Origin of the sequence: Prevotella heparinolytica (assembly GCF_004342845.1) — a bacterium.
GTDB classification, from domain to species: domain Bacteria; phylum Bacteroidota; class Bacteroidia; order Bacteroidales; family Bacteroidaceae; genus Bacteroides; species Bacteroides heparinolyticus.
Window position 1 is genome coordinate 32584 of the sequence record NZ_SLXB01000012.1, and the last position, 57671, is coordinate 90254.

45 protein-coding genes and 1 pseudogene (1 of these 46 running past the window's edge) are annotated in these 57671 nt (G+C 46.9%); 15 read left to right on the forward strand and 31 right to left on the reverse strand.

Features of this window, described 5'->3' with window-relative positions; genetic code table 11:
- Window positions 1–201 precede the first annotated feature (201 nt).
- The 6 genes from miaA to EV202_RS07530 form a co-directional block, all read right to left on the reverse strand.
- The gene (gene miaA / locus EV202_RS07505) at window positions 202–1107 is read right to left on the reverse strand and encodes a tRNA (adenosine(37)-N6)-dimethylallyltransferase MiaA (protein ID WP_106069984.1); all 906 of its coding nucleotides are present in this window, start codon (window positions 1105–1107) and stop codon (window positions 202–204) included.
- Window positions 1108–1231: 124 nt separating this feature from the next.
- Entirely contained in the window at window positions 1232–1795 is a 564-nt protein-coding gene (locus EV202_RS07510; protein ID WP_131926466.1) for an IS1096 element passenger TnpR family protein, read from the reverse strand.
- Window positions 1796–1838: 43 nt separating this feature from the next.
- Window positions 1839–2615 (reverse strand): acyl-ACP--UDP-N-acetylglucosamine O-acyltransferase, encoded by a 777-nt coding sequence (gene lpxA, locus EV202_RS07515; protein ID WP_106069986.1) that lies wholly within the window; start codon window positions 2613–2615, stop codon window positions 1839–1841.
- A gap of 16 nt (window positions 2616–2631) precedes the next feature.
- The gene (locus EV202_RS07520) at window positions 2632–4017 is read right to left on the reverse strand and encodes a bifunctional UDP-3-O-[3-hydroxymyristoyl] N-acetylglucosamine deacetylase/3-hydroxyacyl-ACP dehydratase (protein WP_131926468.1); all 1386 of its coding nucleotides are present in this window, start codon (window positions 4015–4017) and stop codon (window positions 2632–2634) included.
- 3 nt (window positions 4018–4020) lie between these two features.
- Window positions 4021–5061 (reverse strand): UDP-3-O-(3-hydroxymyristoyl)glucosamine N-acyltransferase, encoded by a 1041-nt coding sequence (gene lpxD / locus EV202_RS07525; protein ID WP_106069988.1) that lies wholly within the window; start codon window positions 5059–5061, stop codon window positions 4021–4023.
- Between the two features lie 79 nt (window positions 5062–5140).
- Complete coding sequence (locus tag EV202_RS07530; protein ID WP_106069989.1) at window positions 5141–6376, reverse strand: HD domain-containing protein; 1236 nt, start codon at window positions 6374–6376, stop codon at window positions 5141–5143.
- A 700-nt stretch (window positions 6377–7076) separates the two neighbouring features.
- On the opposite strand from EV202_RS07530, the gene EV202_RS07535 reads away from it, so the two are divergent.
- Together EV202_RS07535 and EV202_RS07540 are read left to right on the forward strand one after the other, a co-directional pair.
- Window positions 7077–7286 (forward strand): hypothetical protein, encoded by a 210-nt coding sequence (locus EV202_RS07535; RefSeq protein ID WP_106069990.1) that lies wholly within the window; start codon window positions 7077–7079, stop codon window positions 7284–7286.
- A 286-nt stretch (window positions 7287–7572) separates the two neighbouring features.
- Window positions 7573–10083, forward strand: coding sequence for a glycoside hydrolase family 9 protein (locus EV202_RS07540; RefSeq protein WP_131926527.1), 2511 nt, complete (start codon window positions 7573–7575; stop codon window positions 10081–10083).
- A gap of 197 nt (window positions 10084–10280) precedes the next feature.
- On the opposite strand, the gene EV202_RS07545 is transcribed toward EV202_RS07540, so the two are convergent.
- From EV202_RS07545 to EV202_RS07600, 13 genes are all read right to left on the reverse strand, one after another.
- Complete coding sequence (locus tag EV202_RS07545; RefSeq protein ID WP_131926470.1) at window positions 10281–11300, reverse strand: threonine aldolase family protein; 1020 nt, start codon at window positions 11298–11300, stop codon at window positions 10281–10283.
- Window positions 11301–11452: 152 nt separating this feature from the next.
- Window positions 11453–11671 carry a winged helix-turn-helix domain-containing protein gene (locus EV202_RS07550; RefSeq protein ID WP_106069992.1) on the reverse strand — a complete coding sequence of 73 codons (219 nt, stop codon included), beginning with the start codon at window positions 11669–11671 and terminating at the stop codon, window positions 11453–11455.
- Between the two features lie 185 nt (window positions 11672–11856).
- A complete protein-coding gene (gene groL / locus EV202_RS07555; protein WP_131926472.1) occupies window positions 11857–13494 on the reverse strand; it encodes a chaperonin GroEL in 1638 nt (545 codons plus the stop codon).
- A 40-nt stretch (window positions 13495–13534) separates the two neighbouring features.
- On the reverse strand, window positions 13535–13807 hold the full coding sequence (locus tag EV202_RS07560; protein WP_131926474.1) for a co-chaperone GroES: 273 nt from the start codon (window positions 13805–13807) through the stop codon (window positions 13535–13537).
- Window positions 13808–14515: 708 nt separating this feature from the next.
- Complete coding sequence (locus EV202_RS15030; protein WP_164996249.1) at window positions 14516–14674, reverse strand: hypothetical protein; 159 nt, start codon at window positions 14672–14674, stop codon at window positions 14516–14518.
- 159 nt (window positions 14675–14833) lie between these two features.
- Window positions 14834–16195, reverse strand: coding sequence for a histidine--tRNA ligase (gene hisS, locus EV202_RS07565; RefSeq protein WP_131926476.1), 1362 nt, complete (start codon window positions 16193–16195; stop codon window positions 14834–14836).
- A 199-nt stretch (window positions 16196–16394) separates the two neighbouring features.
- Window positions 16395–17090: a zinc metallopeptidase gene (locus EV202_RS07570; protein ID WP_106069995.1), complete on the reverse strand. Its 696-nt coding sequence runs from the start codon at window positions 17088–17090 to the stop codon at window positions 16395–16397.
- 219 nt (window positions 17091–17309) lie between these two features.
- Window positions 17310–18632: an alpha-L-fucosidase gene (locus EV202_RS07575; protein WP_131926478.1), complete on the reverse strand. Its 1323-nt coding sequence runs from the start codon at window positions 18630–18632 to the stop codon at window positions 17310–17312.
- Between the two features lie 98 nt (window positions 18633–18730).
- Window positions 18731–20002, reverse strand: a complete 1272-nt coding sequence (locus EV202_RS07580) for an adenylosuccinate synthase (protein ID WP_106069997.1) — start codon at window positions 20000–20002, stop codon at window positions 18731–18733.
- On the reverse strand, window positions 19999–20487 hold the full coding sequence (locus EV202_RS07585; RefSeq protein WP_106069998.1) for a Fur family transcriptional regulator: 489 nt from the start codon (window positions 20485–20487) through the stop codon (window positions 19999–20001). Before EV202_RS07585 ends, EV202_RS07580 begins: the two co-directional genes overlap by 4 nt.
- 105 nt (window positions 20488–20592) lie before the next feature.
- The gene (locus EV202_RS07590; protein ID WP_131926480.1) at window positions 20593–21261 is read right to left on the reverse strand and encodes a DNA alkylation repair protein; all 669 of its coding nucleotides are present in this window, start codon (window positions 21259–21261) and stop codon (window positions 20593–20595) included.
- Window positions 21262–21448: 187 nt separating this feature from the next.
- Complete coding sequence (locus EV202_RS07595; RefSeq protein ID WP_131926482.1) at window positions 21449–23497, reverse strand: dipeptidyl-peptidase 3 family protein; 2049 nt, start codon at window positions 23495–23497, stop codon at window positions 21449–21451.
- A 157-nt stretch (window positions 23498–23654) separates the two neighbouring features.
- Window positions 23655–24122 carry a helix-turn-helix domain-containing protein gene (locus tag EV202_RS07600; RefSeq protein WP_106070001.1) on the reverse strand — a complete coding sequence of 156 codons (468 nt, stop codon included), beginning with the start codon at window positions 24120–24122 and terminating at the stop codon, window positions 23655–23657.
- 282 nt (window positions 24123–24404) lie between these two features.
- Here EV202_RS07600 and recQ point away from each other — a divergent pair, with 282 nt between their 5' ends.
- On the forward strand, window positions 24405–26216 hold the full coding sequence (recQ, locus tag EV202_RS07605) for a DNA helicase RecQ (protein WP_131926484.1): 1812 nt from the start codon (window positions 24405–24407) through the stop codon (window positions 26214–26216).
- Window positions 26217–26221: 5 nt separating this feature from the next.
- On the opposite strand, the gene EV202_RS07610 is transcribed toward recQ, so the two are convergent.
- From EV202_RS07610 to EV202_RS07635, 6 genes are all read right to left on the reverse strand, one after another.
- Entirely contained in the window at window positions 26222–27076 is an 855-nt protein-coding gene (locus tag EV202_RS07610) for a tetratricopeptide repeat protein (RefSeq protein ID WP_131926486.1), read from the reverse strand.
- A 13-nt stretch (window positions 27077–27089) separates the two neighbouring features.
- The gene (cysK, locus tag EV202_RS07615) at window positions 27090–28040 is read right to left on the reverse strand and encodes a cysteine synthase A (protein ID WP_106070005.1); all 951 of its coding nucleotides are present in this window, start codon (window positions 28038–28040) and stop codon (window positions 27090–27092) included.
- A 493-nt stretch (window positions 28041–28533) separates the two neighbouring features.
- Complete coding sequence (locus EV202_RS07620) at window positions 28534–30240, reverse strand: acyl-CoA dehydrogenase family protein (protein WP_106070006.1); 1707 nt, start codon at window positions 30238–30240, stop codon at window positions 28534–28536.
- 10 nt (window positions 30241–30250) lie between these two features.
- Entirely contained in the window at window positions 30251–31072 is an 822-nt protein-coding gene (locus tag EV202_RS07625) for an energy transducer TonB (protein WP_106070007.1), read from the reverse strand.
- Window positions 31073–31086: 14 nt separating this feature from the next.
- Window positions 31087–32106 (reverse strand): electron transfer flavoprotein subunit alpha/FixB family protein, encoded by a 1020-nt coding sequence (locus EV202_RS07630; RefSeq protein WP_131926488.1) that lies wholly within the window; start codon window positions 32104–32106, stop codon window positions 31087–31089.
- Between the two features lie 4 nt (window positions 32107–32110).
- Window positions 32111–33004 (reverse strand): electron transfer flavoprotein subunit beta/FixA family protein, encoded by an 894-nt coding sequence (locus tag EV202_RS07635; RefSeq protein ID WP_106070009.1) that lies wholly within the window; start codon window positions 33002–33004, stop codon window positions 32111–32113.
- 301 nt (window positions 33005–33305) lie between these two features.
- Between EV202_RS07635 and EV202_RS07640 the strand changes: the two genes are divergently transcribed.
- Window positions 33306–35216, forward strand: coding sequence for a carbohydrate-binding domain-containing protein (locus EV202_RS07640; protein WP_131926490.1), 1911 nt, complete (start codon window positions 33306–33308; stop codon window positions 35214–35216).
- Between the two features lie 193 nt (window positions 35217–35409).
- On the opposite strand, the gene EV202_RS07645 is transcribed toward EV202_RS07640, so the two are convergent.
- Window positions 35410–36621: a C1 family peptidase gene (locus EV202_RS07645; protein WP_106070011.1), complete on the reverse strand. Its 1212-nt coding sequence runs from the start codon at window positions 36619–36621 to the stop codon at window positions 35410–35412.
- Between the two features lie 123 nt (window positions 36622–36744).
- Between EV202_RS07645 and EV202_RS07650 the strand changes: the two genes are divergently transcribed.
- Both EV202_RS07650 and EV202_RS07655 read left to right on the forward strand, forming a co-directional pair.
- Window positions 36745–37605: a patatin-like phospholipase family protein gene (locus EV202_RS07650; protein WP_131926493.1), complete on the forward strand. Its 861-nt coding sequence runs from the start codon at window positions 36745–36747 to the stop codon at window positions 37603–37605.
- Window positions 37606–37884: 279 nt separating this feature from the next.
- A complete protein-coding gene (locus tag EV202_RS07655; RefSeq protein WP_106040734.1) occupies window positions 37885–38067 on the forward strand; it encodes a hypothetical protein in 183 nt (60 codons plus the stop codon).
- 30 nt (window positions 38068–38097) lie between these two features.
- Here EV202_RS07655 and EV202_RS07660 read toward each other — a convergent pair whose 3' ends face one another.
- Entirely contained in the window at window positions 38098–38298 is a 201-nt protein-coding gene (locus EV202_RS07660; RefSeq protein WP_131926495.1) for a hypothetical protein, read from the reverse strand.
- A gap of 283 nt (window positions 38299–38581) precedes the next feature.
- Between EV202_RS07660 and EV202_RS07665 the strand changes: the two are divergent.
- A pseudogene (locus EV202_RS07665) lies at window positions 38582–39571 on the forward strand (relaxase/mobilization nuclease domain-containing protein).
- 3 nt (window positions 39572–39574) lie between these two features.
- Here the strand turns inward: EV202_RS07665 and EV202_RS07670 are convergent.
- Genes EV202_RS07670 through EV202_RS07685 form a run of 4 tightly spaced genes read right to left on the reverse strand, consistent with a single transcriptional unit; the run spans window position 39575 to window position 43572 of the window.
- A complete protein-coding gene (locus EV202_RS07670; protein ID WP_106040732.1) occupies window positions 39575–40912 on the reverse strand; it encodes a hypothetical protein in 1338 nt (445 codons plus the stop codon).
- Between the two features lie 11 nt (window positions 40913–40923).
- A complete protein-coding gene (locus EV202_RS07675) occupies window positions 40924–41334 on the reverse strand; it encodes a hypothetical protein (protein ID WP_131926497.1) in 411 nt (136 codons plus the stop codon).
- Window positions 41335–41356: 22 nt separating this feature from the next.
- The gene (locus EV202_RS07680; protein ID WP_131926499.1) at window positions 41357–42040 is read right to left on the reverse strand and encodes a hypothetical protein; all 684 of its coding nucleotides are present in this window, start codon (window positions 42038–42040) and stop codon (window positions 41357–41359) included.
- A gap of 8 nt (window positions 42041–42048) precedes the next feature.
- Window positions 42049–43572, reverse strand: a complete 1524-nt coding sequence (locus tag EV202_RS07685; RefSeq protein ID WP_129588282.1) for a hypothetical protein — start codon at window positions 43570–43572, stop codon at window positions 42049–42051.
- Window positions 43573–43721: 149 nt separating this feature from the next.
- Here EV202_RS07685 and EV202_RS07690 point away from each other — a divergent pair, with 149 nt between their 5' ends.
- From EV202_RS07690 to EV202_RS07725, 8 genes are all read left to right on the forward strand, one after another.
- On the forward strand, window positions 43722–45002 hold the full coding sequence (locus tag EV202_RS07690; RefSeq protein WP_131926501.1) for an IS1380 family transposase: 1281 nt from the start codon (window positions 43722–43724) through the stop codon (window positions 45000–45002).
- Window positions 45003–45502: 500 nt separating this feature from the next.
- Window positions 45503–48574 carry a SusC/RagA family TonB-linked outer membrane protein gene (locus EV202_RS07695; protein WP_131926503.1) on the forward strand — a complete coding sequence of 1024 codons (3072 nt, stop codon included), beginning with the start codon at window positions 45503–45505 and terminating at the stop codon, window positions 48572–48574.
- 19 nt (window positions 48575–48593) lie between these two features.
- Window positions 48594–50378: a RagB/SusD family nutrient uptake outer membrane protein gene (locus EV202_RS07700; RefSeq protein ID WP_131926505.1), complete on the forward strand. Its 1785-nt coding sequence runs from the start codon at window positions 48594–48596 to the stop codon at window positions 50376–50378.
- Window positions 50379–50473: 95 nt separating this feature from the next.
- Window positions 50474–52606, forward strand: a complete 2133-nt coding sequence (locus tag EV202_RS07705; RefSeq protein ID WP_131926507.1) for a glycoside hydrolase family 32 protein — start codon at window positions 50474–50476, stop codon at window positions 52604–52606.
- Between the two features lie 184 nt (window positions 52607–52790).
- Window positions 52791–54623, forward strand: a complete 1833-nt coding sequence (locus EV202_RS07710) for a DUF4980 domain-containing protein (RefSeq protein WP_234878259.1) — start codon at window positions 52791–52793, stop codon at window positions 54621–54623.
- Window positions 54624–54639: 16 nt separating this feature from the next.
- Window positions 54640–55803, forward strand: coding sequence for an MFS transporter (locus tag EV202_RS07715; RefSeq protein ID WP_131926511.1), 1164 nt, complete (start codon window positions 54640–54642; stop codon window positions 55801–55803).
- Window positions 55804–55987: 184 nt separating this feature from the next.
- Window positions 55988–56875, forward strand: a complete 888-nt coding sequence (locus EV202_RS07720) for a carbohydrate kinase family protein (RefSeq protein ID WP_131926512.1) — start codon at window positions 55988–55990, stop codon at window positions 56873–56875.
- Between the two features lie 132 nt (window positions 56876–57007).
- Window positions 57008–57671, forward strand: partial view of a substrate-binding domain-containing protein gene (locus EV202_RS07725; RefSeq protein WP_131926514.1) — the 5' end (the start) only. 2090 nt of this gene lie beyond the right edge of the window; only the first 664 of its 2754 coding nucleotides appear in the window; it begins with the start codon at window positions 57008–57010; its stop codon lies beyond the right edge, outside the window.

Consider the following 57671-nt stretch of genomic DNA (forward strand, 5'->3'; position numbering starts at 1 on the left):
CAGTCGAACTTACAGTGCGGCTTCGGTCGAACTTACAGTGCGGCTTCGGTCGAACTTACAGTGCGGCTTCGGTCGAACTTACAGTGCGGCTTCGGTCGAAGTTACAGTACGGCCTCAGTCGAAGTTACAGTACGGCCTCGGTCGAAGTTACTCACCTACAAGTGAGACCTTACACTTGCATAAGTGTAAAAACACTGATTTTCAGGGCGTATTTGTGGCGGAGGCGAGATATTCGATAATTTCCGTCTCTTGGTCCGGGTGAAACCAGCGGATTTCTTCATCCCGCTTGAACCAAGTCATTTGCTTACGAGAATAAATGCGGGAATTTTGCTTTATCTTTTCAATGGCGAACGGTAATGTCCATTCGCCGTCGATATACTTGAAGATTTCCTTATAACCTACTGTATTCAGTGCATTGAGCGCCCGGTAAGGGTAGACTTGCCGGGCTTCTTCTACCAGTCCGTCCGCTATCATTCGGTCCACACGGCGATTAATGCGGTCGTATAGCTCTTCGCGGTTGCGCGTCAAGCCTATCTTGATGATGCGGAAAGGGCGTTCCTTGATTCGTTGTGTGCGGAAGGATGTATAGGGCTTTCCCGTCATGTAGCAGATTTCCAAGGCATGGACTACGCGTTTGGGATTCTTCAGGTCTACTATCTTGTAATATTCCGGATCAAGGAGTTTTAATTCTGCGCACAATCTTTCCAAGCCTTCTGTCTCGTATCTGTGCAGCATCAGCCGGCGGGTTTCGGCATCTACGGTAGGAATATCGTCGATGCCTTTGCAGATGGCATCGACATACATCATCGAACCGCCGGTCAGCACTACGATGTCATGCTTGGTAAATAACGTTTCGAGGAGATTCAGTGTCTCTGCCTCATATTGGGCGGCACTATAATAGTCCGTCAGTTTCAGCATACCCACAAAGTGATGTTCCACCCGTTGAAGTTGTTCCGTAGTAGGGGCTGCTGTACCTATCTTCAAGTCGGCATAAAGCTGTCTTGAGTCAGCCGAGACAATACAAGTGTCGAATTGCTCTGCCAACCGGAGGCTTAGCTCCGTTTTTCCCACTCCGGTGGGACCGATAAGTACAATGAGGGTATGCATGTTGGCGGTAAAGGATAATTCGGGCACGGACTACGCGGACTTTACGGATTTAATTCATAAAAACCGTTCCATTCCGTGGAGGCCGTGCCCGATATTGTATTTCGATAAATTCAAAAACAGGCTCTTAATATCTGTCTTCCTCGTATGAACTGTCCGAAGAAGCACTGTCGTCAAAACCGCTGAATCCGTCCCTGTCGAAGTCTTCCATGTCGAAATCCTGATCTCCGTAGAAATTCTCGCCCAAATCAAGCGAACCTCCGCTTGCTGTCATTTCTTCGAAGTCAATGCTCTGTTTGGGGGCTTCGCCTGTTTTTTTGGTACACTTGGATCCTTTCATGTCTTTTCCGGTGATGATTTCGGAAAGTTCGATGAAGAAGCAACGCTCCGTCATGTAGTCGAATACATACAGCAGTTTCTGCTTTTCTTCTTCAATCAGTTCGTTGAGGCGGGTATCTTTCATCACCCAGCTGTCTGTTTCCGGATTGTCATCCATTTCTTCCAAGGTGATTTCTTTTTCTTTCTCCCAGTCGTCGTCGCAGATGAAGAAAGAAGTCATCTGGTCATCGGCATACCCCGCCGACTGTAAAATAGCCTTGTGAAAGTCATAAAACGTAGCTTCCGGGTCTATCTGTATTTCTCTGACAAAATCGTCCACCTCGTCCGAGATGATTGTAAATCTGTAGATCATTTTGATGTATGATTTATAATATTAAAACAAGCTCTGAATCTTTTTATTTGCTTGCAGGAATAATTCCGCGAGCCGATTCGCGTATAAAATTTACAATATAGCTTATCTCAGGGGTCATTTCCATTTCGTTCTCAATTTTCTTCAGAGCGTCGGTATTATTCAGCCCGCTTTGATAGATAATGCGGTAGGCATTATGGATGTTTTCAATCGTTTCGTTGGAGAAACCGCGACGACGCAACCCTACGACATTGATTCCGGCATAACAGATAGGTTCTCGTCCGGCAATGATATAGGGCGGAATGTCTTTACTGAAGCGACAGCCTCCTTGCACCATCCCATACCCACCGACATGGCAAAACTGGTGCATCAGGACACTTGCGCTGATGATGGAGTTATCGTCGATTACGATTTCACCGGCCATTTTTGTGGCATTGCCGATGATGCAATTATTGCCTATGATGGCATCGTGGGCCACGTGTACGCTTTCCATCAGCAGGTTGTTGTTGCCTACAACCGTTTTGCCTTTGGCGGCTGTACCGCGATTGATGGTTACATTCTCACGTATAAGGTTGTTGTCGCCGATTTCGGCAGTGCTTTCTTCTCCTCTGAATTTCAGGTCTTGGGGGATAGCACTGATGACGGCTCCCGGAAAAATGGTGTTTCCGTTACCGATGCGTGCACCATACAGAATGCTGGCATTCGCCATAATTTTATTATTATCGCCGATTACCACATTCTTGTCTATGAAAACAAAAGGAGCAATCTCTACGTTTTCACCGATTTTTGCTTCGGGATGAATATACGCTAAGGGACTTATCATATTATTGCAGGTTTCTTTACTTGTTCTTGACTATTTGTGCCATAAATTCTGCTTCGCAGACTACTTTTTCGCCTACGAATACATAGCCTTTCATGGTAGAGACGCCGCGACGTATGGGCGCCATTAATTCTACGCGGAAAATCAGTGTATCGCCCGGTACTACTTTCTGACGGAATTTCACACCGTCTATTTTCATGAAATATGTGGAATAACGTTCCGGTTCGTCTACGGAGTTCAGTACAAGCAGGCCACCCGTTTGCGCCATGGCTTCTATTTGCAATACACCGGGCATTACGGGTTCTTGCGGGAAGTGCCCTTGGAAGAACGGTTCGTTGGAGGTCACATTTTTTATCCCCACAATGTAATTTGCTCCTATTTCGATTACTTTGTCCACCAATTGCATCGGATAACGGTGCGGCAGAAGTTCGCGGATGCGGTTTACGTCCATAATGGGTTCGCGGTTGCAATCGTAGGTGGGAGCCTGAATGTCGTGCAGGCGGATTTCCTTACGCATCTGGCGTGCAAACTTATTGTTGATGGTGTGTCCCGGACGGGTGGCGATGATACGCCCTTTGATGGGTTTACCTATCAAGGCCAAATCTCCGATTACATCAAGCAACTTGTGACGGGCGCATTCATTAGACCATACCAAGGGTTTGTGGTTGATGTAGCCCAATTGTTTGGCATCCATGTGAGGAACCCCCATTATGTCGGCCAGCTTGTCGTAGTTCTCTTGAGACATCTCACGCTCATAAATAACAATCGCATTGTCCAAATCACCGCCTTTGATAAGGCCGGCTTGCAACAAAGGCTCGATTTCACGTACAAATACGAAAGTACGGCTGGCCGCTATTTCGTCTTTGAACTTAGACATGTCCTCCAAGGTGGCAAACTGATTGGGGATAATGGTCGAATCGTATGATACCAATACGTTCAGACTGAAGTTCTCGTCCGGCAATACAATGATGGACGAACCGGTTGCTTCGTCGCGGAACTCGATCTTTGACTTGATGATATAGAAATCTTTTACGGCATTTTGTTCTATGATGCCTACCCGTTCTATTTCGTTGACATAATATTGGGCACTTCCGTCCAGAATAGGAAATTCCGGTCCGTTTACTTGTATCAAGCAGTTATCTATACCCAATGCGTAAAGGGCTGCCATGCCATGCTCTATCGTACTGACTTTGATTCCGTTTTTGAAAAGTACGGTGCCACGGGTGGTTTCGGTCACATTGTCGGCAACGGCATCTATGATGGGCTGCCCCTCGATGTCGATGCGCTGAATCTTGTATCCGTGGTTATCCGGAGCTGGATTGAAAGTAACGGTCAGGTCAAGTCCCGTATGAAGACCTTTTCCACTGAGCGAAAAGCTGTCTTTTAGAGTCTTTTGTTTTAACATTGGTTACTTATTTAATTGTTGTTTAAGTTCATTCAATTCTTTGCGGAGCACATTCAGTTCCGTATACATATCCGGCAGCTTGCGGTAAATGGCTGCGGATTTGAAATAAGGCTTCGGCTCCATAGGAGGTGTGCCAATCAATTGGCTTCCGTCCTTGATGCTGCCGGGAACGCCTGACTGTGCGCCAAGATTGACTTTGTCGCCTATGTGGATATGGCCGGCAACACCAACTTGTCCGCCCATCATGCACCATTCTCCCACTTTCGTGGAACCGGCAATGCCTACTTGTGCAGCCATTACAGTGTGCGAACCTATCTCGTCGTTGTGGGCAATCTGAATTAAATTATCCAGTTTCACACCGCTATGTACAATCGTGGCTCCCATGGTGGCACGGTCTATACACGTATTTGCACCTACTTCCACATTGTCTTCCAGAATGGTGATACCTATTTGGGGAATCTTCTCATATCCTTCGGGAGTTGGAGCAAAACCGAACCCGTCTGCACCGATGACACAACCTGCATGCAGGATACAATGATTGCCTATACGGCAGTCGTGATATACGGTTGCATTGGCATAAATGATGCAATTGCTGCCTATCTTTGCGCCGCTGCCGATGGTGACGTGCGGATGAATGACCGTATTGTCTCCGACTTCTGCATGTTCGCCGATACAGGCAAAAGGAGCTATGTAAACATCCTTGCCAATCTTTGCACTCTCGGCAACAAAAGCCAAAGGAGTGATTCCCGTCAATTTCGGTTTGCTTTGTTCATAAAGATTGAGCAGTTTGGCAAGACTTTCGTAGGCATTGTCTACTTTAATCAGAGTTGTTTTTACTTCTTGTTCCGGAATGAAATCTTTGTTTACCAGAACAATGCTTGATTGGGTGTCATATATATAGGAGGTGTATTTGGGGTTGGATAAGAATGAAATGGCTCCCGGCATTCCCTCTTCGATTTTCGCAAAGGTATGAACGGTAGCATTCTCGTCTCCAACAATTTCTCCTTGGATAAATGTTGCAATTTGTTTGGCCGAAAACTCCATTTTACTATTCTTGTTAGATGGTTTCAAAGCGCAAATAACGGATTTTTTTTTAATATATCCTTGCCCTTAGATGAATATTTTATCCTTGCCTATGCAAACGTTGGTAGCACAGGTAGTATTTTTTTACTTTCTTGGACAGAAGGGAAATATTGAGCATGTCCGATGCTTCGGCAATGTTTTTGATACTGCCGTCATTGTAGAGGATGTCGATACTGTCATCTGCCTCATCGTACATATTCTTCTCAATGCTGGGAGTAGAAATGAAATAACTCGCTTCGGAAAGGGGAATGTCTAATTGTTTACTGATTTGCAAAGTCAGTTCTTTTTTCCTTTCCTCACTGAAAGGTTCGGTAGAAATCTCAACTTTGAAGACATTTCGATTGATCATGCCGGTGCTAAGGGTAGATAAAACCTTGTCAGGATGGTCGCTCCATACTTTGAGGGCTGTCCAGATATCGTTGTCGTCCAATCGGATGAAATTCTCCAGACATTCAGGGTTGTTGTAGAATATTTCTCTGTTGATATCGTTGTAGAGGAAAAAACTCAACGCGGGAGAGGCGAATAATTCCACTCCCCGGCCGGCAAGTTCTTTGGCGCGCAGCAAAGTGCTGATTAGCATTCTTTCGTAAGCCACAGATGTTTTGTGCAGATAGACCTGCCAATACATCAGACGGCGTGCGGTGAGGAAGTTCTCAATGGAGTATATGCCCTTGGATTCGATTACGAGATGGTCGTCTTTCACATCGAGCATCTTGATGATGCGTGCAGAACCGATGTTCCCTTCCGTTACTCCGGTGTAGAAACTGTCGCGGCGGAGATAGTCGAGGCGGTCCATGTCGAGCTGCCCGCTCACCAGTTGATGAAGGAAGCGTTTGGGATATTCGTCTTTGAAGATTTGGATGGCAAGCGTCAACTGTCCGCTCATCTCTTTGTTGATGCGTTCCATCAGCATCAACGATATGTCTTCGTGCGACACGCCGCGCACGATGGTATCTTCCAATACATGCGAGAAAGGACCGTGGCCGATGTCGTGCATCAGGATGGCCGCTTCTACGGCTTCAGCCTCGCTGTCGAAAATAAAATTGCCTTTGGCTGTGAGTTGTTGTATGGCCTCGCTCATCAGGTAATACGCTCCCAGCGAGTGCTGAAACCGTGTGTGTTGCGCACCGGGATATACCACAGACGACAAGCCCACTTGTCGGATGCGGTTTAAACGCTGCAAAAGAGGATGCCGTACGATGTCATAGAGCAGTCCCTTGGGTATGTTGATGAACCCGAAGACCGGGTCGTTGATGATTTTCCTTTCGTAGGACATGTGCTTAAAATTTGCAGCAAAGGTAATGTCTTTTTAGGAGACGGCAAAACGGATTGTTTTATTTCCGGGTATTGACAATCCGAAAAGTCTGTTGCCGGTTTCTGTCCCTTCCCGCTTTATTTTCCTTACACGTGGACTTACCTCCCTTAAAGTGTGACTTAGGCATCCTCAAATATCTGAGTTCGGGATAAGAAGCAGGTCAATAACCTCGCCCGGCGACTTGTATCTTAAAGTTAAAAATTGTTGGTTATCAGGTGTTTATCCTATCCTGTCAGAGGCTTGTATCTGACGGCTCAAACACTTGTGCCTGACGTGACAGACACAAGTGTCTGTCGTATTGAACACTTGCGTCTGTCACGACAAAGGATTGCAGCTGTCAAAATAGGGGAGGAGGGAGGTCGGCGTAAAAGGCGCTTCTTCTTCCAGCCGACCGCTCTAAACCGGCGCATTCAAGAAATATCAGCCCGATATGACTGCCCTCATCTTTAGCAAAAGCAACCGTCTATGCCGAACTCAGGTCCTCAAATACATTTTCTGGCGTGTTGAGAAAGTTGAGCGATTCTCCTTTATCATTGTAACCAAATGTAGGTTGAACCCATGGTAGCATCAAATACTTGGGAGAACTCATCAATAACAAAGAATATTTTCGTAATTTTGAAATCTAGTAGCATAGCGTAGTAGAACGTATATTGAGGGTATCATGGCTTCCTATTATCGGTGGCAATCATTGAAGCCCGGCAAAGTAACGGTGTGGTTGGAGGAAGTGTGTCTTGATTATGATTCGCACAACTTGGATAAAGAATTTCCACCAAAGGGTTGTTATCTGATTGACGAGAAGCTGAACGTAACTTTTTTGAAAGAAGAAACCGAAGCGGCACAAAAGAAATTCAAAGAAAAAACGGATAAATGACAGAACACTCAAGAAGTCAAGAGCCGTTTTAGAGAAACATAAAGAAAGGAGGAGTCTGCTTGTTGTGTTTTCGGATTGGTCTGCTTGTATGTTTCCGAATTTCACGTTTGAGAGGGAACTCTTGTGGTCGGTTTGCCGCATGTATAGAGAAAACAGAAACAACGCAAACGATGTTTAATGTCTCTTAATTATTGTAGTTGGATAGGTTCGGCATAGGCAAAAAATGTTTTTTTTGTAGCTATAAATCAGATTGATAAAAGTAGCAACCTTAAATTGATATGTTATGATGAGAAGTAGATATGGGATGCCGATGGTTATCTTACTCCTTGCATGCGTCACGAGCAAGGCAGGCGAATGGATCAGAATCAACCAACTTGGTTATCTGCCGCAATCCGTAAAAGTGGCGGTATTCATGAGTGAAGAAGAAACAAACATCGAAAATTTTTCCTTGATTGACGCCTTTACCGAAAAGGTGGTGTATACTCTCAATACAACCAAGTCCACAGGTAGGATGGGAGGCATGAAGACCACCTGCCGGCTGAACTTCAGCGATTTCACGGAGCCGGGCGTTTATTACCTGAAAGCGGGTAAAGCCATCTCTCCCCGTTTCCCCATCAATGTGCACGTCTACAATGGCACTGCCGATTATCTGCTGAACTACATGCGGCAGCAACGTTGCGGCTACAACCCGTTCTTGAAAGACAGTTGCCATACTCACGACGGTTATATCGTATATCATCCCACCAAAACCGGCGAACACATAGATGTTCGCGGAGGTTGGCACGACGCTACGGACTACCTGCAATATACCACCACTTCCGCCAACGCCATCTACCAGATGATGTTTGCCTATCAGGAGAATCCGGAATCGTTCGGCGATGCATATGATGCGGACGGACATCCGGGTGCAAACGGCATTCCTGACATTGTCGATGAAATAAAATGGGGCTTGGATTGGCTTAACCGGATGAATCCGGCTCCGGGCGAACTTTATAATCAGATTGCCGACGACCGCGACCATGCAGGTATGCGCCTGCCTAATAAGGATGAGGTGGATTACGGCTACGGGCCGGGCAAGGAGCGTCCCGTTTACTTTTGCAGCGGCGAACCTCAGGTACGCGGAAAATTCAAGAACGCAACGACAGGAGTGGCAAGTACCGCCGGCAAGTTTGCTTCCTGCTTTGCTTTGGGAGCTCGAATCTTGAAGAAATATTATCCCGAGTTTGCTGTGGAGCTCGAATCGAAAGCCGATGCCGCCTATCAGGAGGGCATAAAGAAGCCGGGGCCATGTCAGACCGCCTCGGTGCTTTCTCCTTATATTTATGAAGAAGACAACTGGGTGGACGACATGGAGTTGGGAGCTATGGAGCTGTACAAGAAAACCGGCGACGACAAGTATCTGTTTCAGGCCCTCGAATACGGACGTCGTGAACCCGTCACTCCTTGGATGGGGGCCGACAGTGCACGCCATTATCAGTGGTATCCGTTCATGAACATGGGGCATTACCATCTTGCCCGGGTGAACGACAGACGCATCAGCAAAGAATTTATACGCAACATGCGCACAGGCATCGAACGCACCTATGAGAAGGCTGTGGAAAGTCCTTTCTTGCATGGCATCCCTTACATTTGGTGCTCCAACAATCTCACCACGGCCATGCTGACCCAATGCCGACTTTATCGTGAACTGACCGGCGACGAAACATATGCCGAAATGGAAGCGTCTCTCCGCGATTGGTTGTTCGGCTGTAATCCGTGGGGAAGCAGCATGGTGGTGGAGCTTCCTCTCTATGGAGACTATCCTTCGCAACCTCATTCTTCACTGCTGAATGCAGGCGTGGGCAACACCACAGGCGGCTTGGTGGACGGTCCAGTCTATCGCACCATATTCGAAAGCTTGCGCGGTGTCAATATGACGGGTATTCCGGGAATTCCCGGTCAGGACTACGAGCGTTTCCAACCCGGTCTGATGGTATATCACGATGCCATTCACGACTACTCCACCAACGAACCTTCCATGGACGGAACTGCTTGTCTCACTTACTATCTCTCTGCCATGCAGAAAGACGGAATGAAGCAAGCCGGTATCTTGAACGATAAAAACATATACGTAGCAGGAGGCATTGTGCGCACCGACCCGTCGAAAAAGCAAATCACACTCATATTCACTGCTGCTGATAAAGCGGATGGTGCCGATGCCATCATCAATACTTTGAAGAAGCACGGTGTCAAAGGCGCTTTCTTTTTTACGGGAGAATTTTATGAACGCTACCCTGGTGTAGTGAAACGCTTGCTCGGCGACGGGCATTATGTGGGTAGCCACAGTTACGGGCACCTGCTGTATATGCCATGGGAAAAGCGCGACTCATTGTTACTGACCCACGAAGAGTTTGAAGATGATATGCTGAAAAGTTACGAGGCCATGCGAAAGGCCGGCATTGACTACAAGGATGCTCCGCTTTATGTTCCGCCCTACGAATACTACAACAAAGAAATAGCGGCTTGGGCCAAAGGTATGGGTATTCAGATAGTCAATTATACCCCCGGCACCATGAGCAATGCAGACTACACCACTCCGGATATGGGAAAGAGATACCGTAGCAGTCGGTTCATCTATGACAAAATTATGGAATTGGAAAAGAAAGAGGGGCTGAACGGGCATTTGATACTGATACATTTAGGAACGGATGATCGTCGTATCGATAAATTCTATAATGGGTATCTGGATAAAACAATCAGGATGTTGAAACGGAAAGGGTATTCTTTTATACCGATACGCGAAGCAATAGGCTTGTGAGTCATGTTCTCATGAAAAGCCTATCAGAAAAGCATGATTAAGAAGATTGATAAAAATAGGGTTAGTTTAATTTGCTTTCAAGTATTTTTAAGGTAAAGATTCAATAGGTTTGTTTTCAGTGGACTTTTTCCTTACCTCCAAGAGGAGAAAGTCTCAAAGTAGGCTCCCCGCCTGTGAAGGTCGGGAGCTTTTATCTCTTAAAGGAGCTTCTTTATCGATTGCAATAATTCTTCGATGTCTTTTCCCGTTGTATCGAACGAAGTCACAAAGCGGATTTCATTGATGTCTTCATTCCAGAAATAGAAGAAATATGTTTTCAGGAGTTCGTCAATGACCGGACGAGGCATTGTTAAGAAGAGTTGATTGCTTTCTGTCTTTTGTGTGATGTGCACGCCGGGCAGTACTCTCAGTTCCTCATGAAGCAACGTGGCCATGCGGTTGGCATGTCTGGCATTTTTCAGCCAAAGGTCATCTGTCAGATAAGCGGTAAACTGACAGGATAAGTAACGCATTTTGGAAGCGAGCTGTGCCGATTGTTTGCGTACAAAACGGGCTTCTTGCTTCAGAGCCGGATTAAAAGCAATCACGCTTTCTCCCAGCATCAATCCGTTCTTCGTTCCGCCAAAACTCAGGATGTCAATGCCGCAATCCACGGTCAGCTCCTTAAGGCTGAGGTTCAGGGCGGCGCAAGCATTGGCCAATCGGGCTCCATCCATATGGATATACATGTCATATCGGTGGGCCAATTCCGTCAAAGCAAGAATTTCTTCCGGTTTATAAACAGTACCCAGTTCTGTGCATTGCGATATATAGATAACTCCCGGCTGAGAATGATGCTGTTCGCCGAAATGGCATAGGTACGGGCAGATTAAATCCGGCGTCAGTTTGCCGTCAGGGGTAGTGACGGGGCGTATTTGGCAACCGGTCATACGAGCCGGCGAACCGCATTCGTCGACATATATATGTGCAGTCTCCGCACAGATTATGGAATTGTAAGGGCGTGTGCAAAGCTGCAAGGCCACTGCATTGCTTCCGGTACCGTTGAATACGAACAATGGTTCACATTCCGTTCCGAAAGTATTTCTGATTTTGCAGACAGCTTCTTCTGTCCATGGATCATCGCCATAGCCTACGGCATGGTCGCTGTTTGCCCGGTTCAGTGCTTCCATGACTAAAGGGTGCACTCCGGAGTTGTTGTCTGAAGCAAAACTTCTCATAACTATCTTTTCCTTTTTTTGAAAACGGATGTAAAGGAAAGAATATTCTGTAAGATTAGAAAACAAAAAAGCACTGATTTTGTAACTATACGTGTTTTTCTCCTGTCACAAAACCTGTGCTTCTTTATAGGTCAATTCAATCGGTTTTATTCTCATCCGATATAAACATTTACACCCAATGAAACATAAAGTTCATCCCCTTCAAGGTGAATTTCAATCTTGTCCTCGCGAGCCAGCCATCCTAAGGCAGCCCCCAGTTCTCTATCACCCAATTCAGACCTCTCTTTCAAGGTCTCATACCTCCATTTGGCATTATCGCTAAGCAAATACCAAATTCTTCCTGCATTAAGTCCAATTTCCGTTTTGTTCATAACGATATCGATTTAGTTATTGATTAGGTTTTGTTCTTAAAGATAACACTTTTTCTTGAAAAAGGGGTGTGTAAAGAGCAAAAAAGAATGTTTTTTACGACTTTTATGATAAATGAAAACCGCAATGCCTATAAAAACATTGCGGTCTCCTCATATTTAGTCAAGAAATCAGGGGAAAACGATTGTTACATCATTCCGCCCATGCCTCCCATTCCGGGAGCGCCCATCGGCATTTCGGGCTTATCCTCTTTCTTTTCTACGATCACACATTCGGTAGTCAGGAACATGCCGGCGATGGAAGCTGCATTCTCAAGGGCTACACGGGTAACCTTGGCAGGGTCTACCACACCTGCTGTATGCAAGTTCTCGTAAACATCGGTGCGGGCGTTGTAGCCGAAATCACCTTTGCCTTCGCGTACTTTCTGTACGACAACGGCTCCTTCTTTTCCGGCATTGGCTACAATCTGGCGCAACGGCTCTTCGATGGCACGCTTGATGATATCGATACCTGTCGTTTCGTCTGCATTGTCGCCCTTGAACCCTTCCAAAGCTTCGAGAGCACGGATATAGGCTACACCTCCACCGGCAACGATACCTTCTTCGATGGCTGCACGCGTAGCACGAAGTGCATCATCCACGCGATCTTTCTTTTCTTTCATCTCGACTTCGGAAGCCGCACCTACATAGAGAACGGCGACACCGCCTGACAATTTGGCCAGACGTTCTTGCAGTTTCTCTCTGTCATAGTCTGATTTCGTTGCGGCAATCTGCGCCTTGATTTGTTCACAGCGTTCCTTGATGTTTTCTTTATTGCCGGCACCGTTTACAATGGTTGTGTTATCTTTAGACACGGTCACTTTATCTGCGGTACCCAACATCTCGATAGTGGCCTGTTCCAGCTTCAGTCCTTTTTCTTCGCTGATAACAACACCGCCGGTCAGTACGGCAATATCTTCAAGCATTTCTTTACGACGATCACCGAAGCCCGGAGCTTTCACTGCACAAATCTTCAATTGCGAACGCAAGCGGTTCACAACCAAAGTTGTCAGCGCTTCACTGTCCACATCTTCTGCAATAACCAGCAATGGACGACCGGTCTGTACTGCCGGTTCAAGGATAGGCAGGAAATCCTTCAAATTGGAAATCTTCTTGTCGTAAATCAGAATGTAGGGTTTTTCCATCTCGCATTCCATCTTCTCCGTGTTCGTCACGAAGTAGGGAGAAAGGTAACCACGGTCAAACTGCATACCTTCTACCACACCGATGGTTGTATCTGTACCCTTTGCTTCTTCGATGGTGATGACACCGTCTTTAGAAACTTTGCGCATGGCATCGGCAATCAGTTTACCGATAACAGGGTCGTTGTTGGCAGATACAGTACCTACTTGTTCAATCTTGTCATAGTTGTCGCCTACCTTTTCCGATTGGTTCTTGATGGATTCTACCACTTTGGCAACTGCCTTGTCGATACCGCGTTTGATATCCATGGGGCTTGCGCCGGCAGTAACGTTCTTCAGGCCTTCGGCCACAATAGCTTGTGCCAATACAGTAGCGGTTGTAGTACCGTCACCTGCATCGTCACCGGTCTTGGAAGCAACTTCCTTCACAAGCTGTGCACCGGTATTCTGATAAGCATCTGCCAATTCTACTTCCTTGGCCACTGTCACACCATCTTTCGTAATGTGAGGAGCACCGAACTTCTTTTCTATGATTACGTTACGTCCCTTCGGGCCGAGAGTCACCTTAACTGCATTTGCCAGTGTGTCGATACCTTTCTTCAGTTGGTCGCGGGCATCGATATTGAATAATATTTCTTTTGCCATAATTCTATTTATATTTTAACTGTTAGTCTCTTTTTATAATTTATCCCAAAACTGCAAGCACATCGCTTTGACGCATAATGAGGTATTTGGTTCCTTCAACTTCCAATTCGGTTCCGGCATATTTGCCATACAGCACTGTGTCGCCAACCTTCAATACCATTTCTTCGTCTTTTGTTCCGTTGCCTGCTGCAACGACTTCACCTTTCAAAGGTTTCTCTTTTGCCGTATCAGGAATAATGATACCGCCAATTGTTTTCTCTTCTGCATGTGCAGGGAGTATCAGCACTCTGTCTGCCAATGGTTTAATGTTCATAGCTTTTTGTTTTATGTTATACATTATTGTTTTTGCTTCAGGTAAGCATCGAAAGGTTTACGAAAACTGTGCCAAAAGCGTGTGAGTGTTTATTTGGCAGACAAAAACTGACAAAATGGCGTTATTGTATATGCGCTTGTAAAAGAATCTTGTGTGATTTGCTGATGTTGCATAACATATCCCCTATCGGAATCTCTTTGAAAGATTGTTTTATTTTTATCAAGTCTTGGAATGAATACTTTCACTGCCTGCAATCTCGCTAAACTGCGATATCCGCGGTTGTCTTTCTTCTTTTGAAAAATCTAACCAAAAATCTTTTTTGGTGAGCCGGAGGAAAAAGACAAGCTGTCTTCTGTTCTATACTTAGGATACCTGAGTCGTATACTTAGGGGGCCTAAGTCGTATACTTAGGGTACCTCAGTCGTATACTTAGATACCCCCTCGCCAGAAGGTGTTCTGGAGGGGGTGTTTCAGCCTTCGTTTTTTTTGTGAATGATGGGTTTTTGCGTGATAAATTATTGTTACATGTCGGCTCTGTTTCAATCGGCTCATGGGATTAACTCTTCGGAAGCCGGTTTTATTCCGGGGGCACATGACTTTTGGCCTGATGTTCTCCTCTTGCCGCTGACACATGCACCGCAGGACGTGCAACCATGTGCTTTGCTTTTGTTGGCAAAGGTAACAAAAACAAGCTTGTGTCAGGCTGTTTTACTCCAGCATTTCTTCTATGGAGTAGTTTTCCCAGAATGCTTTGGTGGAATGTACCAGCGAACTGCCCATATAGAGCAGGAATAATATCGCAATGACAATCATCAGGAAACTGACGAGGGCATTGTGCTTTTCTTGTTTTAGTTCAACAGAAACCATAAGAACCTCCTTTGTTTTTATTGTCATGCAAATTTAGAAGTTGCGTATTGCATCCGGTTTGCACTGTCGTGACGAATTGAGTACAACTTCTTTTCATGCCCTAAATATACAAAAAAAGGAGCAATAAAAAGCTCCTTTTTAAAAGTATTTCGTTTTTTATTAGTTCAATTCGCTAATTAGTTCCTTCGGGGAAACAAGCTTCTGCTCGCCGGTTTCCATGTTTTTCAATGTGACTTTTCCTTCGTTCATCTCATTTTCTCCTACTAACGCAACAAACGGGATGGCTTTTGAGTTGGCATAACCCATCTGTTTCTTCATCTTACCGGCATCGGGAAAAATTTCGGCACGGATGCCTGCCGCACGCACTTGGAGTAATACTTCTAAAGAAAAAGCTGCTTCTTTTTCTCCAAAATTGATGAACAGGAGTTGGGTGGAATTTACCGCTTCCTTGGGATAAAGGTCAAGCTGGTTCAGTACGTCGAAAATGCGGTCGGCGCCAAAGGAGATACCCACTCCGGAAACTCCCGACATACCAAAGACCCCGGTCAGGTTGTCATAGCGCCCTCCGCCGGTAATACTGCCGATTTGTACATCCAAGGCCTTGACCTCAAAGATGGCCCCGGTGTAATAGTTCAAGCCGCGGGCAAGGGTCAGGTCAAGTTCCATTTCATTCTTCAGCCCGAGGTTTTTAAGTGTGGAGAGTATAAATTCGCTTTCTTCCACTCCTTTCAGGCCGGTCTCACTGTTTACAAGTACCTCCTTCAGAGTAGAAAGCTTCTCTTCATTGTTGCCGCTCAGCAGGATAATGGGTTGCAATTTACCGATAGCCTCATCGCTGATGCCTTTTTCTTTAAGTTCGGCATTGACATTATCCGGCCCGATTTTGTCTAATTTGTCTATGGCCACGGTTATGTCGACAATTTTATCTGCCTCACCAATGATTTCGGCAATGCCGCTCAATATCTTGCGGTTATTGATTTTGATGCAAACACGGATGCCGAAGCGGGTAAATACGGTGTCGATAATTTGCATCAATTCCACTTCGTTCAACAAAGAGTCGCTACCCACTACATCGGCATCGCACTGATAGAATTCACGATAGCGTCCTTTCTGCGGACGGTCGGCACGCCAGACGGGTTGTATCTGATAACGTTTGAAAGGGAAAGTGATTTTGTCGCGGTGCATTACCACATAACGGGCAAAAGGTACTGTAAGGTCGTAGCGTAAACCCTTCTCGCAGAATTTAGAGGCCAGTTTGGTTGCATTACGGCTCAATAATTCCTCATCTGTCAAACCGGAGAAATAGTCGCCGGAATTTTGTATCTTGAACAATAGTTTATCACCTTCTTCGCCATATTTTCCCATCAAAGTAGAAAGCATCTCCATCGAAGGTGTTTCTATTTGCTGGAATCCATACAAGTGATATACTTCGCGGATGGTATTGAATATATAGTTCCGTTTCGCCATTTCTACGGGCGAGAAGTCGCGGGTTCCTTTCGGAATACTTGGTTTTGTTGCCATAATCGTATTGGTTTCTTTTAAATAGAATGCGGCAAAGTTACGCTTTTTTATTGAATAAGAAAAAGAGATACCTGCACTCTTTATTGTGGTGCGGGTATCTCTTTTTCTGACTATGCAAGGGTTTACACTAATATCATGTTTATATGCCTGTGTGCCGAAGTAAATCCGCAAGAAGCCTTATGTTGTAATAAACCATTCTTTAATCTCTGCGTCCTAAAAATATCATGATATAATAGATTAAGGTGGCTAAAGAGCCAAGAGCGGCCACTACATAAGTATAAGCTGCCGAGTGCAGTGCGTCTTCTGCCTGTGCATGGTTGTAAGAGTTGGTAATACTGGATTTGCTAAGCCACACTAATGCGCGCTTGCTGGCATCAATCTCCACCGGTAAAGTTATGAAGCTGAATAGGGTGGTGGTGGCAAACAAGATGATACCGGCCAATAGCAGTTGGGGAAAAGAGTTCAACATCAGGATGCCGGCCAACAATACCCACGTCATCCACTGTGAGGCAAAGGATACTACCGGAACCAATTTACTGCGCATGGTGAGCGGAGCATAGGCACGTGCATGCTGCACGGCATGTCCGCATTCGTGCGCAGCAACGGCAGCAGCCATAATGCTGTTGCTGTTATAAACGCCCTCACTCAGATTTACTGTCTTATTGGCAGGGTTATAGTGGTCGGTCAGGTGTCCCGGTGTGTGTGTTACGGTAACATCATAAATTCCATTGTCGTGTAGCATTTTTAAAGCTACATCTGCTCCTGTCATGCCGTTTCCTATTGCTATTTTGGAATATTTCTTGAACTTATTCTGCAAATTCATCTGTACCAACCAGCTGATAACGGCAATACCGATAAAGATAATCCATTGCATTCCTATCATTCCTGTTCCCATAATCTTCTTTCTTTAGTTCGTGAATAAAATCTGTTGTTTGTAACTGTCTAACAAATTGTTTGCCAAAGATAATAATAAAACCGTTGGTTATCCGAACGTTTTTTTTCTCTTTTAAGAAGAATTAGAGAAGCGGCTGCCAACAAAAGAGCACAAGGCAGGAATATCCAAGCCTCCCTAAACGAAACCTACAAAGACTTCCCCGGATTTTTATGGATGGCGTCATTGGACTGCGAGTTGCGTGTCGGCAAGCTGTAACTCTACAACCGTATCAATGGCGGTCGGAATATCCGGTAAGTACAGCACAATTCCTTTTTCACTTTTTTGAAACTTCAAAGAAACTCTATCTGCAAAGCGGACGGCTTTTTTCACTTTTTTCCCTTCTAATGGCAGGAAAAGGACTTTGTCTTGCAAGTCTAGGATATGCACATACAGTTTATCTCCTTTCTGCGTAGTCACACCCCAAGGTCGTGGAGCGATACAACCTCCGCGAGTGCCATAAATTGTTTCTCCATACTGTTCCAGCCATTTCCCCACTTCTGCCAAACGTTCCAATGCCACGGCCGGAAGTTCACCGTCGGGTTGAGGTCCGATGTTCATCAGCAGGTTGGCATCTTTGCCTGCGGCTTTTACCAGATAATGGACCAATGTCTTTACCGACTTATAGTCTTGATCCGTAATCTTATACCCCCACATGCCGTTCATGGTTTCGCAAGTTTCCAAAGGAAGAGAACTTATATTTTGCCCCGATAACCCTGCACGGTTCTCGCCCGGTAAATCTCGCTCAAAAATCTGGATATCTTCTCCTGCAAAAGGTTCTTGATGGTGGTTGTTTCCAATTAGGCAGGAAGGTTGCAGGCGATGTATCATGGCATACTGTTCCGGTAGCTGCCAATTAAAATCCAGGTTCTGGTCTTGATCCCACCAACCGTCAAACCAAATGGCTCCAATCTTTCCATAGCCGGTCAGCAGTTCGGTCAACTGGTTATTCATGAAGCTGTAATAACTGTTCCAATTTCCTTTCGGATTTGGTCGCCCGGTGCCACGTCCGGTACGTCCCCACGGGGCATCTTCACGGAACCAATCAATGTGCGAGTAATATAGATGCAGACGGATGCCTTGCTTGTGGCATTCATCCGCCAACTCCTTCAGTATATCGCGTTTGAAAGGAGTGGCATCAACAATGTTGTAATCGGAACACCGGGTGTGAAACATAGAAAAGCCTTCGTGGTGACGGGTCGTAAAACAGATGTACTTTGCTCCGGAAGCCTTGATGGCAGATACCCATCGGGCGGCATCGAACTTGGAAGGATAAAAGCCACCCGCTAATTTGGCATATTCTTTATAATCCAAATTCTTATTGGTCATGGTCCATTCGCCGGTAGCCAGCATTGCATAAAGTCCCCAATGGAGAAAGATGCCGAATTTGCTGTCACGGAATTCTTGACGGGACTTCAGGTTTTCCTTCGTGGGGTGATAAGCTTGCGGCTTCATGGAAGCCGGAAGGAGAGTCAGTAATAAAAAAGATATAAAAAGTGCTTTCATGATAATAGATAAAAAGACACAAGATTATCCGGATATTCACGGCTAGAAACCGTAGAAAGAGTGTAATCTTGTGTCTCTGTTTTTGGGGATACTTGGTGTTATTCTTCTGTGTAACGCTCGATGGTTTGTTCGCGGTCGGGGCCTACCGATACGATTTTGATAGGAACTTCCAACTGCTCTTCCAAGAACGACAAGTAGGCATTGAATTCTTCAGGGAATTCATCTTCGCTTTGCATCTTGGTCATGTCGGTTTGCCAACCGGGCAATTCAACATAAATAGGTTCTACCTCTTCTTTAATGTCGAATGGGAAATAATCAACTTCTTCACCATTGATTTTATAAGCTACGCACGCTTTGATGGTTTCGAATGAATCAAGCACATCACTTTTCATCATTATCAGTTTGGTGACTCCGTCTATCATAATGGCATATTTCAATGCAACCAAATCAATCCAGCCGCAACGGCGTTTACGGCCTGTTACCGAACCGAATTCGTGTCCCAACGTACAAATTTGGTCGCCTGTCTTATCAAATAATTCTGTGGGGAACGGACCGGAACCTACACGTGTGCAATAAGCCTTGAATATGCCGTACACCTCACCAATTTTATTGGGAGCTATGCCAAGGCCGGTGCAAGCTCCGGCACAAACCGTATTGGAAGACGTAACAAATGGGTAAGATCCGAAATCAATGTCCAACATTGTTCCTTGTGCCCCTTCGCATAATATCGACTTGCCTGAAGCCAATAGATGGTTCATCTCATGTTCGCTATCTACCAACCGGAATTGTTTGAGGTATTCTATGCCTTCAAGCCAGGATTGCTCTATTTTCGTGAGATCGTATTCGTAGTTTAAACTCTTCAGGATCTGTTCGTGACGTGCTTTGGCGGCAGCATACTTCGTGTTAAAATCGTGTAGGATATCACCCACCCGTATACCATTACGGCTCACTTTATCAGTATAGGTCGGTCCGATACCCTTGCCGGTGGTTCCTACTTTCGAGTCACCTTTGGCTGCTTCGTAGGCAGCATCTAATATACGGTGTGTGGGCAGGATGAGGTGTGCTTTCTTAGAAATGTGCAAACGTTCTTTCAAGCTATGACCGGATGCCTCTAACGCTTCTGCTTCCGCTTTGAAAAGAGCCGGGTCCAACACCACGCCATTACCGATGATATTAATCTTATCACCTTGAAATATGCCCGATGGGATGGAACGGAGTACATACTTCTGTCCTTCAAACTCAAGTGTGTGACCGGCGTTCGGGCCACCCTGAAAACGAGCTACGGCATCGTATCTCGGAGTTAACACATCAACGACTTTGCCTTTGCCTTCGTCGCCCCATTGTAATCCTAATAGTACGTCTACTTTCATTTTTCTCTCTTATGATTATTGTTCTTTTTCTTCCGTTTATTGGCTCGGTCGCATTTATTGCATAATCCATACAGATATAAGGAATAGTGCGTTAAGTTAAAACGAGTCAGTTTGGTATTCTCGATAGCATGCTGCAACTCTTCATTCTGAAACTCCATCACCTTTCCACACTGCGTACAGATTTGGTGATGGTGCGTATCACGGTTGTAACATTTTTCGTATTGGGAAGAGTTGCCAAATTGGTGTTTGATGACCAAATGGGCATTTATCAATAAAATAATGGTGTTGTAAAGCGTTGCCCTGCTGACGCGGAAATTACCTTGGTCGGCCATCAGTGAATAGAGCGTGTCAATGTCGAAATGGCTGTCTATGGAGTAAATGGTGTCGAGTATAGCATAACGTTCGGGGGTCTTCCGATGCCCGTTCGCACTCAAATATTCAGTGAATATCTGCCTAACTGTATCTTTCACGTTCTGATTTTCCATTTGACCGCACAGTTTTTACAGCGAACAAAGTTAATCCTTTTTTGCGGAAAGCAAGAGAGAAAGATATAAAAAATACAGGATGAAGGGAAAAGGCTTCGGATTCTGTTAAAAAGGTGTTTCTGTATACTCCTTTACCCATCTGTATAGCAACTGTTCCGACTCTTGCGAAGAATCCTCCATCTTTTCCACTTGACGGCAAACCCGAAATGCGTTCTCCTCGCTATACTGCATGTAGCAACGGATGGCTGTCATTGCTGCATTACGAGTGTGGTAAGAACCTGATAGGAATGCGGTGATTACTTGATCGAGGAACTCATTCTCAACCCGCTCGTCCATATCGCCTTTCTTAGTCAACAAACGGGCTATAGTCAGAAAGCCGCAAATCTGTATGTATTCTCTGTCATTGGCAATCCAATGGAACGATTTGGCAGGGGCATAGGGCAGATGCTGGAATAGATTCATGCAGGTGAGTTCTGCTATTTCGATATTGCGGATATCTTCTACCCAGATATCGGCTATTTCGGGCAGAAAACTTTCAATCGGTTGCAGAAGTCCGGCCAGTATTTTGCATTCTCGAATTTCTTCTTTCCATAAAGCTTGTGCCAAGGCATGACTCTTCTCGTATTTGGCGGCAATGCCCTTGATGCGGGGTAGTTCCACGCCGAAGTTCAGTTTATACACCAATCCTTTTTCGCGCATACTTTGAGACACGGCACCATTCATTGAGAGGCGAAGCTGTGTCTTGATTTCTTTGAGTTGTTCTTTGATTTCCATAACTTGTATAATTGTCCACAGGGAGCTGTCGGAGAACCATGATACTCTATTGGATGCAAATGCAGATGACACAGGGTGGTTGTCCTGAACCCGTGCCATCTGCATCTGGTCTATCTAAAAAGTATCTTTCTTAAAGTAGTTTGGCATCCTTTGAGGAGACAGCTTGAGTAGATTAAAAAACAAAGGGTTAGTTATTGATAGCCGGCAATGTGGAGTAATCTCTGCTATAGCGTAGCATCTGTTCTGCATAACCTTCATTATAGGTAACTGTCACATCGGTGATATTACCTTTGGCATCTGTTACAGCCTCGTATTTGGGATTGATAAAGCCTTTGTATGGAGCAAGATTTAATTTCTTATAGCGTTCCAGCATCTCGGCATGTAATACGGGGTCGACTTTCACGGCATATGTTTCCACTAAATTGCGGGCAGCGACAAAATCGCCGGTAGACTTGATACGCTGCACTTCGGCAAGCAATTGTCCGAATAGTGTGCGGAGTTTTTCATAATCGTTCACTACAATGTAGGTCTTTCCGTCTTTCTTCATCATCTCTACCACTTTGTCGGCAGCACCTTTTTCATATACCCAACGGGCAATAAGCTGGCGGTTGCGCATGTGGGCTTCTTCCACGTTGTTGCCCGGTTCGATACGGACAAGCTGAGTCATCAGTCCGTTCATCAGGTAGGTGTAATACTCGGCCTTATAGGCTTCGGCATTGGGTGTCAATCCCAGTTCTATCAATTTAGAGTCGGCCACATAGTAAAGCCCGAACAAATCGGCACGGGTTTCCTCGATGGTAGAGCCGTAAGCTTTCAGTGCATCAGGGTCGACGCCCGGCAGCAGTTTGCCCGAACCGTGTCCTAAGCACTCGTGCAGATCGGTGTGCAGGTCGCCGGTCAGGTCGGCGTATTTATCAATCAGTTGCAGCTCGGTCTGGCCGTATACAAATTCCTCATTGAAGCCATTGCCGTGTGCGGCTTTGTTGTAGGCATCGGTGATATTACCGATGGTAACCGATTTGGAACCGTGGTGGCTGCGTATCCAGTTTGCATTAGGCAGGTTGATGCCGATAGCTGTTGCCGGATATAAGTCACCAGCCAGAATAGCGGCAGTGATGACTTTGGCCGATACGCCTTTCACCGTCTCTTTCTTGAATTGTTTTTCTACCGGAGAGTGATCTTCGAACCACTGTGCATTGCTGCTGATCAATTCGGTGCGACGGGTGGCATCAAGGTCTTTAAAGTTGACCAACGATTCCCAGCTTGCTTTCATGCCAAGCGGATCGCCATAGCTCTCTGTGAAACCATTCACGAAGTCGATGCGCGAGTTCAAATCTTTCACCCACAGGATGGCGTACTCGTCAAATCTCTTTAAATCACCTGTTTCATAGAATGCTATCAGCTTGCTTATCACACTTTTCTGTTCGGGCGTTTCGGCCACCTCTTCCGCTTTCCTCAGCCAGTATACGATCTTTTCAAGTGCCTGACCATATAAACCACCTATTTTCCAAACTTTCTCTTGCACCTTGCCGTCAATCTTCACCAGGCGGCTGTTTAAACCATAGGAGATCGGAGTTTCATCTTTGGGGTCTTTCAGGGCGTTATAGAAATCTTCGGCTTCTTTCTGTGTCACCCCATCATAATAGTTGCAGGCAGAGGTCAGCACCAGATCTTCATCTGCTACCTGATTCACTCGTTTCGGCATGATATGGGGATCGAAAATCACAGGGAACACTTCTTCGCACAGTTGCTCTACGCTTTGCCCTTCGGCAAGAGGCAATGTGGAAGCATCCACGCTGAGTAAAGCCTGCTTGAAGAAGTCGGAGGTAAAGCCCGGCGCAAACTTCTCGCAGCCATAGTGGTGATGGATTCCGCTAGAGAACCATACTCGTTTGAGGTATACTTCCAACGCCTTGAATTCAGGTGTGTGCCTATAACCTTTATAGCCGAGATATACGGCCTCCAGCATTCTGCGGATGGTCAGGTTGTACTTTCCATTCTGATCGAAAAGTATATCTCTGCCCTGCAAGGCAGCTTCTGTTAAGTAATAAACTAATTTCTTTTGGTTGAGGGATAGACTCTCGAATCCCGGTACGCGGTAGCGCAAAATCTGTAAGTCTGCAAATTGTTCCACTGTATAATCAAAGTTTTCTGCCTCGGCAGTTGTTTTTTGGATTCCGCCACAAGCTGTCAGCAAAGAGAGGGCGGTAGCCACGGTAATGATTTGTTTCTTCATGTGTGAGAGGTGTTTAAAAACAGACAAATATCTTCAAAAAGAACGTTTGGAAAGTGTTCCGAATACGAAAGTAATCATGTTCTAAAAGCAGAAAAGGAAGTATCCCGAATTTATAACTCCGAAATATTTCCTTTTGTATTCACTCAGTCATGTAGAATTATTTCTTCTTGTTTTCTGTGTGTCTTTTACGATAGCCGTTAGGTGTCTCACCTACATTCTTGTAAAAAGCGGCATAAAAAGATTGTCGATTTGCGAAACCTACCATTGTACTGATTTCTTCAACATTCTTGTCAGCATATCTTTTGTCTGTCAATAAATGTTGTGCCTCTTTTACTCTATATTCATTCAGCAGGCAAGAATAATTCATTCCAAAGCGTGAATTAACCACTGCGGACAAATAGCGGGTGTTGGTTTCTAACTCTTTAGCCAAATCCTTCGCGGAGTAGTCGGCATCTCTGTACTTCTTCTGTACAACAACGATATTCAATATCTTGTCATACAACTCGTCTGCCAATTCCGGTCTTATCAAAGAACGATAGGCAGCATCTTTTTCTTTTTTCTCACGCAGGTTGTAAGGACGTTTCTTTGTTCCTTCTTCCTGGGTTTTGTTTTCTAAATCACTCATTGAATTAAACTGGTTAGGGTTGTTGTTAAAATCGGAAAATCCAAAGGATTAGCCTATTATATTTTACAAAAGTCATATTTTTTTTTAGATATGCAACTTTTCAAGTATGGAATTTTGATATAAGAACAAAGATAAAGGCTGAAAAGGAGGACTTTTAAATTCTTAACAAGAAACTTTAACTTATATTGGCGGGTGCTATGATATAAAATCTTGAAGAGTCTCTATTTGTAGTTTATACAATAATTAGTGTACCTTTGTCGGCAGAAAATTAGATCCCAGGTTATGCTGAAAACGCTTAAGACATATTTCGGTTACGATAGTTTCCGTCCTTTGCAGGCAGAGATAATCCGCAATGTACTGCTTCGTAAAGATGCTTTGGTACTAATGCCTACGGGAGGCGGCAAGTCCATTTGCTACCAACTCCCCGCTCTGTTGAGTGAAGGAACAGCAGTGGTGGTTTCTCCTCTTATCTCTCTGATGAAGGATCAAGTAGAAGCGCTTTGTGCCAACGGTGTTGCTGCCGGCGCGCTGAACAGCAACAACGATGAGACTGAAAATGCTGCTTTAAGGCGTGCGTGCATAGAGGGTAAACTGAAGCTGCTGTATATTTCGCCGGAAAAGCTGCTGGCAGAAGTGAACTATTTGCTGAAGGACATGCAGATTTCTTTGTTTGCCATCGACGAGGCACACTGCATATCGCAATGGGGACATGATTTCCGTCCGGAATATACGCGGATGGGAGTGCTGCACGAGCTGTTTCCACAGGTTCCTATTATAGCGCTAACGGCTACGGCCGACAAGATAACCCGCGAGGACATCATCAAGCAGTTGCACCTCGACGAACCTGAAATTTTTATCTCCTCTTTCGACCGTCCTAACCTGAGCCTTGCTGTAAAACGGGGGTATCAGCAAAAGGAAAAAAGCAAGGCTATTCTCGATTTCATCGCCCGCCATCAGGGTGAAAGTGGCATTGTATATTGCATGAGCCGCAGCAAAACCGAGTCGGTAGCGCAAATGCTTCAGAAGCAAGGAATAAAAACCGCCGTTTATCATGCGGGTTTACCTGCTGCGCAAAGAGACAAGGCTCAAGACGACTTTATCAACGACCGGGCGCAGGTGGTGTGTGCTACCATTGCTTTCGGAATGGGAATAGATAAAAGTAATGTGCGCTGGGTAATCCATTATAATCTGCCCAAAAGCATCGAAAGCTTTTATCAGGAAATAGGACGTGCCGGACGAGACGGACTGCCCGGAGACACACTTTTGTTTTATTCATTGGCCGACCTTATCTTGCTTACAAAATTTGCAACAGACAGTGGGCAGCAAAGCATCAATCTGGAACGACTGCAACGCATGCAGCAATATGCCGAGGCGGACATCTGCCGGCGTCGCATATTGTTAAGCTATTTCGGAGAAAGTACGGCTCACGATTGCGGAAATTGTGATGTTTGCAGAAATCCTCCCGAACGTTTCGACGGCACTATTATCGTGCAAAAGGCACTGAGTGCCATTGTGCGTGCCGACCAGCAGATAGGAACGGGCATTCTGGTGGATATACTCAGAGGAACCATGAGTGCCGAGGTGACGGAAAGGGGCTATCACCGGCTGAAAACTTTCGGAGCCGGGCGTGAAGTACCTGCCCGCGATTGGCACGACTACCTGTTGCAAATGCTGCAATTGGGTTATTTTGAAATAGCTTACGATGAAAACAACCACCTGAAAATTACCTCAAGCGGAACGGATGTTTTATATGGTAGGGCATCTGCGCAACTTGCCGTTATTCGGCGTGGCGAAGAAACACAACCTGTCCGAGGGCGTAAGCGAAAATCCACCGTTCCTGTAAAAGAACTGCCATTGGGTCTACCCAATGTGGAAAGTGGGGAATTGTTCGAGGCGCTCCGGTTGCTCCGCAAGCGCTTGGCCGACCAAGAAGCGCTTCCTGCCTACATCGTTCTGTCCGACAAGGTGCTTCACCTGCTCAGCACTTCCCGTCCCACAACCGTAGAGGAGTTTGGAAATATCAGCGGCATCGGCGAATACAAGAAGAAAAAATACGGGAAGGAATTCGTCGAGCTGATACGGAAATACTGTTGAAGATTTTATTTGCATTGCAGCAATAGTTCCCTGACGTCCGCCTGCGGTATTCCCAGTGATGCGGCTTTCTCGAGATCGCGCTTTGCCAACTCCTTTTTCTTTTGCGAGAGATAAAGTTGCCCGCGCATCAGGTAGGCTTCCGGCTGCGATGAATCGAGACGGATGGCCTCCTCCAAATCGACCCTTGCCAAGTCGGTATGTTCCATGTCTTTCTCAACGCCGGCACGTGCCGTGTAGAGCACGGCTGTTTGTGATGCTGTCAGGACGGCCGAGGAGAGCTCCTTTTCCGCAAGCATGCTGTTCAAGATTGAAAGGGCTGCTTCGTATTTCTTTTCTTTCTGTTCCAACATGGCCAGTCCGAGCCGCCCGTTATAGCTTTGGGGAACAATCTTCAATAAGTGTTCGTAGTCTGCCCGCGCAAATTTGTAATTACGTTGTTGCATATAGGCGTAAGCACGCATCAGCAAAGCCTCTTGGTTGTCTTTATCCATATCCAGCACTAACGAATAGTCTATCCGGGCCAAATCTTCTTTTCCCGATTCGAGATAAAGCGCTGCGCGATTCAACAAAACGGGTACGGCACGCGGTGCAATGTTCAGCGCAAGCGTATAGGATTCCAACGCCTGTTCGTATTGCTGCCGGCGTTGCTGTATGATTCCCAGATTGGAAAACAGCAGTGCATTGTGCGGATTGGCCGGCTCCAGCCTTAAGGCTTGTCGGATGTAGCCTTCGGCTTGCGTCAGGCTGTCTTGCTTCGTGGCGGTGGCCGCACGTTCGCTCAGCTCCTCGTAAGTCTGCGAAAAGGCGGGCGACACGCCTATACCTCCGCATAGTAAAAAAGAAAGAAAAAGCTTCTTCATTGTTGTTTTGTTTTTAGTCCAAGGGATAGGCGTCGAAAGCAAACAACTCAGTTGACAAATACCGTTCGCCCGTGTCGGGCAATAGGGTGACAATCGTTTTGCCTGCAAATTCGGGACGTGCAGCCAATAACCGTGCCGCATATACCGCCGCACCGGATGAGATGCCGGCCAGCAGGCCTTCGGTGGCGGCCAGCTCGCGCCCCGTACGGATGGCTTCGTCGTCAGGAACCGGAACCACTTCGTCTACCACGGAGGCGTCATAAATGGAAGGAATAAAGTTGGCGCCGATGCCCTGAATGCGGTGCGGTGCGTCGTCTCCTCCTTCCAATACCGGAGAGGATGCCGGCTCCACAGCAACAATATAGACATCGGGGTTGTGTCTCTTCAGGGCGCGTGCCACTCCGCAGACAGTGCCGCCTGTGCCTACGCCTGCCACAAAGACGTCGACCCTACCTTCCGTATCCGCCCATATCTCTTCGCCCGTGGTTTGTTCGTGGGCTTTTGCGTTCGCCGGGTTCTCGAACTGCTGCAAAATAACCGCTTCCGGTATCGCGTCTCGCAGTTCCTTTGCCTTGGCAATGGAGCCTGCCATACCTGCCAGTCCGTCAGTTAGCACAATTTCCGCACCTAAGGCCTTTAGCAGGTTACGGCGTTCCAGACTCATTGTCTCGGGCATCGTCAAAATCAGCCGATACCCCTTGATGGTTGCCACCATGGCCAGTCCCACACCGGTATTGCCACTGGTGGGTTCTATAATGGTGGCGCCGGGCTTCAAAGCTCCGCGTGCTTCGGCATCTTCAATCATGGCAAAAGCCACACGGTCTTTCACGCTTCCCGCAGGATTGAAAGATTCCAATTTGGCCACTATATTGTTTTTCAGCCCGTATTTACGGCTGTAGCCGCACAATTCCATCATAGGTGTATGCCCGATTAGCTCTGTCAGATTCTTTGCTATTCTTGCCATAATCAGTTCTGTATATATTTTACTTATCCTCCATTATCGGCATCCGTCGCGCGAGACGGGCGTCGTTCGGATGCACGTTTGGTTATATGAAGGCAAAGATAGAAATTTATACGGAACAGAGGGCAGGAGTAGGGAGAATAAATAGCCTCTTGCCCCCTGTTGTGCCTCATTTGTCAGACACAAGTGTTTTGCACGACAGACACAAGTGTCTGTCATCTCAAACGTTTGTACCTGAGAAAACCGGTGATTGCTTGTTTGTAATCGACAGTAAATCAGCCTCTTTTCTATAAGGTCTTTTGAGATGGCAAGAGCAAGGATACAATTCTGTGCCATAAGCGTGTTTGGTAAGAAAGAACCGTTTCTTCCTTACCAAACAGGGAAGGCACGGAATTCATAGATTGACGATGAACCCATGAAACTTCGTGCCTTCTGAAAAGTTTATAAATACGTGGTGTGTCGGTACACCTTTATGCTTTGTCCTCTCCCGGTAAGATTACTTGCGGTAGCTTTCCAACTCTTCGGCCTTGAACTTGCGAATGAAGTTGAAGTGTTTCTCTACTTCGGCTTCGGCATAGTTCACATAAACCAAAGCCGATTTGCCGAACAGTTCCGGCGCTTTTGTGGCATCTTGGATAATCAGATGCGACATCACGCATACGGCGGCCATCTCGTACAGGCGACGGGCCATGAAGTCCAGCAGCTCCTGGTTGGTGGTTTCTTTCACGGCATTGGTGCAGGCATCCAGCTTGTTTGCCATTTCCTGCACACGCTCCATCAGCGGTTGTGTTTCCGCACTGCAAGGGATGGTTTCATAGTCGCGCAGGGTGGCGATGTACGAACCGTTCGTCACATAGCGGATGGCAGCCACGGTCTGCAACTGCGTGGTACCCTCGTAGATGGAGGTAATACGTGCGTCGCGATAGATACGCTGGCAGGCATATTCCAGCATGAAACCGGAACCGCCGTGAATCTGGATGCAGTCGTATGCGTTTTGGTTGGCATACTCGGAGTTCATACCTTTGGCCAGCGGAGTAAAGGCGTCGGCCAGTTTGGCATATTTCTTCTGCTCCTGACGTTCTTCGGGAGTGAGTTTGCGTTCGCGGGCAATGTCGTCTAATGCTTTGTAGATGTCTACATAGCGTGAAGTCTGATACAGCAATGCGCGCCCTGCATCCAGTTTGGCTTTCATGATGGCCAGCATGTCATATACGGCAGGAAACTCGATGATGGCTTTGCCGAACTGCTTGCGGTCTTTGGCATACGCCAGTCCTTCGTTATAGGCGGCCTGCGAAAGACCTACCGACTGAGCAGCAATACCCAAGCGGGCACCGTTCATCAGAGCCATGACATATTTTATCAGGCCGAGCTTGCGCTCGCCGCAAAGTTCTGCTTTGGCATTTTTATAAACCAACTCACAGGTGGGAGAGCCGTGGATACCTAACTTATTTTCGATACGACGCACGTCTACGCCTCCTTCTCTCTTGTCGTAGATAAACATAGATAGGCCGCGACCGTCTTTCGTGCCTTCTTCCGAGCGCGCCAATACAAGATGCAAGTCGGCATCTCCGTTCGTAATGAAGCGCTTCACGCCGTTCAGACGCCAACAGTTGTTGGCTTCGTCATAGGTGGCTTTCAGCATGACGCTTTGCAGGTCTGAGCCGGCATCCGGCTCAGTCAAGTCCATCGACATGGTTTCTCCGGCACAGATGCGGGGGATGAAACGGCTGTGCTGGTCTTCGTTGCCGAATTCATAGAGCGTTTCTATACAGTCTTGCAGCGACCAGATATTCCCGAAGCCTGCATCGGCCGCGGCTACAATTTCGGCACACATGGTGTAGGGAGTAATCGGGAAGTTCAATCCGCCGAAACGTCGGGGCATGGTCATGCCGTTCAGTCCGGCTTTCACCATGGCATCGAGGTTCTGTTTAGTTCCGTCGGCGTATTCCACACGACCGTTAGCGCAGTGAGGGCCCTCTTCGTCTACACCTTCTGCATTGGGAGCAATGATTTCTCCTGTGATTTCTCCTGTGATTTCGAGCACTTTGTCATACGAGTCCATTACGTCCGCATAGTCCTGCGGAGCGTAGTCGTACTTGTCTTTGTCTTGGTATCCGCGTTCTTTCAGTTCGCAGATACGTTCCATCATCGGATTGTTCAAGTGATACTTGAGTTCCGGTATTTCGGTATAAAAATTTGCCATAATTTATTGATTATTTAGGTGTTGTAAAGTATATAGGCACTACAAAACGGACATTCTTTGCTTTTCCATCTTGATAGCCAGGTAACCAACGATGGGCCTTTGCAATGGAATTGAAAGCTCTTATGGCCTCACTATCAATGTCGTGACGCACAGACTGGAGTATTTGGGGATTGACCATCTTTCCTTCAGTATCAACGGTGAACTGCAAGAGGACTCTTCCTTCCACTTTTTTCTTTCGGGCTTTTTCCGGATATATTATTATATTTGTTATCAGTTCTCTGATTGTTTGTATACCTCCGGGAAATGATGGAAATCTAAAATACGGCTGGTGCTCTATTTCTGTTCCGCTTTCATCAAATAATTTCCCATTGGTACATTCGTTATTCGAATAGTCTTCTTCTCTGTGAAGTTTGCCATCAGGATAATATTGCAGGAGTTTTCCGTTAAGCCTTCCGTTTTTATAGTTCATAACAAAATGTATTGAGCTGTTAGGATAATACGTTATTGCTTCTCCTTCTAACTTGTTATTGCTATATACTTCTGTCAGACTGTCCTTACCATTTGCATGAAAAGCAATATGTATCCCTTCTCTTATCCTTCTGCGAGGATTACTGTTATAGTCTGAGAAGTGCCAAATATCTTTTTTCTGCCCTTCCAAAGTGTATTCTTCTACCTTGATACTATTGGGGCTTGTTTGAGCGACAAGTGCGTATCTGATTGCTTTGGTCGAGTCAGCTATCCATTGATCGTTTTTGTCCAGCCAGACTTTCTCTTGGGTAAAGGCGGAAGACATACTTGAAAGAAGAGTAAATATAAGAATCAGTCTTTTCATGATTACCTTTATTATTACTTGCTGTTCTGTTTATAATACTTAATCATCTTCGGTATCACCTCTTCCACCGACCCGTTGATGACGTAGTCGGCAATGGCATTGATGGGAGCATTCTCGTCGTTGTTCACGGAGATGATGATGCCGCTGTCCTGCATGCCGGCGATGTGCTGTATTTGTCCGCTGATGCCGCAGGCGATGTACAGCTTCGGACGAACCGTTACGCCCGTCTGTCCGATTTGGCGGTCATGGTCGGCATAGCCTGCGTCGACGGCGGCGCGACTGGCACCTACTTCCGCATGCAGTTCCTTAGCCAACTCGAATAGCAGGTCGAAGTTCTCGCGACTGCCCATTCCATAGCCGCCGGCAATCACGATGGGAGCGCCTTTCAGATTGTGTTTGGCTTTCTCCACATGTCGGTCTATTACCTTTACTACATAGTCCGTTTCGTGAACATATTTGGCTACATCGTGCTTAATTACTTGGCCTTTATAGGCAGCATCGACGATTTCTTTCTTCATCACGCCCTCCCGCACGGTTGCCATTTGCGGACGGTGTTCGGGGTTTACAATCGTGGCGACGATATTGCCACCGAATGCGGGGCGGATTTGGTACAACAAGTCTTTGTAAGTCTTACCTTCTTTCTTGTCCTCGTGGTCGCCGATTTCGAGTGAGGTGCAGTCGGCTGTCAGCCCGCTGGTCAGGGCGGAAGATACGCGCGGGCCGAGGTCGCGGCCGATGACCGTGGCGCCCATCAGGCAGATTTGCGGTTTTTCTTCCTTGAACAGATTGATGAGAACCGAAGAGTGGGGGAGGGAAGTATAGGGAAACAGCCCCGGAGCGTCGAAGACGTGGAGTTTGTCTACACCATAGGGCAATACTTGCTTTTCAATGCCTGCCAGATTGCTTCCGGCTGCTACTGCTTCCAGTTGGCAGCCCAATTGGTTGGCTAATTTACGACCTTTGGTCAGGAGTTCGAGACTGACGTCGGCAACCGTTGTGCCTTCTATCTCTAAATATACAAATACGTTGTTCATAATCTTATCCTATCGTATGGTTGGCTAACAGTTCAACAATCAAATCTTCCACATCCTTGTCGCTGCCTGTCAGCGTTTTGCTTTCTTTGGCTTGGAATGAAATGTTCTGAATGGTTTTCACTTTGGTGGGCGAACCGCTCAGACCACATTGCACAAGGTCGCCCTCGACGTCGGCAACGCTCCACTCCGTGATGTTCAGATAGGGATATTTCTCATAAAGGTCGGCATAAGCCAATTCGGCGCCCTCTTTGGCAATGGCTGCTTTCTCTTGTGCACCGAGGGCACGTTTGTATTTCTGCACCAGCTTGGCGTTGCGCGGACGGCAGGGAGCCGCACTCCCGTTCACGGTGATGACGATAGGCAGAGGAGCTTCCACGGTCTCCACACCGCCGTCGATATGACGTTTCACGGTGATTTTCCCGACAGCTTTGTCCACATCCAGAATCTCTTCCGCATAGGTCACCTGTGTCAGTCCTAATTTTTCGGCCACTTGCGGCCCTACTTGTGCCGTATCGCCGTCGATGGCTTGGCGTCCGCCGACGATTATATCACAATCGCCTATTTTTCTGATGGCAGTGGCAAGGGCATACGACGTGGCAAGGGTATCTGCACCGGCAAAAGCGCGGTCGGTCAGCAGATAGCCGTTGTCGGCACCACGGTAAAGTCCTTCACGAATAATTTCGGCTGCCCGTCCCGGCCCCATGGTCAGAAGGGTCACGGTAGAGCCCGGATGTTCATCTTTCAGTCGAAGGGCTTGTTCAAGAGCGTTCAGGTCTTCGGGGTTGAAGATGGCGGGTAGCGCCGCGCGGTTGATGGTTCCGTCGGCTTTCATGGCATCTTTCCCGACGTTGCGTGTGTCGGGAACTTGTTTTGCCAATACAACAATTTTCAAACTCATGCTATTAGTTATTAGTATTAGTGTTTCTCTGTCAGTACCGGGGAAATAGGAGTAGTGAGAGAAGAATTCCTGCTACTGAATTTGTCCGGTTAACTCATTATCAGCGTGCAAATTTACGCAAAGAGTTGAGTTTGGCAAGAAAAAGGGGTGAAAAATGCACAAACCGCTAAAATCTGAGCAAGAAGGAAAAAGAAGCTTATTCGTATAGAAAAAAGACCTGTTGGTAGAAATTATTTCTTTTCGTTGCCTCTTCCCGCTATATTCGCTGTGGAAAGTTAGAGTTTATTTAAAACCAAGCGATATGAAAAAAGAGATTTTAATGGCTACATGCCTTTGCTTGTGCGTGGCATGTGCAACGGATGATCCCATAGGGGATTGGAATGATAGCGATACGCAGGAAAGCGGTAGTGCAAGTGGTGGAGAGGAGAATTCTTCCGGGGGATCGCTCGCATCAGTCTATTCGCTCAACTTTGATGTGTCATGGGACGATGTGGCAGACGATGCATTTGTGGATGCTGCTGAAACGGTTGTTACCGACAGTTCTGACGATGAGTATGACGATTATGTGGAGAACTCCGCTTTTTCTTCGGTGATAAAAATTGTATATGCCGACGGTTCTGCTACCGTATCGGGAGATGTTGCGGGCGTCACAGTCACTGTAGAGGGGGCTTATGTCACTGTAAACTCTACCGTGGGAGGTGTGGAGTATCAGCTTAGCGGTTCTGCATCAGACGGCGCATTGAAGGTTTATAGCGAAAAGAAATTCAAGCTTACCCTTGACGGAGTGAGTCTGACCAGTACGAAAGGGGCTGCCATCAACATTCAGAGCAAGAAACGCATCTTTGTGGAGAGTGCTGCGGGTACGGTAAACAACCTGACCGATGCTGTTTCATATACCAACAATGTGGATGGTGAGGATCAGAAGGCTTGCTTGTTTGCCGAGGGGCAGCTCATCTTTAGCGGAACCGGATTACTTACAGTGAATGGTAACTATAAACATGGCATTTGTAGCGATGATTACATCCGTTTGCGTAGCGGCAGCCGTATCGTGGTGGCTTCAGCCCCCAAAGATGCTTTGCATGCCAATGAGAATATCATCGTGGGAGGGGGATTGCTCAAACTCACACCTTCCGGTGATGGGCTGGATTGCGAGGAGGGAGGTATCGATATTCGTGGCGGATTGCTGAAAGCAAACATTACGGGTACTGCCTCCAAGGGCATTAAAGCTACGACGGATATTACCCTTAGTGGCGGACAGATGATACTTCTTACTTTGGGAGATGCCGAATATGATTCTGACGATAATGACCTTAGTTCTGCTGCCGGTATAAAATGCGACGGCAACCTGACCGTGAGCGGAGCTTCCGTATTCATCAAGAGTACCGGTGCGGCAGGCAAGGGTATTAACTGCGACGGCATGTTTACCATGACCGACGGTATGCTGAGAATTATTACCACCGGCAAGCAATACATCTACGGCAGCCTTGACTCTTCGCCTAAAGGCTTAAAGGCAGACGGGATACTCACCATTTCGGGCGGTAGCGTATGGGTACGCACTACCGGAGGTGAAGGCAGCGAAGGTATCGAAAGTAAGAGTACGCTTGTCATCAACAACGGAGATGTGCGTGTTTATGCTTATGACGACTGTATCAATGCCACTACAAGCATCGCTGTGAATGGTGGTACTGTTTACTGCTATAGTAGCGGCAATGATGGCATTGATTCCAACGGTACGCTTACCGTGACAGGAGGAACAATCGTATCGTGCGGAACTGCCAGTCCCGAAGAAGGCTTCGACTGCGATCAAAATACGTTCAAGATTACAGGTGGCACACTGATTGGTGTGGGTGGCAGCACCAGTATGCCTACAAGCAGTGTATGCACGCAACGTTCCGTAGTCTACGGAGGTTCGGGTAGTGGCGGTACACTTGTCAGTGTGGCAGCGTCGGACGGTACGCATGTCATGTCTTTCACCCTTCCGCGTGCTTATAGCCAAATGACAATGCTCTTCAGCAGTGCCAAACTGGCACATGACACCGGATACACGATATATACCGGTGGCAGTGTGAGTGGCGGTAACTCCTATTGCGGTCTGACTACGGGTGGCACTTATAAAGTCGGCACACAAATCGGAACTTTTACGGCAAGCAGTATGGTGACGTCGGTGGGAAGCACTTCCGGTGGGGGTGGATTCCCCGGTGGGAGAAAATAAAAAAGCAGAAGCACATAAGAGCCTGTTTGAATTTTACTCTGTATTCTTTTGAGTAAAATTCAAACAGGCTTTAAGAACAGCGTACTGAAAGAAACGGGAAATGGCTCAGCCCTAAATCTAAACGTCTATCTTTTCCTGTTCTTATGTTCTTCTGCCTGAATCAAGAAGCTCTTTTTCTTGCCAATTGATTGATTTACTTCAAGCCAAGTTTCTTGGCAATTTCTTTGGGAAGCGCTTTTTTGTTCACCAAGATGTTCATGGTTTTGTAGCGGGCAAAAGCTTTGGAAGCATACCACAAACCTTCATATTTTCCGGCTTTGCCCCAAGAGTTCTTTACCATATAGTAATCGTTTCCTTCTTGGTCTTTGGCGGTACCGTATATCAGCATGCCGTGGTCATCGGTGGTTTCCCAATTATCGTAGGCCTCCTGGCGTTCTTCCTGCGTGCACCATTTCTGAGGCTGGGGCTTGCTGTTCAGCTTCTTCTCTGCGGGTTTCATCTTCAGCCAGTGAGCCATGTCCGAACCACTGAGTTCCTGTACTTTGTCTGCATCGGGCATCACAGCGACGCCATCGCGGGTAAATCCGTCTTCGCTGACATCGGCTCCCCACGCGATGGGATAACCATTGGCAATGGCATTGTCGAATACCTGCATCAACTCGTCGATGGGCAGGTTGTACGAGCGTGCCCAGCGCCAATTGTCCTGAATTTCAAGAACAAACGATTCATAGAACGGATGATGGGTGTAGGAAGTCAGTGAGATGTAGTCGTCAGGATTCAGACCGGTAGATTGGTAGAAAGACTGCGGGGTGTATGTTTTCCCTTGATAAGTGAATGTCTCAGGACACTCGCCCAAATAGATGTTGTGGATGGCGGAGATAGCCTTTTTCCACAAAGGTTGGCGGCCGGCATCGGTCTGCAACTTACGCAGTTTTCCTTTGGCAATGGCAGCTACCACGGCGTCTGAAACTGCCGAAAGTTCTGTGTGGTTGCTCAGCGTATCGCCGTACATTACGCCCGGACGCATGGTCTCTTCGGGCACCAGTCCGAATGTCTTCATGCCATATATCACGTCATAGAAAGAACCGCCTTGTGAGAAGGAAACATCTCCATGAGTACGCACGGCAGCATCTGCACGATCCAGATAAGTCTTGTGCACGATATACATTTCGGAGAAGTCGTATTCTCCTTTTCCCATACGCAGCAGTTCCGATTCAAGGAAAGCTATACCGGAATAGCTCCAGCACGTACCGGCACGGTTCTGATTCTTGATAGAAGTGATGGGCAACTCTTTGACGGTTGTAAACACGAAGCCTTCTTCCGGCTTGTCTGTTTCCGGGGCATCCTGAGCTGTCATGTTCAGGCTCAGCAATCCCAAAGCGGCAATCAGTATAGGTTTTTTCATTTTGATTAATTAATATATGAATAATTAGTTTGATGGCACAAATATAATTAGAATATTATGAACAAAGTTTATCTTTGAGGCGCAAAATGACATTTAAATAACAATTAATCTGTTTTTTATAATATGAATCGGCACGCTATATCTCTCACCTCGCAAAGCGGACTTGTATTAGAAGGCGGAGGCATGCGCGGTGTCTTCACTTGTGGTGTCCTCGACAGTTTTATGGACCGTGGCATTCGCTTTCCCTATGCCATCGGTGTCAGTGCAGGAGCCTGCAACGGGCTTTCTTATATGTCCGGTCAGCGCGGACGTGCCAAATACAGCAACATCGATTTGCTGGAGAAGTACAAGTACATAGGGTTGAGGCATCTGTTGAAGAAACGCAATATCATGGATTTCGATCTGCTGTTTCAGGAGTTTCCCGAGCATATACTGCCTTATGATTATGAGGCCTATTTCCGTTGTCCGGAGCGTTTTGTCATGGTGACCACCAATTGCACGACGGGCGAGGCCAACTATTTCGAGGAAAAGCAGTGTAAAGAACGTCTCATAGATATTGTAAGGGCTTCGAGCAGCCTGCCTTTTGTCTGCCCCATAACCTATGTGGACAACATCCCGATGCTCGATGGTGGTATTGTCGACAGCATTCCGGTGATGCGTGTCCGGCATGATGGCTTCACCAACAATGTGGTGGTGCTGACGCGCAATCGTGGTTATCGTAAAGAGGTTAAAGGGACGAAAGTTCCTCCATTTATATATAAGAGGTATCCGCAGCTTCGCGAAGCCATCAACCGCCGCAGTGTGGTCTACAACGAGCAACTGGACTTGGTGGAGCAGATGGAGGAAGCCGGAGAAATCACTGTGATACGTCCGCGTAATCCGATAGAAGTAAACCGCATAGAACGCAATATCAGAAAGTTGACAGACCTTTATGAAGAAGGATACCGGTGCGCGGAGGAGTTTGAGTTTGAATCGCACTATTAGGAATCTTTGTTTCCGCCTTGCGAACACTTGTTCGCACGGTGCGTTTGTCTGTTCGCGCACTGCGTTTTTATATTCGCGCGGTGCGAACAAAGGAATATACGTGTACCGAACAACTTTTCTCCGTGCATCGCACCGTTTTTCTATATACCTTAAATTAGCAGACTTATAATTTTACAAGAAAGCAAGTCATTGGATAACAATAAATTATCCAATGCTTGCATGTGTCAGGAAATTCACTACCTTAGTGCTGCAAAAACTCAAATAAAGAATATCTGACATATGGCAAAGGCAAACATAAAATCTGAGAAAATCACTCCTTTCGGAGGAATATATTACGCAAGCAAGGCTTTTTATGCGCTTTCACTTGACAAAGTCATCAACGGCACTCTTGGTGTCCGCAGTTCTACCTACAACGGCTACCAGTGGGACGAGAGAGTGCGACTTCGACCGTCTCAACAATGACTTCGGATGGAAGCATCTGCCATGCTCCTTCTAGAAAGAGAACACCGTGTACATGATACTGACAGCCTTCTGCATGAATTTCTTCTCGTATTTCATAAGAGCAGTGTCATCCGTATTCACCAGCTTATCGCCTACGTCAAGAATCAAGAAGTTTGTCTTCCACTTTACCGCCGTATGCGCCAAATGGACAAGGACGGCAAGAAGCTGGTGGCTGAATTTGTATACCGGCATGCCGTATGACAAACTTTCTTTTGGATAGATCCATTTTTTTCGTGGCTTTTGAATTCCAATCCCCAATGGGGAAAGGGGCGTCGTGTCCTAATTTGAACGTCTTTGGATTTTTATCGTGCAGATATACGTATGCGCACGATAAAAATCTAAAGAATATACGAAAAGACTTTGTCTGCTAATTTAAGGTATCGATAAAACTGGATGCCGTTCTGAACAACATGAGCGACATCATCAGGAAGTATAGACAAAACCACCAAGGAGAGAGAAGATGATAGGCAAGATAATGAAGGCGGCATCCTTTCGTGGATGTGTGCAGTATGTGACAGGCAAGGAGGGCGCAACCATCCTCGCCTCCGATGGTGTGTTGATCGGCTCAGTGGACAGCATCACGGAGAGCTTCGAGTTTCAGCGACAGATGAACACAAGGATTTCAAAGCCAGTAGGCCACATCGCTCTTAGCTTCAAACCAGAGGACAAGGACAAACTGACCGATTAGATGATGACCAAGATTGCCCTTGAATACATGGAGATGATGGGTATCAAGGACACTCAGTTTCTCCTTGTCCGACATCACGACAACGACAATCCCCACTGCCATCTGGTCTATAACCGCATTGACTATCACGGCAAAACTATCACCGACCAAAACGATTTTAGGCGAAACGAAAAGGTAACGAAACGGCTTAAAGACAAGTGCGGACTGACCTACGGAACAGGCAAGGCAAAGACTAAAACTAGGCGGTTAAGGGGAGCGGAGAGGACGAAATATGAGATATATCACGTTGTCGGCAAGGCTCTAATGACTTGTACATCGCTGAAAGAGTTCAATCAGCGACTTGCCCAAGATGGTGTCAAGCTGGAACTTGTCATGCGCAAAAGCGGCAGTCGCGACTTGAATGACGCTCAAGGGATGCGCTTCACCAAGGACGGCAGGAATTTCAAAGCATCACAAATCAGACGCGGACCGACGTTCCAATTTGTGCTGTCCAAACTCAATACGAATGCAGAAAAAGAACGGAAGAAACAGGTTTATCAGAATACGATTAGCCACAACGAGCAGCCCAGACAAGAGACAGTGTCAGAATCTGCTTGCCGTTCTGAGGCATCTATTGTAGTGCCCTCTTTAGGATTGTTCGACACGACCAATCCCGCCTCGACCCTACAGAAGAAGAGTTTCGCCGACGGATGCAGCGTAAGAAGCGACGCAGGCCAAGGCTATAACGCAACAACCGCAGGAATCTTATTGCCCTGCGGTTGTTGTTTCTTTCTATAAATGCTATCTGTTCAGGTACTTCCTCCCACGCCGAATCACGATGCCTTTGTAGTTTGTCGATACTTTCTGGCCGCTCAAATTATATGAACAAGCGGAAGTTTCTTCGCTCTTTGTCTTTACAGCACTTATCTCTGTTGTGCTTGAGAATCGCATGGGAAGCGAATCGGTGCATTGCACGCCACCGTTAAAATCAACGATTAACCGTAGATATTGTGTATCAGTGCTATTCCCTTTGGCAACAGGCTTATATCTGACCCTCCAGTCGCCAGTGTAATTCAGGTCTTTTACGGCAAGCGTGTCACTGCTGATGATGAGCGAGTCCTTGGAGTCGTTCAGTTCGGCAAAGATGCGGATGGTAGGCACAGGATAATCCTTTGTTGCGGCAATGTGGGGGTACTTGTAGTCCATCGCCACATGGAGCAGTGCCGTGCTGTCCTTATCGTAAACGTAGGTGTCACGGTCGAGCTTGAAGGTGGCTCTGAGTGTGTCCTGCACGTCAAAGGCCGTAGTGATGTTGGCTGCGGGGAAGTCGGACGTGAAGTCTATCTTATAGCGTCCCACTCTGGGCTTCTCCAGCCTAAAGGCCATCGAGTCGAGTCCTGCCAAGAGCGGCTTTGCCGTATCTTTGAGGCGCAGTTTTTTGTTGCCCTCAAGGATTGTGGTGTAAGTGGAATCGCTGTTCATCCGCGACACCACCCATCGGAGTGTCTCATTGCCCGTCAGCGTGTCGGGGTTGTAGGGATAGCCCGTTGTGATATGTGCAAGAAAGTCCACGTCCATGCCCAGCTTGCTTTCGAATGGGGCAATGCGAATGCCCGCCTCGTCCTTCACGTCCATGGTGTCTGTCAAAATAAAGATGTCGGGGACGACGGAGAGATTTATCTGATAGCTGCCCCCGCGCATTATGGTGCTGCCAAGGATTAAGGCATCTTTGTTTTGTCCCCACGCCAGCCCGAAGTCCTGCAGGTCGGTGAAATATTCCTGCACGGCTTTCGTTGTCACGCTCATGGCGGTGTCGCCATACATGTCGATGGCCTGAAAGACCAACGAGGACGACTCTGGAGCCACAAAGTCACGCTCCACGACATCGGAAGTCAGCTCGTAGCCGCCAGACTGTACGCCAACGTGCAGTCCCTTGCCATCCCACGACGGAGCACCCGTCACGTAGTTTGGGCCAACGGTCATCAGAAAGGGTTTGAATGTGATGACATCATACGGATAGGCACCCTTGTAGGTGGGTAACTGTATGGTGTCGCCCTTTCCTGTTGCAGCGTTGTCGCCCGGCTTTGCAGAGACTATGGCTGCAACCGAGAGGAGGAATAGTAATGCTATTTGCTTCATGACCGCAATCTCTATTCAAATGTGTAGGTGGCCAGTGTAGAGGTCTGGTTGTAACTGCTGTCTCCCGTTTTCAGGATGGTCTTGGTGATGGTCACCTGGCCAGTGGCATTGTAGCTTGCCTTGGCTGTCGAGTAATAGGCATCGCAGGCACTCTTCACGGCAGCGTCTTTCTCCGTAGTGTTCGATGAGGTGACATACGTGCTTCCTCCGAGTGCCGACGAAATGGCCGAGTTGAATCCTGGAATAATCAGCAAGGCATCCATGTCGAGCGACGTTGAGGATGATGTAAGATTACCGTCGGCGGTGTAACTGACGATGTATTGTGTGTCATCGTCATCATCACTGCCGCAGGCCGTGAACACAGTGGTTGTAATCATTGCAGCAAGGAGGACGGCTGCAAGCGTCATGAGATTCTTTTTCATAATCGAAGTGTTGTTTAAATTGTTATATGCTGAAATCTATTTCTGTATCTTCAACCTCGCCATTCCACAACTTGTGCAGGAACGGGAGAATTTTTTCTTGATATACTGGCAAGCTCTTTTCCAACGAGTTGGCCCAGCCGCCATGCTGCAAGATAAAGTAGCGCACTTCGGGCATATCGAGCATCAGCCGGACCTTCTCCCTGTCGGTCTGGGTGCTGCTAAAACGTGGGTCAGTCAGGATTTGGCGTAATGTTTCCTGCCGCAAGTCCTCAACGTGCTGGCATCTCTGCTCCATCCAATCAAGATACTCGAAGCCGAATCCGAGGTTTTCGGCGAAACGGCCCAATATGTGCGCATTCTCATAACTGCCCTTGAACACGCTTTCGGCGGAGTGGTCATGGAGCGTGAAATTGGTTGAGCCGAACACGTCCTTGAACAAGCTGAGCGTGTCGTCAGAGACATCAGGCCAGCGCGAGGTGACAACTTGCAAAATGGAGTCTTGGCTTATCATCATCTTCACAAGACCCTCCAAGCTTTCACCACGCCGCTCCATATTGGCAAGGCAACGCTCCACCGTCTCCTCCGCAGCATCTACCTGTCGGCTCCGCTCAATCCACCAAGTCGTGCCGAATGTCAGCACGATGCCCAGCACGGTGGCGAGAAGGTTGCTGAGGAAGCCTCCTATCCAATCCTTGTACTTCTTCATATACCCCTTCATTTGCTGATAGTCTCACGATATGGTGGACGAATAATGATGTCCTGCTTATACCAGCCGTTGAAGAAATTCCCATTCTCGCTGTAGCTGCTGAAAGTCTTGTTGCGATAGCTGTTGAACGAGTGGTCGAAGCCCAGAAACACATGCAGGATGATGTCTCCATAGTTCTTGGGGTGTTCCACCTTCCACAGCCAGCATTGTGCCGACTTGAAGGCGTTGGTTCCAAGTATGGGAGGTGTACGGAACGAATAACCACTCCAGCCGCTGAAATCGTAGTTGTTGGTATTGATGTCGTACTGCCAGGCGGCGTTGTTCAGGCAGTTGTCGTCGTTCATCGAGAGTGCCGTGATGGTCATGTCCTCCGTGGTATAGGTGTTGCTGATGCTGCCACCCACGCCACCAGACAGCACACCCTCGACACCAGAGCCAGACACTCCCACAGAGCCAGACAGATTCCAGCTCTCCTCAACGGTCGTGGAGTGCTGTCCTGTCGTGCTGGTTGGCGAGTAGTCTATCAGAACCGCCCCTTCACTGTTCTTCAGCAGTGTGCCATGGCTGTCTTTGCGCAGGGTGTTGCTCACAATTTCCCTCGACAGGAAGAATCCCTGATAGTTCCAATTCCCGCCTTTCCAACTGCCTATCCAGAAGTTACTGCTGTTGCCCAGCACGGTCTGCTCTATGAGATAGTAGTCGGCATCCTCATCGTATTTGTAGGCCGCCCAGATGTTTGTCGAGATGGTGAACACACAGGAGCGGTTCGTTAGCCTTGACTCATACCCATTCGATGGCTTCAGTGTGTAGGAACGTGTGACGTTCTGTGCCGTCATTTTCGATGCCAGATCGCCCGATGCGCCACGGGTAGCGGCTCTTGCCGACATGGCATTATTGCCCTCTGCCTGTTCGTTGAGCCAAGCTGCCAAAGGGTCGGCATGGAGTCCGTTCAGGTAGGGTGTCAGTTCCTGTTCTGGCTCGCCATCATCTTCGTCGAAGATGTCATTCAACGTGTAAATGTTGCCGTCTGCGTCAATTGCAATCATGTCGTAGCACACATGGTCCTCGTGTTCCTCCCCTCCCGTGTCTATATGAACATACTCATCGTTGCTCTCTGCCGGATATGTCTGGAAGAACACAAGCCATGCTGCCGTGCGCATCTGTCTGACGGTGGGTTGGTCGATGATGAGTTTCTTCCCTTGTCGAATGGCCTCCATTATGTCGGGTGCCACACTATCATCGTTAGCAAGTACGTTGATGTCACTTCCCTTTATCAAGATGGCATCCGTCTCGTCTGTGATGCTTGTCATCGGATGCTCTACTCTGCGGATGAAAGCCTCTGCCACCTGACTGAAGCCAGACCCCAAGATGGTCACTCGTTGAGCTGTAGTCTGGTCCATCTGGTCGGTTTCAGGTAGCGGCATAACCACGATGTCAACATCATCATCGACAACGGGATTGTCACTCTTGTCGGTACATCCTGCAAAGCTCATAGCAGCAAAACACAGGGTTGCCAATGCGAATCTCTTCATTTTCGTCATATATTACCTTAAATTAGCAGACTTATAATTTTACAAGAAAGCAAGTCTTTGGATAACAATAAATTACCCAATGCTTGCATATGTCAGGAAATTCACTTACCTTAGTGCTGCTTAAAACTCAAATAAAGAATATCTGACATGTGGCAAAGGTAAACATAAAATCTGAGAAAATCACTCCTTTTGGAGGAATTTATTGCGCAAGCAAGGCTTTTTATGCGCTTTCACTTGACAAAGTCATCAACGGCACTCTTGGTGTTCGCAGTTCTACCTACAACGGCTACCAGTGGGACGAGATAATGTCAGCCATGTCTGACGTGTTTCATTGTGGCGGTGACTGCGTGGAAGATGTCAACAGAAGCGAGTGCCACCTGCGGGAATCACCTGAAATCCGGATACCGACGAGCCACACAATCGGGCGTGCCATAAAGGAACTCTCCCATGAAGACATGGAATACAAGTCTTCGTCAGGCAATGTGTTCAGATTCAATACCAACCCAAGACTCAATGACCTTCTGATGAAACTCAACATGAAGATGGGACTGTTCAAATACGGCCAGACTGTCAACGTGGATTTCGACCATGTTTTCGTCAAGACGGAAAAAGCCGATGCGAAGTATTCGTACAAGCAAGCTTACGGCTATTTCCCTGGTGTCGTCTCAATAGATGGCATCATTGCGTACATCGAAAACCGTGACGGCAACACACCCGTCAAGTTCCATCAGGCTGACACACTGTCAAGGGCTTTCAAGCTGCTTCATTCATACGGCTTGCACATAGGCATCTTCCGTGCCGATTGCGGCTCCTATTCGGAGGATATCATAAGGACTGTTGACGGCAACTGCCGCATATTCTACATACGGGCCATACACAGTGCGTCAATGTACAGCCGTATACAAGATATACGTGAATGGAAGCGTGTTGAGATAGGCTCGCAGGAAACGGAAGTGGCCTCGGTTATGTCAACACAGTTCATGGAGGATTCCCATTACCGCATTGTAGTGCAACGGACAAAGGAAAAGGACAGTACACCTGATCTTTTCGGTGACAGGTACACCTACCGCTACATCATAACCAATGACTGGGACAGTGAAGAGAAGAACGTTATCGAAACGTACAACAAGCGTGGGGCGAGAGAGCGCGACTTCGACCGTCTCAACAATGACTTCGGATGGAAGCATCTGTCATGCTCCTTCTTGAAAGAGAACACCGTGTACATGATACTGACAGCCTTCTGCATGAATTTCTTCTCGTATTTCATAAGAGCTGTGTCATCCGTATTCACCAGCTTATCGCCTACGTCAAGAATCAAGAAGTTTGTCTTCCACTTTACCGCCGTATGCGCCAAATGGACAAGGACGGCAAGAAGCTGGTGGCTGAATTTGTATACCGGCATGCCGTATGACAAACTTTCTTTTGGATAGATCCATTTTTTTCGTGGCTTTTGAATTCCAATCCCCAATGGGGAAAGGGGCGTCGTGTCCTAATTTGAACGTCTTTGGATTTTTATCGTGCAGATATACGTATGCGCACGATAAAAATCTAAAGAATATACGAAAAGACTTTGTCTGCTAATTTAAGGATATATACCGCATCGCTTTCTCTAATACATCCGCCTTATCCCGTGTACACAGCCCACAGCCATTCCATATATCCGGTCACTTCAGGCAGCAAGGGCGGTTTCCTATCAAACTTGGAACTGTTTCCTTAAGCTGTATCCGGATATAAAGAACAGTATCACAAAGGCTTTTTTATTTCCCAAAATGCCTTCACAACGCCTTACGGAGTAGGAAGTATCAAAAGTGCTATCATTCGTAACATTTGTTATATGTCCGAGAAAGGCTTAGCTCTATTTTTGCAGACATAAAACTCGATTGATGAATTGAGTTGAAGGGAATACATTATAAACTTTAAACTAATAAGTATGTTAAAATGCATCAGTCTCAGGATTTGCACAATCATTGTGCTGCTCTTTGCGGGCATTGGATCTTTTGCCCAACAAATTCAAGTAAAAGGTACTGTGGTCGAGAAATCGACGGGAGAAACCGTTATAGGCGCTTCTGTCATTGAAGTAGGTTCCAATAACAATGGAACAATCACGGATATTGATGGAAATTTCACCTTGACTGTGGCCTCGGGTGCCATGCTGTCGGTATCTTATATCGGATATAAAACAATCACGGTGAAGGCTCAACCCACCTTGCGTGTCGAGTTGGTAGAAGACTCTCAATTGATTGATGAAGTCGTGGTGACCGGCTATATGGCCGAGAAAAAGGCCAGCCTGACGGGCTCGGTGGCCGTAGTAAAGATGAAAGACGTAGCGGATATACCTACCGGAAACGTGCTGTCGAGTTTGCAGGGGCGTGTGGCCGGTATGAACATCACCACAGACGGTACTCCGGGAGGAGGTAATACCTCTACTTTGGTTCGCGGAAAGTCGTCTTTCCGTGGTGATGCCAACTCCCCTTTGTACGTGATTGATGGTGTGATGACCCGTGAGAACATCTCATCCATTCTCTCTTCCAATGATGTGGAATCCATTCAGGTTCTGAAAGATGCGGCTTCTGCCTCCATATACGGTGCGCAGGCGGCCAACGGTGTCATCATCATTACGACCAAACGTGCCAAACAAGGTGAAACCCGTGTGGATTTTGATATGTCGCTGACTTTGCAGACCTATCAGAGCGGGTTTGATATGTTGAATGCCGACGAATGGGGGCAGGTTTATTGGGCGGCCTATAAGTATGCCAATAATGGCGCCACACCAAGCAGTGAGATATACGGTAGTGGTGCTACACCGCAACTTCAAGACTACATCGGGTTGAATGGAGTTAAAGTGCATGCGGTTGATACCAACTGGCGTGATGTGGTTTATCATTCTGCATTGATGCAAAACTATAGTGCCACTCTCTCAAAAGGTTCTGATAATGGTTCTTTCTCATTAGCGTTGAACTACCTCGATCATGAAGGTTTGGTAAGGAATACCGAATTCCAACGCATCAATACCCGTATAAGCTCCAACTATCATTATCTTGACAATCGTCTGCGTATCGGCGAGAACGTGGCCATCAACCGTTGGACACAAACGTTAAGTCCGGGTGGTATAGACGAAAATGCCATCAAGCAGCATCCTGCTAAAACCGTTTATGATGAAGACGGCAACTATAACGATGCCATTAATGATGTTTTGGGCGATGCTCCCAATATGGCTCGGCTTCTTGAGAACGAGAAACGGAATAAGCATGGATATTGGCGTATCTTCGGTAATGCTTTCCTTGAAATAGAGCCGATTAAGGATTTAGTGCTGCGAACGAATTTCGGTATGAACTTTTATGATGAAACCAACAAGAACTTTGAGCCTGTATGGGCACGTGATGCCGTCAACAAACTGACTCAATCGTCTCATAAAAAATTGGACTGGGTGTGGACAAATACTGTCACTTATAATAAGGTGTTCGGAAAGAATAGCTTTACTGCCCTCCTTGGTACGGAAGCGAAGAAAAATCATGCTGAGTCCATGTTCGGTTATGGCACGGGATTGGCTGTGGAAAAAGAAGATTATATTTATCTGGATGGCGTCACTGCAGGCAAGAATGTCGGTGCCGGTGCTTCCAACTACGGTATGGTGTCTTATTTCGGTAAAGTGAACTACGATTATGAAGGACGTTATTTGCTTTCGGCTACGGTGCGCCGTGATGCTTCTTCCCGTTTGGCTAAAGGTAATAATGTGGATTATTTCCCTTCTGTTTCGGCCGGTTGGCGTATTTCGAGCGAGAAATTTATGGAAACAACCAAAGATTGGTTGTCCGACTTGAAATTGCGCGCTTCATGGGGTATCAACGGTAACGATATTATTGATAATGAAGCTCCTTATACTAAATATCTGATTAGTTTGAAAGATGCAAGCTATAACATGAATAGCGACGGGACAACTCTTGCTCCCGGTGGATATAAGGTGCGGTCTACGAATCCCGATTTGAAATGGGAGAGTACACGACAGTTCAATATCGGCGTGGATGCCGCTTTCTTGGATGGACGTTTAAACGCTTCTCTCGATTATTTTGATAAGAAGACGAGCGACATGCTGGTTGAGAAGCCATATATTGCCGTTATTGGCGAAGGCGGTTATAGTTGGTATAACGGTGGGACGATGACAAATAAGGGATTTGAAATGGCCTTGAGCTGGAATGACCAGATTAAAGATTTCCGATACAACGCTTCATTCAACCTTTCGTATTATAAGAATGAGGTTACGGATTTGACAGAAGAGATCTATTACACTTATGGTGGGGGCAATGGTATCGACAAAACGTTGGTGGGCCAGCCTTTCGGCTCATGGATGGGCTTCAAGACAGACGGTGTGTTCCGTACACAGCAAGAAGTGGACGAATATAAGTCCAAATATGATGTGCAGTTCGGTGCTCCCGGTGTGGGGCGTGTTAAGTATGTCGATGCAAACGGAGATAATAAAATAAATACGAACGACCGGGTATGGTTGGGCTCTGATAATCCAAAGGTTATTGTAGGCTTGAACCTTGGTGCGTCGTGGAAGAATTTTGATTTGAGCATGTTCTTCAATGGTATGGTTCGCGATGCTTATAATAACTCCAAATACTATACGGATTTGTTCCAGTGTTGGAGCGGCAACCACTCAACCCGCTTGCTCGACGCCATGCATGCTTATAATAATTTTGAGAAAACAGGTGTCTATAATGGCAGTGTGCCGGCTCTTACCACCCTCAACAATAATAATGAACACGAAGTCTCCGAGTTTTATATTGAAGACGGCTCATATATCAAGTTGAAGAGTCTTACGTTGGGTTATACACTTCCGAAAGCCGTTCTTGACAAAATAAAGATGCGTCATGCGCGTGTCTATTTTCAGGCGCAGAATCTGTTCACAATCACCGGCTATACCGGGGCTGATCCGGAAGGATTGGGCTATCCCTATCCTTTGCCTCGTACATTCTCTTTGGGTTTATCATTTGGTTTCTAAACTCTAAAACTATACTATTATGAAATTGAAATATTTATATATACTTGGTGCTGCTGCGCTGATGAATGCAGGCTGTAACGAAGATAGTTTTCTGGACTTGAAGCCTCAAGGCAGCTTAAGCGAAGCTATAATGACCTCAACGGAGGGAGCCGATTTGCTTGTGAATGCTGCATATGCGGCCTTAGGCGGTCCGGAGGGACAAAGCTGGAGTGTGTGGTGTCATCCTACTTCCAACTGGACTTATGGTGAAGTTCGTTCGGATAATGCCTATAAAGGCGGTGGCGGTGTTGGCGACCTTAACGAAGTGCACCGCATGGAGACGTTCGATATGGATGCAACCAATGGATTCTTGGATAGTAAATGGTATCATCTGTATTGCAGTGTGCAGCGTTGCAACTCTGCCTTGCGTGTGTTGAATAGCGCAACGGATGAACAAGTGAGCGGTCGTGCGTCTCGTATTGCCGAGATGAAAGTGCTTCGTGCCCATTATTACTTTGAATTGAGCCGCCTTTTCAACAAGATTCCTTATTTTGATGAGAACGTCGAGCTTACCCGTTATCCCGATATCCCGAACAATGAGTTTACCCGTGACGAGGTTTTGGGTAAGTTGGCCAAAGAGATGCTTGATGCTGCGGAGCAGCTCCCTGAGTCTCAGCCCGAAGTAGGACGTATTCATAAATATATTGCTTTGGCATATGCAGCCAAGATAAAGCTATATCGGGCCTACCAACAGGACGAGGCTTCGCATGCCGTAACTTCTATTAATAAGGATTTACTGAAAGAGGTGGTGTCGCTTTGCGATCGGGTTACAGCCAGCAACCGTTACGGTTTGCTTAACGACTTTCAGGGTTTGGACCTTGTAGCCAATGAAAACGGTAAAGAGTCTGTTTTTGCCATCCAGTATTCCATGAATGATGGAACAGAAAATGCCGGACGCATCAACTGGAGTAATTTGTTGAATTCTCCGGGCGGAGGCAGCCCTTATGGCGGCGACGGTTTCTTCTTGCCCAGCCAAGACCTGATTAACGCTTACCAAACGGATGCGGCAGGTTTGCCCGATTTTAATTATCAATCGAAGGCCGACTATAGTTGGGCTGTGTTGAATAATGGTGTTTACACGCTGGAGAATACTACCCCCAATGTCGACCCGCGTCTTGATTTTGTGGTAGGCCGTCCCAATATCACATGGAAAACATATTCTGAAAAGCCATGCGAGGGATGGGTGCGCGACAAAGAAACCTATGGTTACAATTGTGCTAAGCGTTTCTGGGTTTCTCCCGAGAGTAGCGATATGTTTAACGGTTGGCCTTGGGGTGCTTCGCAGTTGAATTGGCAAATTATACGTTATGCGGATATTCTTCTCTGGAAGGCCGAGGCGCTTATCGAACTCAATGAAGGCGATGGTCTTGAAGTTGCACGTGGGTTGATTAATCAAATTCGCAATCGTGCCCGTAACAGTGTATATGTGAAAGACTTCAACGACCGCAGCAAGAATGCGGCCAATTACCTCGTCAATCCTTATCCTGCCGATGGCTGGAATCAGGAGTATGCCCGTCAGGCTCTGCGTCGTGAGGTGCGTCTTGAAAAGGCTTTGGAGGGAGAACGCTTTTTTGATTTGGTTCGTTGGGGAATAGCGGAAACCGTCATGAATAAATATATTGCGGCGGAAGCAGATAAACGCATTTATTATGTCAATGCGCGTTTCTCGGGAGGAAAAGACGAATATTATCCTGTGCCGAACAATCAGTATGGTTTTTCAGGAGGCAAATATGTACAAAATCCGGGTTATGCTCCGTTCAACTGATAATATTTCCGTTCAACTGATAATATTTGAAAATAGAAACGTAAGGAGAGGGGGAAGGTTTGTTTCCCCTTCTTCCTTTAAAACAATCTTTTATTATGAAACGCTTCATCTCTATATTAGGCTGTTTATTGCTTTCTTTGAACGTAGCCTTTGCCCAAAAGGTATGGTCGTTTGACGGACAAAAACCATTACTTTCCACTGACGGCAAATCACTGCTGAATTTATACACCATAAAACAAATACCGGAATTTGTTGCCGGAGTTGAAGGTAAAGCTCTTCGTACGGATGGATATTCTACTTGGATGGATACTGTTATGGAGAGGGATTTCTCGTTATTGTCCGGATGGTTTGCTTTGGAATCTTACCCGACGGATACTGCTGCCTTTATGGGAATCAGGGATATGGCCGGAACATCCGTAGCAATATGTGTGGATCGTTATGGAGGCTTATTGTTGGGAATGGGACAGAATGGCGCATACTTTTATCATTCATTAAAGGCAAAGGTCGACCGTTTCGAGTGGTTGCATTTGGTGCTTGATTTGGAGAATAAGTCGGTCTTTCTGAATGGACAGAGGATGAATGCAGAGTTATGGTCTTTGAATTTGCAGAATGGAGAAATGGCACTTCGAATAGGCAAGGATTTCAGGGAAAAGAAAGTTGGGATGTATGATGTTACAGCTATTAACGGGTTGATTGATGGCATAAGCCTCATCCCGTTTTCCAATGATTTGTCTGTATGGAAGGATGATATTGCTTCAGGACTAAAGAAGACTCCGGTCTTAGCCATTCCTGAGACTCGTTTTGCAGGAGATTTCAATCGTCCTCGCTATCATCTGTTGCCAGCTGCCAATTGGACGAATGAGACTCATGGTTTATTTTATTATAGAGGCAAATATCACATCTTTAACCAAAAGAATGCTTCGTCAATCTTTTTGGGGCAGATAAATTGGGGACATTTCAGCAGTCCCGATCTGATTTATTGGACCGAAGAACAACCGGCTTTGACTCCTGATACTGCTTATGATAAAAATGGAATATGGTCCGGGCATGCTGTAATCAATGACGATGGCATTCCACAGCTTATATATACAGCCGGCGGAGATAAGATGGGAGTGGGGATTGCTTTCCCAAAAGATACTGCATTGATAGAATGGGAGAAGTATGCGGGCAATCCGGTCATTGCCGAGAAGCCAGCCGAATATACCCGCACGGATATGCGCGACCAATATGTCTGGAAAGAGAGGGATGTGTGGTATATGATTATTGGTTTCGGTATTGGAAAGGCTGATATGCCTCATGGAGCTTTGCTGCTTTATAAATCGGCAGACCTGAAGAAATGGAATTTTGTACATTTATTGTTCGAGGGTAATCCGGGAATGGACGAATCCGGCATATTCTGGGAAATGCCGGTCTTTAAGAAGATGGGCGACAAATATGTGCTTTTGGTGAATAGAGTTCCTCATAATGGCATACCTGCACGTTGTCAATATTGGATAGGAGACTTTAAGAATGAGAAATTTGTACCGGACAATCCGATTCCTCAAAATCTGGAAGTAATCAATCGTTTACTGTCTCCCTCTGTTGTTGAGACTCCGGAAGGGGATGTCGCTGCCATTGCCATTATACCCGATGAAATAGGAGAAAAAGTCACTTATGAGCAAGGCTGGGCACATCTTTACAGCATCCCCAGAAAATGGCTGCTGAAGGATGGGAAATTCTGCCAGACGCCCCATCCCGTGGCGAAACGATTGCGTGAAGAGCAGACTGTTTATGCTAAACGGGCATTGACATCTGCAAAACCGTGTATTGTGAGCAGAGGGGAGCATCAGCTTGAAATCAAAGCCACTTTTTATCCCGGTGATGCAAAACGTTTTGGATTTACATTGTGCAAAAATCCGGATAATAGTGAATACAGCATGATTTATTATGATGTGGAAAAGCGAGAGCTTGTTGTGGATCAGACGCACTCTTCCTTGCGTGCACATATTCCTTTGAAGATTCGTAAGGATCATTATCGGTTGGATACAACTAAACCGGTGGAGATTCGATTGTTTATTGACGGTTCTGTGGTGGAAGGGTTTATTAATGACGAGGATGCATTTACTACAAGAATCTTTCCTCTGAAAGAAAACAGTACGCTATTGGAACTATTTTCTGATGGAAATACAACGGAAGTGGCGGCCGATGTATGGAAACTGAAAGATGCAAAAGTGAAAATGAATTTTTAATGAAAATACGAAAGATGAAGATGCCAACTATATTAAAGTGAGTTCTAATCTATATCTATTAGACTCAATGTAACATTTGTAATATGCTTTGAAACAAAAAAGATAGTTCGTAATTACTCAAGGTCGTATCTTTGCGGCAGATGAAAAACATAAAACCATGAATAAACATAAAACAGTAATCTATATGAACGTAAAAAGAAATCCGGCCGTGTTGCTTCTCTTGCTTTGGATAAGCATTGGATTTTGTGCGGCGCAAAATCAAGAAGGGCTGAAAGTCCATTATCTGGGTGCTAACCATAGTCTGATACAAGTAGTTTCTCCTAAGAAATTCCTTTTGCTGCCCGTTGAAGAGGCGGCTCCCGAAGCAACCGTTCATGTGCTTGTGAATAATAAGGCAGAGCGGACGTTTACCGTCAGGCTGGCAATGAATCGTGCAGACTATCTGGTTCCTTTTGACTTGGAACAATACAAGGGGAAAGCCGTCTCTTTTGACATTCATACAGGAAACAGCCGTGCGAATGTGCGAGACGCTATGGAGGATGTTTGCTGGAACGACATCAAGCTGGCTGATATTTTTGATACTGCCAATCGTGAAGAATTTCGCCCTCTTTATCACCACACGCCACTTTACGGTTGGATGAACGATCCTAACGGGATGTTCTACAAGGACGGGGAGTATCATCTTTATTACCAGTATAACCCTTACGGCTCCATGTGGGGGAATATGAATTGGGGACATTCTTCCAGCAAGGACTTGATACATTGGGAGCATCATCCGGTGGCCATAGAACCGAATGGGCTGGGGACGGTGTTCAGTGGAAGCAGTGTGGTGGATAAGGAAAATACCGCCGGCTTTGGGAAAGATGCGGTCATAGCCATCTATACTTCGGCGGGTGCGAGCCAAATTCAAAGTCTGGCTTATAGCCGGGACAACGGAAAAACCTTCCAATCCTATGAGGGCAATCCTATCATTACGTCCGACAAAGAATGTCGCGACCCGAACATGTTCTGGCATGCCGAAAGCCGTAAGTGGGTTCTTATCCTTGCCGCCGCTTTGGAGAAAGAGATGTGGATTTATACTTCCGATAATCTGAAGGAGTGGACCAAGGAGAGTGTTTTCGGGAAAGGATATGGTGCGCAGGACGGAGTTTGGGAATGTCCCGACCTGATGCAACTTCCCGTTCGGGGCACGGATGAGAAAAGATGGGTACTTATCTGCAACATCAATCCCGGAGGACTTTTCGGCGGTAGTGCGGCACAATATTTTGTGGGCGATTTCGACGGAAAAACTTTCACGTGCGATACTAAGCCCGAAGTGACGAAGTGGATGGATTATGGGAAAGACCATTATGCCGCAGTGTCGTGGAGCAATGCTCCTGAAAATCGCCATACTGTCATTGCTTGGATGAGTAACTGGCAATATGCCAACAATGTGCCTACCAAGCAATATCGCAGCGCCAACTCTCTGCCGCGTGATCTGGAGCTTTATCGGGCCGAGGACGGCGAACTTTACTTGGCCACCGTTCCGGCGAAAGAAATCGAGGCTTTGCGCGGAGGAAAGACATTGAAGTATGGTGCATTCTCCGTGGGGAAAAAAGCGGCGGTTCGCAAACTGCCTGTCGACAATGCCGGTATCTGTGAGGTTGATTTGGAGTTTAGTGCACGCTTGGCCGGTAAGGTGATCATTGTGCTTGCCAACGAGGAAGGCGAACAGGTTGTCATGACGTACGATGCGATGAATAGAACCTTTGGCATGGATCGTTCCAAGAGTGGACTGACAGATTTCAGCAAAGACTTTCCGGCTGTGACCGTTGCCCCCGTTGCCGGCGGAGAGCAACAACGGTTGCGCTTCTTTGTAGACCGTTGCAGCATCGAGGTTTTCGAGGGGAGCGGCCGGTTTGCCATGACAAACTTGGTATTTCCGAAGCGCCCTTACACCAAAATCTGCATTTCTACCGACGGGGGACATTGCCGGGTAAACAAGCTGACCGTCTATCCACTGAATATGAACAATTAACTTTTTATTAATAGCTATGAATAATAAGAATTCTTCATTGGCAAAGCTGTTGCCCATCATGCTTTGCTTCTTTGCCATGGGCTTTGTAGACTTGGTGGGCATTGCTTCCAACTACGTAAAGGCCGATTTGGGGCTGACCGATGCGCAGGCCAACATATTCCCCTCTCTGGTTTTCTTCTGGTTTCTCATTTTCTCCGTACCCACGGGGATGCTGATGAACCGTATCGGACGGAAAAAGACGGTATTGTTGAGCCTGTTCGTGACTTTTGCTTCGCTGCTTCTTCCGGTTTTCGGAGACGGGTATGTGCTGATGCTGCTTTCGTTTTCATTGCTGGGCATCGGCAATGCGCTGATGCAGACATCGCTCAATCCGTTGCTTTCCAATATCGTCAGTGGCGAAAGATTGGCAAGTTCGCTGACTTTCGGGCAGTTTGTCAAGGCTATCGCTTCGTTTCTTGCTCCTTACATTGCCATGTGGGGAGCTACGCAAACCATACCGTCGCTGGGTATGGGGTGGAGGATACTGTTTCCCATCTATATGGTCGTTGCGGTGATTGCCATCTTTTGGCTGGGCGCTACTTCCATTCAGGAAGAAAAGGAAGAAGGACGTCCGTCTACTTTCGGCGAATGCCTCGCTTTGCTGGGCAAGCCGTTCATTCTGCTCTGCTTTCTGGGCATCATGTGCCATGTGGGCATCGATGTGGGCACCAATACAACGGCTCCCAAGATTCTGATGGAGCGTTTGGGGATGACCTTATCTGATGCCGGCTTTGCCACCAGCCTTTATTTCATTTTCCGTACGGCGGGATGTCTTTTGGGAGCTGTCGTCTTGCAGAAGGTGGCTTCTAAACCATTCTTTGCAGTCAGTGTGTTGTGCATGTTGGCAGCTATGGCTGGGCTGTTTGTCTTCCATGAAAAAACAATGATTTACGTGTGCATTGCCCTCATCGGCTTTGGCAACTCGAATATCTTCCCGATTATTTTCTCGCAGGCATTGCTTGCCATGCCGCAGAAGAAGAACGAGGTATCCGGGCTGATGATTATGGGGCTCTTCGGCGGCACGGTCTTTCCCATAGCCATGGGATTGGCAAGCGATGCCGTGGGACAAAGTGGGGCGGTAGCTGTAATGACAATCGGTGTATTGTATTTATTTTTCTACATGCTGAAGATGAAACGCTGACATTGTTCGATGCAGCGTCAGGATATGTTCTGAGAGGGGGGTATCTAAGTATACGACTGAGGTACCCTAAGTATACGACTTAGACCCCCTAAGTATACTACTTAGCTACCCTCGATTTAGGATTGATTCCGCCACTCTCTTGAAAAGGATTGCAGAAAGTCTAATTTATTAAAGAATAATTACCATGAATGAAATTATCGTAGGAATGGGAGAGGCTTTGTGGGACTGCCTTCCCGAAGGAAAGAAGATAGGCGGTGCTCCGGCCAATTTTGCTTATCATGTATCGCAGTTCGGTTTCGACAGTCGCGTGGTCAGTGCCGTAGGCGCCGATGCAGACGGAGATGAGATCTTGAAAGTTTTTGCTCAAAAAGGGCTGCGTACCCAGATAGAGCGGGTGCCTTATCCTACGGGCACGGTTCAGGTGACGCTCGATGCCGTGGGCGTGCCTTGTTATGAAATAAAAGAGGGCGTGGCTTGGGATAATATTCCTTTCACTGAGGAGTTGAAGCGTTTGGCATTGAGCACCCGTGCGGTATGCTTCGGCTCTTTGGCGCAACGCAGCGTGGTGAGCCGCACCACCATCAACCGTTTTCTGGATGCCATGCCCGATATGGACGGACACCTGAAGATATTCGACGTCAACCTGCGTCAGGGATTCTATACGAAGGAGATACTTTGCGAGTCCATGCGCCGTTGCAATGTGCTTAAGATAAACGATGAGGAATTGGTGACCGTCAGCCGTATCTTCGGCTATCCGGGCATCGACCTGCAAGACAAATGCTGGATTCTGCTGGCTAAATACAATCTGAAGATGTTGATTCTGACGTGCGGGACGAACGGGAGTTATGTGTTTACTCCGGGTGTCGTTTCTTTTCAGGAAACACCGAAAGTGACGGTTGCCGATACCGTGGGTGCCGGCGACTCGTTTACGGCTGCCTTCACTGCCGCCATACTGAGCGGAAAACAGGTGCCCGAAGCGCATAAGCTGGCGGTGGAGGTTTCGGCGTATGTGTGTACGCAAAGCGGTGCCATGCCGGAATTGCCGCAGATTTATAAGGAGAGGCTGGGTTAAGGCAATTGTGCTTGCAGGAGGAATAATCCTTGTGGCGGGAATAAAAAACTTTCGAGTGAATCCAAAACAGATTCTTGGTATCGGCTTTTTTTTTATCTTTGCTCATCTGCAATCTTAAATCGGACAATAAAGATGAGAAAGCATATCTTTCGGATTTTATTCCTTTGGGTCATTCTTGGAGGAGTGGCCACATCCTGTTCACGCCGCGAAGCGCGTTTCCGCATCGGCGTTTCGCAATGCAGCGACGACGAGTGGCGGAAGCAGATGAACAATGAGATTCTTCGCGAAGCCCGTTTCTATGACAACGTGGAGGTGGAGATACGTACTTCGAAAGACAATAATACTTGGCAGGAAGCGGATATCCGCCATTTCATTAATGGGAAGGTGGATTTGCTGATTGTTGCTCCCAATGAAGCCCGTTCCATTACGCCGGTCGTGGAGGAAGCCTACAATTGCGGGATTCCCGTCATATTGGTAGACCGCAAGATTTCCTCCGACAAATATACGGCATACGTCGGGGCCGACAACTATGCAATCGGCAAGGAGGTGGGAGCTTACATCGGCAATTTGCTGCATGGTGAGGGCACGGTGGTGGAAATCACGGGACTGTCGGGCTCCACCCCGGCCATCGAACGGCACGAAGGGTTTCTGGACGGCATCGCTGCTTATCCCGGCATCCGGTTGCTGGAAAGTGTGGACGGCGCTTGGTTGCATGGACAAGCAGGTGAGAAGATGGAGACCCTGCTCGATCGTTTTCTTCACGTCGATGCCGTTTTTGCCCAAAACGACCGTATGG

Bases quoted from the DNA above. Each gene is read 5' to 3' on its own strand.
- miaA (WP_106069984.1), bottom strand. From the start codon at position 1,107: ATGCATACCCTCATTGTACTTATCGGTCCCACCGGAGTGGGAAAAACG.
- EV202_RS07510 (WP_131926466.1), bottom strand. From the start codon at position 1,795: ATGATCTACAGATTTACAATCATCTCGGACGAGGTGGACGATTTTGTC.
- lpxA (WP_106069986.1), bottom strand. From the start codon at position 2,615: ATGATAAGTCCCTTAGCGTATATTCATCCCGAAGCAAAAATCGGTGAA.
- EV202_RS07520 (WP_131926468.1), bottom strand. From the start codon at position 4,017: ATGTTAAAACAAAAGACTCTAAAAGACAGCTTTTCGCTCAGTGGAAAA.
- lpxD (WP_106069988.1), bottom strand. From the start codon at position 5,061: ATGGAGTTTTCGGCCAAACAAATTGCAACATTTATCCAAGGAGAAATT.
- EV202_RS07530 (WP_106069989.1), bottom strand. From the start codon at position 6,376: ATGTCCTACGAAAGGAAAATCATCAACGACCCGGTCTTCGGGTTCATC.
- EV202_RS07535 (WP_106069990.1), top strand. From the start codon at position 7,077: ATGGCTTCCTATTATCGGTGGCAATCATTGAAGCCCGGCAAAGTAACG.
- EV202_RS07540 (WP_131926527.1), top strand. From the start codon at position 7,573: ATGAGAAGTAGATATGGGATGCCGATGGTTATCTTACTCCTTGCATGC.
- EV202_RS07545 (WP_131926470.1), bottom strand. From the start codon at position 11,300: ATGAGAAGTTTTGCTTCAGACAACAACTCCGGAGTGCACCCTTTAGTC.
- EV202_RS07550 (WP_106069992.1), bottom strand. From the start codon at position 11,671: ATGAACAAAACGGAAATTGGACTTAATGCAGGAAGAATTTGGTATTTG.
- groL (WP_131926472.1), bottom strand. From the start codon at position 13,494: ATGGCAAAAGAAATATTATTCAATATCGATGCCCGCGACCAACTGAAG.
- EV202_RS07560 (WP_131926474.1), bottom strand. From the start codon at position 13,807: ATGAACATTAAACCATTGGCAGACAGAGTGCTGATACTCCCTGCACAT.
- EV202_RS15030 (WP_164996249.1), bottom strand. From the start codon at position 14,674: ATGGTTTCTGTTGAACTAAAACAAGAAAAGCACAATGCCCTCGTCAGT.
- hisS (WP_131926476.1), bottom strand. From the start codon at position 16,195: ATGGCAACAAAACCAAGTATTCCGAAAGGAACCCGCGACTTCTCGCCC.
- EV202_RS07570 (WP_106069995.1), bottom strand. From the start codon at position 17,090: ATGGGAACAGGAATGATAGGAATGCAATGGATTATCTTTATCGGTATT.
- EV202_RS07575 (WP_131926478.1), bottom strand. From the start codon at position 18,632: ATGAAAGCACTTTTTATATCTTTTTTATTACTGACTCTCCTTCCGGCT.
- EV202_RS07580 (WP_106069997.1), bottom strand. From the start codon at position 20,002: ATGAAAGTAGACGTACTATTAGGATTACAATGGGGCGACGAAGGCAAA.
- EV202_RS07585 (WP_106069998.1), bottom strand. From the start codon at position 20,487: ATGGAAAATCAGAACGTGAAAGATACAGTTAGGCAGATATTCACTGAA.
- EV202_RS07590 (WP_131926480.1), bottom strand. From the start codon at position 21,261: ATGGAAATCAAAGAACAACTCAAAGAAATCAAGACACAGCTTCGCCTC.
- EV202_RS07595 (WP_131926482.1), bottom strand. From the start codon at position 23,497: ATGAAGAAACAAATCATTACCGTGGCTACCGCCCTCTCTTTGCTGACA.
- EV202_RS07600 (WP_106070001.1), bottom strand. From the start codon at position 24,122: ATGAGTGATTTAGAAAACAAAACCCAGGAAGAAGGAACAAAGAAACGT.
- recQ (WP_131926484.1), top strand. From the start codon at position 24,405: ATGCTGAAAACGCTTAAGACATATTTCGGTTACGATAGTTTCCGTCCT.
- EV202_RS07610 (WP_131926486.1), bottom strand. From the start codon at position 27,076: ATGAAGAAGCTTTTTCTTTCTTTTTTACTATGCGGAGGTATAGGCGTG.
- cysK (WP_106070005.1), bottom strand. From the start codon at position 28,040: ATGGCAAGAATAGCAAAGAATCTGACAGAGCTAATCGGGCATACACCT.
- EV202_RS07620 (WP_106070006.1), bottom strand. From the start codon at position 30,240: ATGGCAAATTTTTATACCGAAATACCGGAACTCAAGTATCACTTGAAC.
- EV202_RS07625 (WP_106070007.1), bottom strand. From the start codon at position 31,072: ATGAAAAGACTGATTCTTATATTTACTCTTCTTTCAAGTATGTCTTCC.
- EV202_RS07630 (WP_131926488.1), bottom strand. From the start codon at position 32,106: ATGAACAACGTATTTGTATATTTAGAGATAGAAGGCACAACGGTTGCC.
- EV202_RS07635 (WP_106070009.1), bottom strand. From the start codon at position 33,004: ATGAGTTTGAAAATTGTTGTATTGGCAAAACAAGTTCCCGACACACGC.
- EV202_RS07640 (WP_131926490.1), top strand. From the start codon at position 33,306: ATGAAAAAAGAGATTTTAATGGCTACATGCCTTTGCTTGTGCGTGGCA.
- EV202_RS07645 (WP_106070011.1), bottom strand. From the start codon at position 36,621: ATGAAAAAACCTATACTGATTGCCGCTTTGGGATTGCTGAGCCTGAAC.
- EV202_RS07650 (WP_131926493.1), top strand. From the start codon at position 36,745: ATGAATCGGCACGCTATATCTCTCACCTCGCAAAGCGGACTTGTATTA.
- EV202_RS07655 (WP_106040734.1), top strand. From the start codon at position 37,885: ATGGCAAAGGCAAACATAAAATCTGAGAAAATCACTCCTTTCGGAGGA.
- EV202_RS07660 (WP_131926495.1), bottom strand. From the start codon at position 38,298: ATGCCGGTATACAAATTCAGCCACCAGCTTCTTGCCGTCCTTGTCCAT.
- EV202_RS07670 (WP_106040732.1), bottom strand. From the start codon at position 40,912: ATGAAGCAAATAGCATTACTATTCCTCCTCTCGGTTGCAGCCATAGTC.
- EV202_RS07675 (WP_131926497.1), bottom strand. From the start codon at position 41,334: ATGAAAAAGAATCTCATGACGCTTGCAGCCGTCCTCCTTGCTGCAATG.
- EV202_RS07680 (WP_131926499.1), bottom strand. From the start codon at position 42,040: ATGAAGAAGTACAAGGATTGGATAGGAGGCTTCCTCAGCAACCTTCTC.
- EV202_RS07685 (WP_129588282.1), bottom strand. From the start codon at position 43,572: ATGAAGAGATTCGCATTGGCAACCCTGTGTTTTGCTGCTATGAGCTTT.
- EV202_RS07695 (WP_131926503.1), top strand. From the start codon at position 45,503: ATGTTAAAATGCATCAGTCTCAGGATTTGCACAATCATTGTGCTGCTC.
- EV202_RS07700 (WP_131926505.1), top strand. From the start codon at position 48,594: ATGAAATTGAAATATTTATATATACTTGGTGCTGCTGCGCTGATGAAT.
- EV202_RS07705 (WP_131926507.1), top strand. From the start codon at position 50,474: ATGAAACGCTTCATCTCTATATTAGGCTGTTTATTGCTTTCTTTGAAC.
- EV202_RS07710 (WP_234878259.1), top strand. From the start codon at position 52,791: ATGAACGTAAAAAGAAATCCGGCCGTGTTGCTTCTCTTGCTTTGGATA.
- EV202_RS07715 (WP_131926511.1), top strand. From the start codon at position 54,640: ATGAATAATAAGAATTCTTCATTGGCAAAGCTGTTGCCCATCATGCTT.
- EV202_RS07720 (WP_131926512.1), top strand. From the start codon at position 55,988: ATGAATGAAATTATCGTAGGAATGGGAGAGGCTTTGTGGGACTGCCTT.